A 57269-nucleotide genomic window follows, 5' to 3' on the forward strand; every position below is an offset into this window, starting at 1 on the left:
GCCCAGCACCGGCTGCACGCTGGACTGGCTGCTGCTGGTGCCATCGTGCTGCGCCGTGCCGCGCGCATAGGCGAGACCCAGCTTGCCCTTGAAGCTGAAGTCGCCGCTGTTGAGCGGCAGCACGCCCAGCAGGGCCACGCCCGAGCTGCGCAGGGTGCCGGCCTGGCCCTGGGCCGCGCCGACCTGGAAGGCCATGGCCTCGAAGCCGAACTGGCCGAAGGCATAGCCGCCGTAGACCTTGCCGCTGAGCTTGGCGCTGCGGTCGCAGGCCAGCGCCTGGTCGCAGCTCAGCTCGTAACGGCTGTAGAGGCCCGCATTCGCGCCCGCATAAGGGCCCACCAGCACATCGGCCTCGGCGCGGCTCGTCATGAAGCAGGCCGCGACGATCGCCAGCAGCATGGTCAGGTGGGTTTGCAGTCGTCCGCTCATCTGTGCTCCCTGGCCGCCATGGGCCAACAGGGGCGCAGTGTTGCCGCTGCCGGCCGATCCGGCCAGCGGGCGCTGTGACGAACCGCCTTATGCCCCCGGCGGTACTAGGATTCGATACCAACACACCAGGGGTGAGCAGCGATGAGCGGTCCGGAAATGTTGATGCAGGTGCTGAAGGCCGAGATGCGCGCCGCCGGCGTGACCTACAAGACCCTGGCGCAGCGCCTGGGGATGAGCGAGTCCAGCATCAAGAGGGTGTTCTCGCAGGGCGATATGAGCCTGAGCCGGCTGGCCCAGGTCTGCAAGGCGGTGGGCGTGGCGCTGGAGGATGTGCTGCGCCAGGCCGCTGATGCGGTACCGCAGGCCGATACCCTCACGCTGGCGCAGGAGCGTTCGCTGGTGCAGGACCCGCATCTGCTGCTGGTGGCGATCTGTTGCCTGGGCCATTGGAGCGTGGCGCAGATGCTGGAGACCTACCGGCTCAGCGAGCCGCAGCTGATCGCCTGCCTGGTGAAGCTGGACCGACTCTCGCTGATCGAGCTCAAGCCGCTCAACCGCTACCGGCTGCGCGTGTCGCTGGCGTTCCGCTGGCAGCCCGACGGGCCGGTGCAGCAGTTCTTCCGCAGCCATGTGGTGGACGACTATTTCGCCGGCCGCTTCGACGGCGCCGGCGAGACCCTGCTGTGCGTGCACGGCCGGCTCTCAGCCCCCAGCGCCAAGGGCCTGGTGCAGAAGATCCACCAGCTGGCCGCCGAGCTGGCACGCTTGCACCAGGACGACCAGCGCCTGCAGCCCGAGGCGCGCGATGGCTTCACCCTGCTGGTGGGGCTGCGCTCCTGGGAGTTCGCTGCCTTCACCGCGATGCGGCGCTGAGTGTCGCGGCACGGCCGCCGCGGCTACCAGATCGGGCCGAGGTAGAGGTAGAGCGATGCGCCGCCGCCCTTGGTGCCGCCGGCGGCCAGGTAGAAGGGGCCGAAGCGCGTGTCCACCGCCAGGAAGCCGCTGCCGGCGAGCTTCAGCTCGCCCAGGCGCGGCAGCGTGCGCTCCGGGCTCACGCCGCCCAGCTCCATCGAGAAACCGGCGCGCACCGCGCCGCCCAGGCCGATCGGCATATGGCCGATGCGGCGCGCCATCACCACGCGCGCGAGCGCGCTGCTGCGGCCGCTGAGCGATTGATCGGCCGTGCCCGAGAGGCGCAGGAAGCCGCCCAGCGGGCTGGTGCTGCCCAGGTCGGTGTGGCTCCACTCGCCATACAGATGGCCCGCCCACAGCCCGGCGCGGAAGGCCGCCAGGCCCAGGGCACCGAATTGATGGGCCTGCTGCTCGGCGCGCCGGTAACGCTGCCATTGCGCGTTCAGCAGCACGCCGCGGCTGGGGAAGCCGAGCGAATCCAGTGTGTCCACGCTGATCTGCGCGAACTGCTGCTGGAAGGTGGCGGTGGACTCGGGCAGGGCCGGGTCGGCCGGGATTTCCACATGCACCGAGCTGCGCGTGCGCGCCACGCCCAGCTCGACCTCGCCCCAGTTGCCCAGATTGCGACCCAGCGCCAGGCTGGCGCTGCCCGAGCTGGAGGCCAGGCGCAGGGCGCGGCGGCCGTTGTCGAACAGGTCGCTGCCGCCGGCCTGGTAGGCCAGCGTGCCGCTGAGATGCCAGGGCGAGCCGGGGCCCAGCGGCTGCATCAGCTGCGTGCCCAGGCCGCGCTCGGCGCCGATGCGGCCGGTGCTGCGCAGCTCGGCGCCCCAGGCGTTCAGCCAGGTGGCCACATGCATGGCCACCAGCGAGAAGCGATTCGCGTCGGCGAAATTGCTGTAGAGCTCCAGCCCCAGACGCAGGCGGCTGCGCGCCCAGTCGGCCTCGGCCACATGCAGGGTGACATGGCGCTGGCCGTCGCGGTCCTGCACCTGGCTGTCGACGCGCTCGAAGTCGCCGCTGCCATAGAGCTGGGCGGCGGCCTTGTTGATCTCGGCCTGGCTGATCGGCTGGCCGGCTTTGAGGTCCAGCTCATTGCGCAAGGCCTCGGGGTTGCTGCGCTGCGCGCCCGCGATGCTGAGGCTGGCCAGCGGCAGGGCCTTGGCGAGGTTGCCGGGGGCGCTGCGGCGCAGCCGTTCCAGCGCCGCATAGGCCTCGGGGCCCAGCGCCAGCGCGCGCAGGCGTTCGTGCGCCGCCATGGCGGCGCGCTGGCCGGCGTCCAGCGCCTCGGCCTGGCGCGTGAAGTCCATGAAGCTGAGATTGCCCAGGTCGGGGTCGATCAGCACGTCCTGGGGCTGCAGCTGGCGCAGCGAGCGCTCGACGTTCTGGTTGGTGAGGATCTGCAGCATCTGGTTGGCCACGCCCACCGCGCTGGTGATCTCGCGCGCCTCCAGCAGCGGCGAACCCACGTTCACCGCGATGATCAGCTCGGCCCCCATCTTGCGCGCGATGTCGACGCCCAGATTGCGCACCAGGCCGCCGTCCACCACCGGCCGGCCGTTTACGCGCACCGGCGCGAACACGCCGGGCACCGCCATCGAGGCGCGCATCGCCAGGAACAGCGGTGTGTCCACCATCTCGATCAGCTCGCCATTCAGCAGATCGGTGGCGATGGCGCGAAAGGGCAGGCGCAGCTGGCTGATCGGCTGCTCGGCGATCTCGTCGGGCACCAGGCTTTCGAGCGTGAACTCGAGCGCGCTGTTGCCGGCCGCGGCGGGTGGCAGGCTGGCGCCGCTGGCCCGGCTCAGGCCCAGTTCCAGGCGCGAGGGCAGCAGCTGGTCCTCGATGCGGCGGCGCAGGGTCAGGTCTTGCCGCGGCGGGCGGTCGGCCAGGATGGCGTCCCAGTCGCTGCGCAGCACGAAGTCCTGCAACTCGGCGGTGCTGCGCCCGGAGGCATAGGCGCCGCCCACCACCGCGCCCATGCTGGTGCCCACCACCAGGTCCACCGGCACGCGCAGCTCCTCCAGCACCTTGAGTACGCCGATATGCGCCAGCCCGCGGGCGCCGCCGCCCGAGAGCACCAGGCCGATCCTGGGGCGCTCCGGCCGCTCAAGCGCCTCGGGGGGTCCGGGCGGTTCGGCACGCAGCGGCGCGGCCAGCAGCAGGGTCAGGAGCAGCAGGGGAAGGTGGCGTGGGCGTAAGGTCATGGAGGGCAGGGCGTCGCGGCCGCCACCATAGCGCAGTCTGGCGGCCTTGTTGAGTGCGATAAGCTCAGTGCCTTTGCAAGCAGGCTGAACGCGCCCCATGACATTGCCTCCGACACCAGCTCCATTGCGCATTGGCGAAGGCTGGGATACCCATGCCCTGGTGACCGATCGCCCCCTGATTCTGGGCGGCGTGACGATCCCGCACAGCCACGGCCTGCTGGGCCACTCGGATGCCGATGCGCTGGCCCATGCCATCACCGATGCCCTGCTGGGTGCGGCCGCGCTGGGCGATATCGGCAAGCTCTTTCCCGACACCGCGGCCGAGTTCAAGGGCGCGGACTCGATGGTCTTGCTGGCCGAGGCCTACCGGCGCGTGCGCGCCGAGGGTTGGCTGATCGTCAATCTGGATGCCACCATCGTGGCCCAGGCGCCCAAGATGGCGCCGCATATCCCGGCCATGCGCGCGCGCCTGGCCGAGGTGCTGGGCATCCAGCTGGCGCAAGTCAATGTGAAGGCCAAGACGGCCGAGAAGATGGGGCCGGTGGGCGAGGGCCGGGCGATCGAGGCGCGCGCGGTCTGCCTGCTGAGCGCCGGCTGAGTCCGCTCAGGCGGCGCGACGCAGTCGCAGCACCGTCACCAGGCCGCCGTCGCTGGCATTGGCGATGTGCACGAAGCCGCCCAGGCGCTGCACCGATTTCTCCACGATGGCCAGGCCCAGGCCGGCGCCGGTGGCCGAGGTGCGCGCGCTGTCGCCGCGGTAGAAGGGCGTGGTCAGGCGCGCCAGCTTGTCCTCGGGCACGCCGGGGCCATGGTCGCGCACCTGCAGCAGGATCTCGCCGCCCTGGGGCTGGGCGCTGATCTCCACCAGCGCCGGCTGACCCTCCTCATGGCCATAGCGGCGCGCGTTCTCGAGCAGGTTCAGCAGCACCCGGCCCAGCTCGGTGTCGTCGGCCCAGACCTTGAGTTCGCGCGGCACCTCGAGGCGGATGCGGATCTGGCTCGGATCGCGAAAGCCCTGGGCCTCGCGCTCCACCACGTCGATCAGCGGAAAAGCCTCCAGCGCCAGCTCGGTGGGGCGCGCATAGTCCATGAACTTGCTGATGATGGCGTCGAGCTGGTCGATGTCCTGCGCCATGAACTGGCGCGCCTGCTCGTCGGAGACGCTCATTTCCATTTCCAGGCGCAGCCGCGCCAGCGGCGTGCGCAGATCGTGCGAGATGCCGGCCAGCATCACCGCGCGGTCTTCCTCCAGCTTGGCAAGCTCACGCGCCATGCGGTTGAAGCCCATATTGACCTCGCGGATCTCGCTGGTGCGGGTGGTCTCGTCCAGGCGTGAGTCGTATTCGCCCTCGCGGATGCGGCCGGCCGCCACGCTCAGCTCGCGCAGCGGCTGGTTGATCAGGCGCGCGATCGCCACCGAGCCCAGCAGCGTGGCCATGAAGGCGATCAGCACCCACCACCAGTTGTTGGTGAAGGAGACCGAGAGCGGCTCGGGGCTGGTGCGCAGCCAGAACTGGTCGTCACCGATGCCGAAGCGCACCCACAGGCCGGCGCGCCCGTTCAGGCTGCGTGCCACCACGGTGTTCTGCCCCAGGCGCGCGCGCAGGGCCTGGGCCAGCTGCTTGGCAAAGGGGCTGAGGTCGAAGGCCTGCCATTGGTCGGTGACCTCGGCCACCTCCACCAGCACGTCCTCGCTGGTGAGCGACTTGATCACCGCAACGCGGTTGATGCTGTCGGTATTGGTCAGCGCGATGCGGCTGAGGTTGACCAGGCCGGCCAGCTGGTGCGCCGCCTCGAGCGCGCGCGGCTCGGCCTCCAGCACCTTGAAGGTCTGCTGCCAGGCCAGCACACCGCCGGTGAGCAGAATGGCCAGCAGGGCAAAGGTGCGCCAGAAAAGATTCAGCGCCAGCCGGGGGTGGGGCATCAACTTGCTTCGTCAGGCACGAACACATAGCCCACGCCCCACACCGTCTGGATGTAGCGGGGCTGGGCGGGGTCGGCCTCCAGCAGCTTGCGCAGGCGCGAGATCTGCACGTCCAGGCTGCGGTCGAAGGGCTCGAACTCGCGGCCGCGCGCCAGCTGCGCCAGCTTGTCGCGCGAGAGCGGCTGGCGCGGGTGGCGCACCAGGGCCTTCAGCATCGAGAACTCGCCGGTGGTGAGCGGCAGCGCCTCGCCACCCTTGGAGAGGCGGCGCAGCGCGAGGTCGAACTCGAAGGGCCCGAAGGTCACCGTCATCGGCTCCTTGGAGGGCGCGCCGGGCGCTTCCGGCGGCGGGCGGCGGCGCAGCACCGCGTTGATGCGGGCCAGCAGCTCGCGCGGGTTGAAGGGCTTGGCCAGGTAATCGTCGGCGCCCACCTCCAGGCCGACGATGCGGTCCACCTCCTCAACCTTGGCGGTGAGCATGATGATGGGGGTGTTGTCGTTGCCGCCGCGCAGGCGCCGGCAGATCGACAGGCCGTCCTCGCCGGGCAGCATCAGGTCCAGCACGATCAGGTCCACGGTCTCGCGCGTCAGCTGCTTGTTGAGGGCCTTGCTGTCCTCGGCCAGCAGCACGTCAAAGCCTTCCTGGGTGAGGTAGCGGCGCAGCAGGTCGCGGATGCGGGCGTCGTCGTCCACGACCAGGATGCGATTGGGGCGGGCGTTGCTGCTCATGGCGCGACTCCTGAATTTGTAACAGAGGCATTGTGAGCCGTTTTTTGCCGAGGTCTTGCAGCTCGCAGCAGTCGTTACAGCTTGGTAACACTTGCTTCATCTGGGCCATGGCGGTCAACGGCGGTCAACGGTGGAGAGGGGTCGGGCGCTATGCTGGCTCCGACAGGGCATGCTGCCCGCCAAGGAGGAATATGAACTCGAAGCTTTCCATCGCCGCCACCACCATCACGCTGGCCCTGGCCGCCGGCAGCGCGGCCGCGGCCGAGGCGCCGCGCCGCGACGCCCTCAGCCTGAGTGCCAGCGCCACCGTGGAAGTGCCGCGCGACACGCTCACGGTGCGCTTCGGCATCACCAAGGAGGGCAGCGATGCCGGCCTGGTGCAGAGCCAGCTCAAGCAGGCGCTGGACGCGGCCCTGGCCGAGGCGCGCAAGATCGCCAAGCCCGGCGCGGTGGAGGTGCAGACCGGCAACTTCTCGCTCTATCCGCGCTATGCACCCAAGGGCGGCATCAATGGCTGGCAGGGCTCGGCCGAGCTGCTGGTGGAGGGCAAGGACATGGCCGCGATCGCGCAGCTGACCGGCCGCGTGAGCAGCATGAGCATTGCCAGCGTGGGCTACAGCCTCTCGCGCGAGGCGCGAGAGAAGCAGGAGAGCGACGTGGTGGCGCAGGCGATCGCACGCTACAAGGCCAAGGCGGCCGACTATGCGCGCCAGTTCGGCTACGGCGGCTACCAGATCGGCGAGGTGACGGTGAGCGCCGACAGCAATATGCCGCAGCCCATGGCCGCGCCGATGGCGCGCTTCAAGTCCGCTGCCATGGCCGACGAGGCCCTGCCGGTGGAGGCCGGCAAGGCCAGCGTCAGCGCCACCGTGAGTGGCGTGGTGCTGATGGGGAAGTGAAGCGTTATTGAGCGGTCCAGCCGCCGTCCAGGCTCCAGGCCTGGCCGCGCACATTGGCGGCCGCGTCCGAGCACAGGAAGACGGCCAGTTCGCCGAGCTGCTCGGGCGTGGTGAACTGCAGCGAGGGCTGCTTCTCGGCCAGCAGGCGGCGCTTGGCCTCCGCGTCGTCCACGCCGTCCGCGGCGGCGCGTGCGTCCACCTGCTTCTGCACCAGCGGGGTCAGCACCCAGCCGGGGCAGATGGCGTTGACCGTCACCTGGCTGGTGGCGGTCTCCAGCGCCACCGCCTTGGTGAAGCCCACCAGGCCATGCTTGGCCGCCACATAGGCCGACTTCTGCGCCGAGGCCACCAGGCCATGCACCGAGGCAAGGTTGATGACACGGCCCCAGCCACGCGCCTTCATGCCGGGCAGGGCCAGGCGGGTGGTGTGGAAGGCCGAGCTGAGGTTGATGGCGATGATGGCGTCCCAGCGCTCGACCGGGAAGTCTTCCACCGGGGCCACATGCTGGATGCCGGCGTTGTTGACGAGGATGTCGCAGCCACCGAACTCGGCATTCACATAGGCCATCATGGCCTCGATCTCGGCCGGCTTGCTCATGTCGGCGCCGTGATAGCCCACCTTGACACCGAGGGCCGCCACCTGGGCCTTGGGCGCCTCGACATCGCCGAAGCCGTTCAGCACGATATGGGCGCCCTGGCGAGCGAGCGAGAGGGCGATACCCAAGCCGATACCGCTGGTGGAACCGGTGACGAGGGCGGTCTTGCCATTCAACAACATGAGGATCCTCTGGGCGTTGTTACGATGTCCGTGAAGGATACGAAGTATGGCTGAACCGCTGCTGAAACATGTGCAATGCCTGAGCTCCGCCGGCCTGCACCGCATGGGCTATTGGGAATGGGGCGCGCGCGACAACCCGCGCGTGCTGGTCTGCGTGCACGGGCTGTCGCGCCAGGGGCGCGATTTCGATACCCTGGCCCAGGCGCTGGCGGCGCAGTACCGCGTGATCTGCCCCGATGTGGTGGGGCGCGGCAGCTCCGACTGGCTGGCCAATCCGGCGCTCTACCAGATCCCCACCTATGTGGCCGATATGGTGACCCTGCTGGCGCGCCTGGACGTGGAACAGGTCGACTGGGTGGGCACCTCGATGGGCGGCTTGATCGGCATGGGGCTGGCGGCGCTGCCAGGCAATCCGGTGCGGCGCCTGGTGCTCAACGATGTCGGCCCGGCGATCGAGCCCGATGCGATCAAGCGCATCGGCAGCTACCTGGGCCAGCGCATGGACTTCGCCTCGTTGGAGGAGGGCGCGGCCTATCTGCGCAGCATCTCGGCCGGCTTCGGCCCGCACAGCGAGGCGGCCTGGCTGGCGCTCTCGCGCCCGATGTTCAAACCCGCGGGCAGCGGCGTGCGCCTGCACTACGACCCGCGCATTGCCGAGCCGCTGGCCACCGTGACGCCGGAACTCGCCGCCGCCGGCGAGGCCATGCTGTGGCGCGCCTATGACGCCTTGCGCTGCCCGACCCTGCTGGTGCGCGGCGCCGACTCGGACCTGCTGTCCGCCGCCACCGCGCAGGCCATGCGCGCGCGCGGCCCCAAGGCCCAGCTGCGTGAGCTGGCCGGCGTGGGCCATGCACCGATGCTCAACGACCCCGGGCAGATCGGCCTGCTGAGCGAGTTCCTGTTGGCCGCATGAAGACCGGACTTAGCGCTGTTGCCGAGCATGCGGCACCGATCGTGGCGCTGCTGGATGCCGACGCGCAGGCCGGCCTGCCGCAGGCCCTGCCCAGCAGCCATCCCGACGCCAAGGCCGGCGAATCCAGCCTGCCGGTGCCGCGCGCGCGCGCCTTCGCCGAGCCGCTGCTGAGCGGCCAGCCGCTCGATACCGGCGAAGAGGCGCTGGCCCATGCCGATGGCGTGGCCGCCATCCTGGCGGGTGTGGGCGCCGCGCCGGCGATGCAGGCCGCCGCCTACCTGGTCTATGCGGGCGACTTCCTCAACAAGCCCGAGGAGATCGTCGCCAAGGCCTTCGGCGAGAGCTATGCGAGCCTGGTCACGCACACGCGCAAGCTGGTGCAGATCCAGCGCGCGGCGCGCGAGGCGGTGGTGGGCGAGGAGCAGCTCTCGCAGCAGACCGAGCGCGTGCGCAAGATGCTGCTGGCGTTCTCGCGCGACCTGCGCGTGGTGCTGTTGCGGCTGGCCTCGCGCCTGCAGACGCTGCGTTACTTTGCCGCCAGCAAGCGGGCCTGTCCGCGCGCGCTGGCGGCCGAGTCGCAGCAGGTGTTCGCGCCGCTCGCCAACCGCCTCGGCATCTGGCAGATCAAGTGGGAGATCGAGGATCTCTCCTTCCGCTTCCTCGAGCCCGAGAAATACCGCGAGATCGCCAAGGGCCTGGACGAGAAGCGCCTGGAGCGCGAGCAGCATGTGGAGTCCTGCCGCCAGACCCTGCTGGCTGGCTTGCAGGGGCAGGGCATCGCGGCCGAGGTGCAGGGGCGGCCCAAGCATCTCTACAGCATCTGGAAAAAGATGCAGGGCAAGGACCTGACGCTGGCGCGCGTGTTCGACCTGCGGGCGCTGCGCGTGATCGTGCCTTCGGTGCAGGACTGCTATGCCGCGCTGAGCTATCTGCACGAGCATTACACGCCCATGGCGGGCGAGTTCGACGACTACATCGCCAAGCCCAAGCCGAATGGCTACCAGTCGCTGCACACCGTGGTGGCGGGGGCCGACGGGCGCGTGATGGAGGTGCAGATACGCACGCGCGCCATGCACGAGCATGCCGAGCATGGCGTTGCCGCGCATTGGGCTTACAAGGAGGCCGGCACCAAGGGCTATGCGGGCGTGAGCGCCGCGGGCGAGTTCGAGGAGCGCGTGGCCGAGGCGCGCAAGGCGGTGCTGCACCAGCTGCTGGCCTGGGAACGCGACACCCTGGCGGGCGAGAGCGCGGCGGTGTTCGACGACCGCATCTATGTGTTCACGCCGCAGGCCGCCATCGTCGAGCTGAGCGCCGGGGCTACGCCGATCGACTTCGCCTACGCCCTGCACACCGACCTGGGCCACCGCTGCCGTGGCGCCAAGATCGATGGCGTGATGGTGCCGCTCAACACCGCGCTGAAGAGCGGCCAGACGGTCGAGATCACCGCGCTCAAGGAGGGCGGCCCCTCGCTGGACTGGCTCAACCCCGAGCTGGGCTATCTGCACAGCCAGCGCAGCCGCACCAAGGTGCGCGCCTGGTTCAACGCGCAGGCGCAGGCGCAGACGATTGCCAAGGGCCGCGAGCTGGTGGAGAAGCTGCTGCAGCGCGAGGGCAAGACGGCCATCAAACTGGAGGATCTGGCGGGGCGCCTGGGCTTCAAGCATGCCGACGCCTTGTTCGAGGTGGTGGGCAAGGACGAGTACTCGCTGCGCAATATCGAGCTGCTGCTGCGTCCGCCGGCGCCCGAGCCCGATACCGACGAGATGCTGGCGCAGCGCCGCACCAAGGCCGGCAGCAGCGCGCCCCGGCAGGGAGCTCAGGGAGGTGTGTTGGTGGTGGGCGTGGATTCGCTGCTCACCAATCTGGCGCGTTGCTGCCGGCCCGCGCCGCCCGATGTCATCGCCGGCTATGTGACGCGCGGCAAGGGCGTGGCCATCCATCGCCGCGATTGCAGCAACTTCCGCCAGATGGCGCAGCGGGCGCCCGAGCGCGTGATCGCGGTGGCCTGGGGGGAGGGTGGCGAGAAGAAGGGCCTGCTCTATCCGGTCGATGTGATCGTCGAGGCCTCGGTGCGCGCGGGCCTGCTGCGCGATGTGCTGGAAGTGTTCGCGAAGGAGAAGATGAACGTCACCGCGGTGAACACCCAGTCCGCCAAGGAGCTGCGCGGCGACACCGCCTGGATGAGCTTCACCGTCGAGGTGGCCGACTCGGCCCGCCTGGCCCAGGTGCTGCGTGCGGTGGCCCAGGTGAACGGGGTGCGCGGCGCGCGCCGCAAATGAATGCGATGGATGCACGCATGTTTCTGGACGACTCGAAAAAGCGTGCTATACTGCGAAGCTCTTCAGGCGCGTAGCTCAGTTGGTTAGAGCACCACCTTGACATGGTGGGGGTCGTTGGTTCGAATCCAATCGCGCCTACCAAATTTGGTAGGTACACCCTAGTACACGGAAGCCCGGTAACTCACAAAGTTGCCGGGCTTTTTGCTTTTCAAATCAACGGTTTGCAGTGGCCCCGCGACACGGGCGGTGCCTTGTGCCCAACAGTGCATGCATGTTCGCTCAGCACCATTGCCAAGTCCAAACACGCGCGCCGATTGGAACACCAGTGGAACAAGCCTAGCAAGGCCCTGCCCAGTTGAAAGCTCTGATCTGCAGTGCGTTGAGCCGAGCCTTGGGAATCGCTACTGCTGGCGACTGGCAATCGTTGCTTTGCCACCCCAGTTCAAGGAAGTTGCGAATTTGGCCGCTTGAACAGAAGCATCGTTAGCTTGCCGAAGTCTTTGCTTTTGCAGAATGTTCGCACATCAGTGAAGTTAGGATTCGTTTCGGATCCATAGCCTGTCGGCGTGGTGCCAGCCCTTTGAGCCAATGCGAGTAGTTTTGGGCGAGGGTTGTTCCTGAAGCCGTGGGGGCGATCAGTCACTACGCTTGCCACTGGTGAACCTTCGGGCGATCAGCCGTCTAGGGTTGACCTCTGATTTTCGCGGTACATCTATCAGTCAGGGAATATGACAATAAAAGACGGAAACCGCCAATACTTGGCGGAAGAGGTGTTGGAGGTCCGATACAAGCCAAAAGGTGCATTTATATCGCACGCGGGAGAGTTGGCTGACTATGTCGTGAATTCTGGAGTGCTTCCCCACTGGACTCTAGATACTAACAGGATCGACTTTCGAGATCATCCGGACGAGGCCGTTAACCTCCAGGCATTCTTTTCCTTCAAGAATCTCGGGTTCATTGCACATAATGCACCGACTGAGAATTTCTTTAAAGACAAATGTATCCAGTATTGGAAGGTTGTAAGCTCCAATAAGTTATTTCCTATTGTCGATATAACTCGAATTGGTGTTAGGAAGCGGTGCTTCGTTCCTTTGGGTGTTGACTTTGATATGGTCGAGGAGCAGCTGTTTAAGTATCTTTGCAAAGGAGATATATTCGACTTGCTGGGGGCCAAGAGGAAAGACTTGCAGGTTATATACGACCTAACTGAAAAATTTGGTCAGTCACGCCTGACAATTGGACCATTGCACAGGGGCGAAGCTGAAAAGCACTTTAAGTTCAAATCTGAATTGTTTGAGCAAGCGGGTATTTACCTGGACTCAGATGGATTCGTAGAGAACCCAAAGCCCAAGAGAATGTTGGTAGAGGATTTTGTCAGGGACGTGAGTGATTCGACTTGGGATCGTTTTGAAAGGCTGCTTGCTAAGCTGGAGGTCCGATGAGCGTGGGCAGTCGTCGCGTCACGCGAATCACGGAGCGGTTTGAATACGCGGACGAAGGGTCTACGCCCATCTATGAAGCTAGTAACTCAACCTATTCTCCGTCGTCATCTTCATTTGATGCGAACGGGGGTACAAGTGCGCGCTCAGAGAGAGCTGGCTCAGCGGATAGGGACTTGGTAAGTAATGCTTCCATAAGAATCGATCATGAGGCATTTGCTGGAGGATTGAAGGCCTGGGTAGGCGAGCATTTTTTAAAGATTGCGCTTGGAAGCGTAGCTATGGTTGCATCCGTCATTTCGTTTACCTGGATCGCCAGCGCTAGGATTGCGACAGTTGAAAACAAGCTCGACACGATGGACTCCAGAAGCAAGGACTTGCAGGCCGAATCAAAAGGGCTGGTCGAAAGAGTCAATAAACTAGAGAGTAATGTGACCCCTGTCGCCCCCGAGCGCCTAAAGGCTGATCAAAAAGCCAAAAAGTGAATCGGCGCTATCGTGAAGGCAAAGTCACTGAGAGTTCCTCGGGAATATTGCGCGAGGAAAGGCGACAAAAAAGTCTTCTGGCCTGGCGATGAAGAAATGGCGGTACCCCCGGACAGGGGGCTGCTGAATATTGATTTAGAATATGGTGCGGATCTTGGCTGTCGTCGTAATAACACTAGCCAAGACAAATGCCGGCATTCTCACTGCGCATTTGTTGCCGCCGTAAAGCGCTAATCCTTAGCAAGCACCCGTTGCACGACCGATACCCCGCAAGGCACCGCAGCGGCGATTTTTAGCATGCCCATCCCCTGCGAGCGGAGTTCAAGGATGCGCGTCTCAACGGCCGCAGATGCCCTAGGCCGGCCTATGGCCTCGCCTGACTTTGTGCCGAGCTTCTTTGCCCTTGCTAGGCCAGCTCTAATGCGCTCTTGGATCAGTGCTCGCTCGAACTCTGCGAATACGCCCATCATTCCGAAGATGGCGCGCCCTGCCGGTGTTGTGGTGTTGATGCCCTGCTGATGCAGGTACAGGTCCACGCCTGTTGAGTGCAGTTCTTGCAGCAGGTTCACCAAGTCAATGAGTGAGCGGCCCAGGCGATCCACTGACCACGCAGCCACCACGTCAAACTCTTTGCGGGCTACTCCCTTGAGCAGCGCATCGAGCTGAGGGCGCTCTGCGCGGCCCTTGGCGCCGCTGATCCCTTTGTCCACGAACTCGCCCACCACCAGCCAGCCAAGGCGCTCTGCGGCCGATCTGAGGTCTTGCAGCTGGTTCTCGGTGGTCTGCTTGTCGGTGGATACGCGCGCATACAGCGCGACCCTAAGCTGCCTACTTGCTTTGTTCATGGCTAACCCCTTGAGTTCGAGGCTTGGCATCGTGCCTGCGTTGCATACGGAAAGCAAGTGATTTACGTATATCAAAAGCCAAGCGTCGCTCACTGGGGCATGCGAACGCGAATTTTGGGTGGAGATTTCCGTATGCCCGTGTGGCGGGGGCACGTGCGCGGAGCACCGGTCAGCGCGGCTGTCGTTTGTGGAAATCGGTAAGTGAATTCAGAGGGGGACGGTCTAGCACCCCTACACCCCCCAAGAAGCGTCAAACCTCTGCGGGGCTAAACCTCACCTAACCTGGGCGCAGTTTTAGATGAGTTTGCCAAATCATCAAAGACCACCATCGCTGGCTCCGATGGGCTGAGGCGAAGAACTACCTTCTACGGCGCGAGCAACCGAGGGCGGCAAGGCCCAGCACAACCAAGCCTAAGGTTGCAGGTTCAGGGACATTGTTTGCGTTTATCTCAAGGACCAGCTGCTGGACCTCACGCCTGCCAGAAGTGCTGAAGAAAGCATAGCCGTCGATAGTGGCGACGCGTCCGCCAATGGCCCACAAATTGCCGGCACTAGCGTTCAAGCTCGCAAGCGCACTTGCATTGAGAGTGACATCACTTATGGTCGAGTCGATGCCTACTGGCGTCGCTCCAAACAAGACACCACTTCCCAGGTCAGCCCACACTGAGTCAGCAATTGCGCCACCAGAAGTGTCGCTCCGCAAAGTGGCGATGGATGTTGTGACGTCGAAGGTTTCGAAATCTACCGTTCCAGAGGAGATGCTGCCATTCTCAAGTCGCAAGGTTGCACTTGAAATCGAGCCGGCAACGCCCGCCAGATCGAAAACAAAGAAGTTCCTGAACAGATCGTTCGGCCCCGCGGCGTAGTTTCTATTGTCAGAATCGTGCCCACTGGCAAGGTTCCACCACCCTGAATCGATGGCGTCAAGCGTAACGACGGCAGCCTGAGCTGTTGTCAAAGCTAACGCTTGCAGTGCGAGCATGATTGCGAGGCGAAGCGGTTTGAGCACTTTGTGGTCCTTTATCTGTATGAAGTGGACGAGCAAGATCGGTGCCACTAGTTCAAGTAGTTGATTGCTAACGAATTTGTTGCATTGCCGCAAGAGTTTGTTTTTGGATGTAAAAAGTTCTGACACCCGTTTGGGCGACGTTCGCCCTTCAGTGTGTTGGCGCACGGTGATTTGGCACCAGTGCTATGCCCGTGGAAGTCGAGGCGAGGCTGCAATCGCCCCCTTCGGGGAGCGTTGTGTTGAGGAGCTAGCATCCGAGCGCAGCATGTCTGCTAGCCAGTGTTTTGCTGTAGCTAGGGGCTTCCAAAGTACTTCGTATATGCCTCACGCCAGTCGTTCACCAGCATTGCGCGCCCTTCATCAAGCGTAATTGCCCCGCTGCAGATCTCCCGATGCAGCCTGTTTTCAAGGCGATCCTTAAGCACTGCATTCCAGGGGCTGGTGCCATAGGCCTGCGGCCACAGGTTCACGATCTCATCAGCGCCACCTAGCTCTCGGCTGATGAGGTGATCAATCTCGCATTTCCGCTGACCTGCCGGCACGCACCTCGGGTCACTATTGCCGGTGTAGCCATAGCGCCTGAAGACTTCGCGCTTCATGGCTTCAGTCACGTGGCGTTCATCTCTGCCCCATTTGATTGTGCAGATCTGGTCCTTGGAAAGCCCCACTCGGACTGAGCCCGGCGTGAGCTGCAAGTCAGGCAGGTCGTCAGCCCAACAGGGTGGGGCTAGAGCCAATCCTGCAATGAGCAACGCGATGTGGCGCAATGAGCCCTCCATGATGACCCAATAGGGAAGCCATTGCTGGCCACTTCGCCCGGGCTGCTGAATGGCCGCAGTGGCGTCGCAGGGGCGTTGGGCAGAGAACATAAGGACTCAAGGGCTGTGCAAGGGCACTCCAGCTTGGAGCAAGTCAGTGCAGGGCGATCACGCCAGGCACTCCGAAGAGCCCCCGTGTGTCCAGCGCGCCAGGATAGGCTGCCCCAGGCCCTGCGCAGCCAAAGATAGTTGACTTGGCGGCAGGGCACATCACTCCCTTGGGGGAAGGTACATTTTCCCCATGTGCAATCTGTATCACGTCTCCCCCAAGGCTCAGATAGCGACGCACTTCAGGTCAATCGTGCCGGACCAGTACGACGAGGTTGCCGTGGGGCCGTTTGGCACAGGTCCGTTTGTCCGCTCTGCAGGTGATGGCCTTGAGTGTGTTCTGGGTCAATGGGGAATGATCAGGCCTGGGGCACCTGCGCGTATCGAGCTGAAGAAGGTGAAGCCAGTGCCCGGCAGAAAGCCGCTTGCGCCTAGGCCTCGCTCCACTAACAACGCGCGCATCGAGACCATTGCGAGCAAGCAGACTTTTCGTGATGCTTGGCGGTCAGGAAAGCGATGCTTGATCCCTGCAGCCTGGTATCAGGAGCCGAACTGGGAGACCGGCAAGAACATATGGTGGCGGCTGCAACGTGCTGATGGCATGCCGTGGGCCTTGGCGGGCCTATGGTCTGAGTGGGTGGACCATGTGACCGGTGAAGTAGTGCCGAACTACACCATGATCACGACCAATTGTGATGGGCACCCGCTGCTTGGCCGCCTGCACAAGCCTGATCTGACGTTGCCGGCAGACGCCCAAGACAAACGCTCCGTCATTCATGTGGATCCCGCGTACTGGCAGCGGTGGCTAAGTGGGGGCGAAGACGAAGCTTTAGCGCTGATTCGCCCGCAGCCTAGCGAGGTGTTCGACCTGGCCGATGCTCGGCGGACTGATGAAGCGCTGGCCCACGCTCAGAAGACAGTACCTCAGACACTTCTGTGACGATGCGACACCACCAGGCCTGCGGATAGAGGCGCACGCGCTTTGGACCTTCTCCAAGGTCTTCAATGCCCACGATGACCATTTGACCGTCATTGATGGATCGGACTACGGCTTGGTCCAGTACTGGCCAGAGGCTGTGCTCGCCATCAAGCAAGGCTGCCATCAGGGGTGTGGTGGTGTTGTCTTTCGCCGGCCTGAAGTTGGTCAGCCAAAGCCTGCCGCGCGTTGGCGGCGTCGCCAACACAACATCTTTGGGCAGCTTCCTGCCCTCGCGCCTCATTCGTACTGCATCGACCAACATGGCGTAATGATGTACCCAAGGTGGCTCACTGCGCGAGCTACGTAAATTGCGGATCGGGAAAATGACCTGTGGGGCACTCGGGCCATTGGCGCAAATATGCGCGGTCAGAATGTGCTCGAACCTAGCTAACTACGTGTACATCTAGATAGGCATCTCTGCACAGCTCTTCCAATTCCCATGCATCCTCTGGAATTGGCCAGGGATAGCCCACCGCCTGCCACCCAGCAATGTATGCGTTGGCGATGGCATCTAGCCAGCGTTTTACGGAGGGGGGATTGGGAGTCCCGTATGGTTGGATGCCGCCCGCGGCCTCGTAAGCCAAGAGCGCCTGCGCTACTTCGCCAGGGGACCCGAACTCGGTGTCCAGCAGCTCGCGCGCAACAGTCTCCGCAATGGGTCTCTGTTCGTCCGTCAACGGCATGATCATGAATTGCAGTGCGTAGTTCATTCAGGTCTCCTCAGGCGAAATGCGAGGACGCCCCGTCGCTCGGTTAGACGAAGAGCGGGGGGCAATGGCAATGAATACATTTAGCGCGTGGTGTGGTGGAGCATTGCTCCACCACTTGCAGTGGGGCAGGCCTTCTCCTGAAGGTCAAGAAACTCTGAATATTCTCAGGGCTCGTTAGGAATGGTGGGCTAATAGCCCACCACGCAGCGCATTACGCCGCAACGCGATACACGCGCTGTCCCCGCAGCATCCGGTCGGAGATGTGCGCGCTGACAATGCCTGTAGGCAGTGCCAGTGAAGTCCGCGTGTTGATTAGGCTCCGCAGTATGCGACCAACGGAGTTCTGATTGCTGGGGTCCTTCGACTGCAGACTGTGCAAGGCCGATCTCGTCGCGTTCGAAATTTCCTTGCCTGACAGGTGAAGGAAGCCCTGTGGCTCTGCATCTGGCGTGCCACTCGTGGCTGCTTCTGCTTGAGGGCTATCGGCATCCCACCTTTCATCAAAGACGTAGAAGTCAACCAGCTTTGCAACATCTGCGGCGGTGAACTCTGCACCCCTGAACCGTGCATGCAAACAGCCCACAAGCGCAGCGTGCGCCTGCCGTTCCTCCGACCCCTCCGCGTTCGCCGAGAAGCACTGCGCGATGTCCTCACCACCTGCCCACATCAGCGGTTGCCTGACGACGCTGTCCCACACGGGGAAGCGGCTTGCTGGCGCGATGCCGCCGCCGTAGCGTCTATAGCCAGCGATGATCCCGATTGCATCGCGCAGCACTGCTTGCCGAATCTCAAGAGCATGTGCCACCACGTCGCTGTGTCTGAAGCTGCGTGCTTCGGGCCGGATTGCTCCAGGCTGGAGGCGACACACCAGCCACCTTGTCAGCTCGTCCGGTCCCAACGACAAGTTGTTGCCCGTAATGCAAAACAGCACATTGGTAGGGCACGATGTGTCCTTAGACGCGCCAAGTATTCGCTGTGTCAGCACCGGCGACGTCATGGCGGCCGCCAACGGGGCAGACCTAAAGGTCATTCCATCTACGATGTTGTCAAAGCAGACAAGGGCCGGCGCGCGGATTAGCATCGTTAGCAAGCGCTTCTGCAGTTCAGCCTCGTCGCGATCTGGAAAGCTAGTGATGGGCATGTCATGCCCCGTTAGCACCAAATGCGTTCGGCGCGCCAATGTGGTCTTGCCGCTGGCCTGCACACTAGCCAGGATAGCCAAACCAGGAGCCGTGTCGCAGACTTTGCGTTCTATGCCAGTCAGCAGGCCTGCAACAGCAATGTCTTCGTCCAAGGGGCTGGCAAACTCAAACCCCTCAAGAAAGACCTTTTTGAGGCGGACCAGGGCAGCCTTCGCCTCGTCGTGTCCGAAGGCATGGACTTGGTCAAGTGCAGCCCCATGGAGGTAAAGGCCGGTATCCGCATGCAGACCATCAGCCGCCACGATGTCACCGTTGCTCGGGATCACGATGGGATGCGATGCAAGCCCCGACACGACTGGGGCGGTATGCATGTGCTTCTTAAGCAGTACATCGATTACATCTGATGGCACGGCAATGGGGTTGCAGCTGTCACTAGCTTGTTTAACAAACATGGCGACACGTTCGATCTCCTGCAGTGCGCCCACATCGTCAAGAAGCTCGATGTGCGGGATGTCCGGCGGGGCATCGGTGCCGACACGTCGCGTGCCAACAAACGGCCGTACCGTGACACGGGCAAGCTGCCCTCCAAACTGAAGGTACCTGCCCGGCCCGGCCTTCGCCAAAATGGCCTTCTCAACCTCATAGGCGTGCTCCGTTCGATCCTCAGGGCGATACGGAATGATGTGGCGACCCGCAGCTCTGGATTCGAGGGCCGCCTTTTGAATGGCCTTTGCCATCTCGTTCTTTGCAAGCTTTAGCGACGCCTTGAGCGCGCTGATCGGAGTGCGAGTCAGATGGCTAACTTCTTCGAGCAGGCTATGAACCAGGGATGGTTCCAGGCCCAAGGCAATGTCCGCCCAGCAATTCCTCAGCTCGTCCGGATGTAGCGCCCTGCACCGTGTAACGGCGTCGGGCAATGACAGCGTGCACTTCGATGCCAAGGGGTTCGCCCATCCATGTTCCTGCGCGACTTTGAACACTGCTGCAAACCCAGTGCGGTCAGTGGTGAATGTGCTCCAGGCTGCCGGGTCGCGCTGCGCATCGAACTTATTTGAGGTCGCACTCCAGCCAATCCATAGACGCTCAGCCTGCGCTTCAAATTCAGTACCTTTAAAGAATGACAGTGCGTGCCCAATCCGGACCCACACCTGGCGGTCGTCAGCCGGAATTGCTTTCAGGGCGCTCGCCAAGTGTTCGAATGTCAATTGGTCAACGTCGCTGAGCTGTACCTGACGCTCGAAGTCCCTGGCATCCCCGTCAACGGGCGGCGGCGCTTCGCAGCGGGGAGATCCAGCATCACGAATTACTGGCGTGCCCAGCTCGACCTGGTCAATAGGCAAGCCGGAGCAGTGCCGGTGCTCGTATTTGACGCCATCGACGCGACCGAAGTAATAGCACTGGCTTGCAGTGTTGCTTTCCGAAGCTAGGCAACCGCCCAGTGCCGCATTTAGGCGGTCCATTTGTGCACGCCGCCCTTGCTTGTCGCACGGTCTGCTCAACGGCGCCAGGACACGCCAGCGCGGATGTTGTTCTGTATGGCTCGCTGACGTGTAGATCACGGCTTCAACGCGCGCGCGCCTAAGGCGTTCGGCTGCTTCGTCAATCGGCACGATTCCAGCGTCGTAGTCGCCTTCCAGCCCGTAGATCAATTGCAAGTTCTTGTCGTGGCGCAAGCTTCCCTTCTCAGTCCGCAACTCGCCGAACTTGGCGAGCTTGATCAGGGGGCACGCCGCTTTGCTTGGATACGAGCGGGGGCTGGCAACCCGTTCGACCAGCTCACGCCAGGTCAGCTGCTCAAACTTCAGTGACTTGGCTTGCAGGTCTGAAAAATTGCTAATGCCGACGATCTGGGTTTCGTCGTCATCTCCACGCAGGGTCGTTGCCTCATGGTGTTCGGGTGTATCGATCAATTCATTCCTTCCATAAATGGGATGTGTGGGGCACGTCAAATGAGCACTAGTGCCTCTGCAGGATGAGCGGGCCTCCTCGGCAGCGCACTCGTTCAGTGCATAGCTCTGCGCGCGGCAGCCTGGTCTATCTGCGTACCTCGCAGGCGTCCCAGGCCATCGAAGTGAGCGGGCCAAAGATCGCGAGGCCGGCTCCCAGCTCTACGGATCAGAGAAAGTGCGGTTGCCCAAACCTCGGGCCAGAATGTTCGGCGCAGATGCCTGGCGTGCATGTATCTCGGCTGCAAGCCATAGCGATGCGCCAGCGCGGCATGATCTAGAAAGTCATCGCACTTCAGTTGCGATAGGGCGGCGTCGACGTCGCAGGCTCGGAGCGTGACTCGTCGCTGCAGCACTCTTTCCGTGAGCATGCTGTCGAGTTCGCGCTGCAATTGAGCGTGCTGCCTTGCGGCATCGGCCAACTTTCCTGAGAGGCCTTCTAGGCGAACACCGTCGCAGGGGCTGCTGGCTGATTTGATGAGTTCATAGATCCCTCCGAGCTCACTGACCGTGAGGGTCGAAATATTCGGGGTCGAGGCGGTTGATAGCTGTTGCTGCAAACGCGTAGTGAGAGTGCTTTGGGTATCAGGCACTGTGGGCATGTTGTTCCTTTCCTTGTGTGCTGCTTGTTGCAGCGTTTGAGATGGGCAAGCCGGACTCCAGGCATTTGTGGGCCATGAAGCTGGGCTGACGAAAGCAGTACGCTGGCCGGCAAGCACCAGCGACACTGGGGAGCTAACTAGTCCGCATCGCGGGCAAGTCGGGTTTTGGGATGCTTCCAGTCCTTCGCGCGTTCACGCGGGCGCTGATGTCTGGGTAGGCATTCGGGTCGCTCTCGACCGAACCTGCTGGCGCATGGGCTCCCACTTTGTCTGCCGAAGATTGCAATGCTGTCGACTTCCCAGTCAATCAGCGCATCGGCATGAATGGCGTGCCAATGATTGGCGACGCTATGAGTGCTGAGCTGAAGGCTATCCATGTGAGTGCACTGCGGTGCAGTGTCAGGGTGTTGCAATCCTTGAAATTTGAGTGAGGGAAACAGGGTAGGCAATAGGCATTAGGACTTTATGTGCCGGCCTGTAAGCCATTGTCGTCATTGGCTTTTTTGACCGAGTCGATCCGGACCCTGCTATTTCCCTGTTCTCCCCGCGCTAGGACGGCAGTTCCCCTCGGTCAATGGCTACCCCAAGAGCTTGAACTTCGTGATGACGTCGCGAGTGATGGTCCTGTGTGAGAGCGCGCCGCCCCCCTTTTTGCTGCGAATGCGCTGGCCGTCCGCCATGGCTAGGCGTGCTTGCTCGATGTCACCGACAACGCGTTTGGCGAGGGTTGCTCGCTCCAAGTTCGGCACGCAATTGGCTTCGCCGCGGTCATGAGCGGCGATCAGGCGCAGGATATGCATACCGATGGCGTGATCTCGCTCAGAACAGCCCTCCAGCGCCTTGGCACGACGAGCAAGATGACTGGGCAAGTCGGCCAACTGAGCAGGGGCCTGCATCACTGCATCAGCATAGGCACGTATAGCTCTTAGGGTGGCTCCCAGGCTGCTGTCCTCGTCGTCGTAGGCTGACCGGATAAGTGGGCTACCCCTCACAAGTTCAGAGAGCACGAAACCATTGCAATTCGAAATTGAATCAGCGCCTTCCAATTCTGAATCGAGGTTGCCCAGCTCGTAATCGTCAGCATGCATGTACCAGGCTGCAAACTTGGCCAGCCAGGTGCGGACCGCATTGACCTGGTCAGTAGTTGACTGCTTAAAGCGCCCGAAGGCGTCAAAGTGCCGCATCGGGACTGTGTCGATGAGGTCAGCAAGCTCTGCGAAGCTGAGTTCGGAGAACAGGCTGGTCAGTGCGATGTATTCGTCTCGGAGGTTAGAAGTGGTCACGATTACCTTGCAAAACTTGGTGTTGATGGGCGTGGTGAATGGCGAAGCAATGCTGAAGGTCACTAGAACTCTCCAGCAGTCAATTGCTTACTAGACGGGCTGACTTCCCGACTACCTGTAGCTCGTAGTCCTGGAATGCAGCGGCCCAGCCCGTCTGTTGAACGAGCTACGCAGCGCAGGCCAGCAACGTCAAAGCGTTACTAGTAGGTGCGTCGTAGGGCTGAATAGGGAAGGGAGGGGCGAGACTCCGCAGGCAAAGCTGCCAGCAGATGCCAACGCAGGTACTTCAACGCACATTGCGTAGGAGTTAGGCAGGGCCCAGCACCGTCCCACTCGGATCGAGGCGGACGGCTCATGAAAAGCGCAGCGGGAGTCGCGTGGCTGGACCATGGAGGTAAGAATACCCCAAGTCTTCACCAGATCATGTCGGTGTCAGCCTCAGTCGGCGGCGGAAACACTGGCGAGTTTTGCTGCGACCTGCTCGGAGGCCAGGTGCGAATAGCGCTTCAGGCTGACCAGGCCTTTATGGCCTGATACCGCGGCAAGTTCGAGCATCGTCAGCTTCCCGGTTCTAGCCCACCGGGTAACCGCGCTGTGCCTGAGATCGTGCAGGCGAAGGTTGCTCAGAAACGCGGCGTCGACTGGCACGCCTGCTCGATGGCAGTCCTTGCCGTAGAGCAGGCGAGCTCGGGCGACCAGGCGTCTGAATGCCAAGCTGATGGCGCCAGGATCGGCAACCGGGATGAGGTACGAGGATCGACCAACCTGGGATCGTAGCCTTGCAGCGTCGCAAAGCCGCTGCAAAGCTGAAGCCGAGGTAGGACACAGTGGCACATCCCGCGCATGTCCGTTCTTGGAGTCTCGAAGCCGAGCCACGGATTGGTGGAAATTGACGTCGGCGGGCTTGAGCCCCCACAGCTCGCCGCGTCGCATGGCACTGTGTTCAAGTACATCCAGTGCGTCGGCCATCCATTTGGCGCGGCCGGTTCGTGCGGCCGTGACCAAGTATTGATATTCGGCTGCGTCGACGATGCGGTCTCGCGCGTCATTGAACTTCAACCGGCTGATGTTGCGCATGGCATTGGAGGTCAGCCAACCACGATCCTTCTGACACCAACTGAGGATGCCTGAGAGCAGGCCAAGCTTTCTAGTGACGGTGCCAGGTTTCAACCCCTTTGCCAGTAGCTGGTCGCGCCAGGCTGACAGGTCACGCGGCGCTATCTGCTCAACCGTCAGGCGTCCGAGAGTTCCTGCCGCGAGCTCGTCGAGCCAATAGGCATAGGTCGTCTCACCTTTGAGCCGTGACGCGACTTCAAGCCTATAGAGCTTGATCGCGGCAGCGAGGGTGGGGATGCTCTGGGCGGGATCTCGCCACCTACCTGATTCCATTGCCGCTTCGACCATGCGGCCCCACGTGCAGGCGTCTTGCTTGCGAGTAAAGCTCTTCGCTGTCGCTTTGAAGCCTTCCCGCCGAACTCGAACCAGGTACTTTCCGTTCCTGAGGCTGATGCTTGCCATATCTGTGTGCTCCGATTGTTGGAACACTGGTGGTCACAGAGCTGCCGCGTTGCCAAAAAAAGCAATGGAGGCAATGGCTTAGCGGGTCACTACACCACCTTGACATGGTGGGGGTCGTTGGTTCGAATCCAATCGCGCCTACCAAATTTGGTAGGTACACCCTAGTACACGGAAGCCCGGTAACTCACAAAGTTGCCGGGCTTTTTGCTTTGCGCTGAGGTGGCCGACTTCTGCGGGCTTGCGCCGATATTGGGCGCGCCAGGCCTCGTACACAATGCGGGCGTGACTCAGCCGCACCATCCGCCACCGCACATCCCCTACGGCCACGGACTTCTGCCCTGGGTGCTGAGCCTCTTGTTCGCGGTGCTGCCCTGCCTGGCCGCGCCCGCCGGGGCGGCGCCGGCGCGCTGGTCGGCGCTGGTGCAGACCAGCTTCCAGCATCTGCGCCAGGAGCAGGGCCTGCCCAACGAGATCGCGACCTCGGTGGCCCAGGACGGCGATGGTTTTCTGTGGGTGGGCACCCTGGCCGGGCTGGCGCGCTGGGACGGCTACCGCTTCCGCGTCTACAAGGCCGATCCCAAGCAGCCCACGGCGCTGCCCGACAATTTCATCCAGACCTTGCATGCCGATGCGGCCGGCCGGCTCTGGATCGGCACCAGCGGTGCGGGCCTGGTGCGCTACGAGCGTGCCAGCAACAGTTTCACCACCCTCCCGGTGGGCCAGGCCGGGCTCAGCCATGTGAGCGTCAACAGCATCATCGACGATGGCGACGGCGGGCTCTGGGTGGGCACCAATGCGGGCCTGGACCATGTGGACGCCGCCAGCTCGGCGGTGCAGCGCCAGTCCGGCGAAGCGGCCGGCCTGTCCGGCTTGCAGGTGCTGAGTCTGCTGCGCAGCCGCGATGGCAGTCTGTGGGTCGGTACCGAAGAGGGGCTGTTCAGGCGCGAGGTGCGTGCGCCGCGCTTTGCCGCCGTGCCCCTGCCCAGCGGCGGGCCGCAGCCGCGCACCCTCAGTCTGTACGAAGACAGCCTGGGCCAGGTCTGGATAGGCACGGCCCAGCATGGCGCCTTCAAGATGGCGCGCGCCGACGCCGCGGCAGTGCCGGTGCGCAGCAGTGCTGCGCAGCCCCAGGCGGCCGCGCTCGGCAGCGAGCCGGTGACGGGCATCATCGAAGCCCGGCCGGGCGAGATCTGGCTGGGCACGCTGACGCGGGGCATTCAGGTGGTGGACCTGGCCACCGCGCAGACGCGTCATATCCGCCACCTGCCCAGCCTGCCGGTGAGCCTGGCCGACAACGCGGTGCGCGGTTTTCACCGCGACCGCTCGGGGCTGGTCTGGGTGGCCAGCAACCGCGGCCTGAGCCGCCACGATCCCGGCCAGGCGGCCGTGCTCACCATGTACGGTGCGCCGCCCTGCGCGCCGCAGCTGCGCTGCGATGCCGGTGAGCAGGCCGCCAGCAACGAGGTCAGCTGGATATTGCCGGTCGGCCCGGACCGCTTCTGGCTGGGCACGCACAAGCGCGGCGTCGAGATCATCGACAGCAGCGGCGCCTTGGTCGCGGCCTTGCGGCCGGATGCGCGGCGGCCGGAACGGGCGCTGCCGGCGGACATCGTGCTGGCCCTGGAGCTGGGCGGCGATGGACAGGTCTATATCGCCACCAAGCGCGGGCTTTACCGCGCTGCCGCCGACGGCAGCCGCATCAGCCGGGTGCAATGGCCCGGCCGCGATCCGGCCGCGTCCACCTGGACCCTGTTGGCCGAGGGCGGCAAGCTCTGGATCGGCGGGCAGAGCGACGGTCTGTGGTCGCTCGACCTGCGCAGCGGCCAGGCCCGCCTGGAACTGCGCGGGCGCGGCCAGCGCCTCAGCGACGAGCGCATCGTCGTGCTGGCGCGGGCGGCCGCCGGCGGCATCTGGATCGGCACGCGCAATGGCCTGAACCACCTCGAGCCCGGGACCGGCGTGGTCCGCCCCGTGCCGCTGGACGTTGGCAACACGGGGGCGCAGCCCAGTGCCGGCTTCATCACCGCGCTCTATACCGACCGCCAGCAACGGCTCTGGGTCGGCACCTATGGCGGTGGCATCAAGTTGCTGGAGCCGGATGGGCAACAGCGTCGCATCGGGCTGGCCGAGGGCTTGCCGGACGAGACCGTCAACGCCCTGCTGGAGGATGGCCAGGGCCAGTTGTGGGTCAGCACCGACAACGGCCTGGCGCGCATCCATCCCAAGACCCTGGAGGTGCGGGCCCTGCGGCGCGCCGAGGGCGTGGAATTCCAGACCTACTGGACCGGCTCGGCGGCGCGCAGCGGCGAGGGCGAGTTGCTGTTCGGCGGCGCCGGCGGCATGACCATCGTGCGGCCCGCGCATGTGCAGCCCTGGAGCTACCGGCCGCCGCTGGTGATCAGCGAGCTGCATGCGGGCGGGCGGCAGCTGGTGGCGGGCAGCCTGCTGCGCGGCATCGGGCCGGCGCAGCAGGCCGAGTTGTCCAGCTTGGAGATACAGCCGGACGCGAACAGCTTTGCGGTGGAGTATGCGGCGCTCGATTACTCGGCGCCGGATCGCAACCGCTATGCCCATCGCCTGCTGGGCTTCGACCGCGACTGGATCGCCAGCGACGCCACCCGCCGCCTGGCCAGCTACACCAACCTGCCACCCGGCCAGTACCAGCTGCAGCTGCGCGGCTCCAACCGCGACGGCGCCTGGAGCGAGGCGGTGCTGAGCCTGCCGATCCGCGTGCTGCCGGCCTGGCATCAGACGCTCTGGTTCAAGCTGCTGGTGCTGCTGCTCCTGCTGCTGACCGTGGTGGCGGTGGTGCAGCTGCGTACGCGCTGGCTGCGCAGGCGCCAGCGCGAGCTCGAGCTCAAGGTGAGCGAGCGCACGGCCGCGCTGGAGCAGGTCTCGCGCGCGCTGGAGGAGAAATCGCGCGTGCTGGAGCTGGCCAGCATCAGCGACCCGCTCACCGGCCTGCACAACCGGCGCTTCCTGGCCGAGCATATCGAGGCCGAAATCGCCGCCAGCCAGCGGCGCGCGCGCGAGGCGGCGCTGACCGCGGTGCCGCAGCCGGTGGATACCGACAGCCTGTTCTTCCTGATCGACATCGATCACTTCAAGCAGGTCAACGACGAGTACGGCCACGCCGCCGGCGATGCGGTGCTGGTGCAGTTCGGACGGCGCCTGCGCACGGTGCTGCGCGAGTCGGATCATCTGGTGCGCTGGGGTGGCGAGGAATTCCTGGCGGTGGCGCGCGACACCAACCGCCTGCGCGTGCAGGAGCTGGCCGAGCGCCTGCGCAGCGTGGTGGTGGAAAGCCCCTTTGTGCTGGACGATGGCCGCCGGCTGGCCATCACCTGCTCGATCGGCTTTGCCTGCCTGCCCTTTGTGGACGCCGACCCGCGCGCGCTGGGCTGGCAGGACGTGGTGCGGCTGGCCGATCTGGCCCTGCTGACCGCCAAGCGTTCCGGGCGCAATGCCTGGGTCGGCCTGGTCGCGGGCAGGGGCCTGCAGGAGCGCGGCAGCGCCGATGCCTTGATGGTGCGTGCGCAGACCGATCTGCAGGCCTGCGTGCGCCAGGGTGAGCTGCAGGTCTACAGCTGCCGCGATGAAGCCCTGGTGCTGGCGGCGCTGCGGCGCCCGCCGGCGGAATGGCGCGAGGCGGCGCTGCCCGCCTGATGCGGAGGCTTCGGTACTTACCCTAGGGTGTGGCCGACCGGCGCCGGGCAGCACAGCCAATCCCTTCTTCTTTCTCCTATGAGCAAGCCCAGCGGTGCTGCCGTGCCCAGGCTTGTGCCGCCTTGGCACGCCCCCCGTGAACGCGGGGCTCCCGGCCCTAGCGCGTGAAGGAAGTCATGCTCATAGTCAGGCGTCACGGAGGTGTGGTGCTTGATCGGTTGTAGCGACTGCCCAGAGTTCTCGTCCGTTATCGTCGTTGCTGCTGCGTCATCGCATCGCGCCATTCAAACCAAGTTCCCTCGTTGGGAGCGCCACTGGAGTTTGCGCGATGATGACCAAGTATCCAAAACGCCTGGCCGCGCTGGCCGCTCTCTGTGCTGCCCTTGCTTGTCCCGCCCCCGCGATGGCGGGCTATATCTGGAACGAGACGGGATTGACCGGCGCGGGCGATGGCTTGGCCACCGCGCAAGTCACCTTCGACAGCAGCCACAACAGCCTTTCGCAAATCCACGGCATGCTGAGCTCCAGCACCGCGGTGAATGGCGACACGATCTACCAGGTCGATCTCTACCAGATACGCATTGACAGCCCGGGCACGTTCAGTGCCTGGACCACGCTGAGCTCGGCCTTCGATACCCAGCTGTTCCTGTTCGATGCCGCGGGCATGGGCGTCTACTCCAACGACGACGATGGCGTGGGACTGACCTCCTTGCTGCCCGCCGGCGACCCCAACAATCTGCTGGCGGCGGGGGTGTACTACCTGGCCATCGCCTTTGGCGGCTTCAGCGCGGCGGACGGCGCCAACCAGTCGGTCTTCCTGCCCGGGGCCTTCACCGACCTGCTGACCGCCGACCCCGGCAGTGGTGCCCTGAACGGCTGGATGCCCGGCTTTGCCGCCGGCACCGAATCGGCCTATAGCTATGACATCTTCCTGACCGGCGCGACCAATGCCGCCATCCCCGAACCTGCCAGCCTGGCCCTGGTGTTGCTGGCAGGCCTGGGCGTGTACGCGACGAGACGGCGCCAGCCGCGCCAGCTGAAGGAGTTGCAGTCATGAACGCGCGTCATCATCATTCCGTCCGCCTGCTGCTCTCGCTGGCGGCCCTGCTGACTGTGCAGTTGAGCGCACAGGCGCAGCAGCCCCTGTCCGTCGATGCCTTGGCGCTGCCCAGCCCGGTGCTGGCGGCCGATCAGGGCCCCAAGCTGGCGCAGCAGAGCGGGGCGGTGCAAGTGGCGCTGCGTCTCAGCGATCCGCCGCTGGCCTTGGCTGTGGGCACGAACGCCAAGCGCCTGGGTTCCAGCATGACGCTGGCGCAGCGGCAGGCCTATATGGCTGCGATCAAGAGCAAGCAGGACAGCCTGGCGGCCCAGGTGCAAGGCATGGGCGGGCGCGAGCTGGCGCGCGTCAGCAAGGCCTACAACGCCCTGGTGATCTCGGTGGATGCATCCAAGCTGCCGCAGGTGGCCAAGCTGGCCGGCGTGACGGCGGTGCGGCCGGTGGTGGATCACCAGATTTCGCTCGCGACCACGGTGCCCTATGTGGGTGCCACGGCGCTGCACAACCTCGGCCTCACCGGCAGCGGCGTGAAGATCGCGGTGCTGGATTCCGGCATCGACTACACGCATCGGAATCTGGGCGGTTCCGGGCAGTTGGCTGACTTCTCGGCGGCGGCAACGGCCGCGGCCGGAGTGGCGCCGGCCGCGCTGTTCCCCTCGGCCAAGGTGATCGGTGGCTATGACTTCGTGGGCGAGGCCTGGCCTAGTGGCGCGTTGGCGCCCGACCCCAATCCGATCGATGCCGGCTCGGGTTCGGGCCATGGTACCCACGTGGCCGATATCGCCGCTGGCGCTAGCCAAGACGGCCTGCACAAGGGCGTGGCGCCGGGCGCCAAGCTCTATGCCGTCAAGGTGTGCAGCAGCGTCGCCACCAGCTGCAGCGGTATTGCCATCCTGCAGGGCCTGGACTGGGCTATGGACCCGCGCGGCGACCTCAGCTTCACCGATGCCGCCGATGTGGTGAATCTCTCGCTCGGTGCCAATTACGGCCAGCGCGAAAATCCCTCCACGGAGGCGGTTTCCAATGTGGTGCGCTTCGGCATCGTGGCCGCGGTGGCGGCGGGCAATGCCGGCGACCGCCCCTACATCGTCAGTTCGCCGTCCAATGCGCCCGAGGCCATCAGCGTGGCCCAGACATCCATGCCCACGGCCAAGGCCATTCCGCTGGTGGTGAACTCGCCGCCTGCCATTGCCGGTACCTACGGCAATACCGCGACAGTGGACTGGGCGCCGATCGTGAGCGGCTTCTCGGGTGCGGTGCGTCGCGCCGGTGCTTCCGGAACGGCTGCGTCGCTGGCTTGCGCGGCGGCGGACACCATCGACTTCACCGGCATGGTGGCCTTGATCGACCGCGGCACCTGCGCGGTGAGCATCAAGGTTGCGAACGCGGCCGCCAAGGGTGCGATCGGCGTGCTGATTGCCAACAATGCGGCGGGCGATGCACCCAGCTTCAGCTTCGGCGGCGGCTCGCCCCTGGTGGAGACGCTGGTGGTGACGCAGAGCATCGGCAATACGCTGAAGACAGCTCTGCTTAGCTCGGCGGTGCTGGTCAGCGTCAGCCCGGCGGTATCGATACCCCTGGTGGGCAGCATGGCCAGTACCTCGGCGCGCGGCCCCACCTACAACTTCTCGCTCGTCAAGCCCGAGATCGGCGCGCCGGGCGCCTCGGTGTCTGCGCTCAATGGCACGGGTGCCGACGAGGGTGGTTTTGGCGGCACCTCGGGTGCCACGCCGATGATCGCCGGCTCGGCCGCCCTGCTGCTGCAGAAGTTCCCCAGTGCCAGCCCGGCGGAGATCAAGGCGCGCCTGATGAATGCGGCGAACCAGGCGGTCTATACCAATCCGGCCACCGTGCCGGGTGAGTTGGCGCCGGTGTCGCGTATCGGTGCGGGCGAGCTGCGCGTGGATGCGGCGGCCGCGCTGAACACCGGGATCTGGGATGCCAGCAACCCCTACAGCGTCGGCCTCTCGTTCGGCGCGGTGAATGCCACCGGCATCAGCACGCTGAGCAAGAAGGTGGCGGTGCGCAACTACAGTCCGTCGCCCCGCACCTATCAGATCACACGCTCCTTCCGCTATGCCAACGATGCGGCCAGCGGCGCGGTAACCCTGAGCGCGCCGGCCAGCATCACGGTGCCCGCGAACGGCACGGCGGCCTTTGGCCTGAGTCTCAGCATCGACGCGTCCAAGCTGCCGGCCTGGCCCCTGGGTGCGGCCTCCAGTCAGGGTACGGGTGCCTTGCTGCAGCTCGCCGAGTTCGACGGTTACATCACCGTGTCCGATGGCTCGGAGACCGCCGCCGTGCCCTGGCATGTACTGCCGCGCAAGAGCGCGGGGGTGAGCGCCACCACCAGCGTGAATCTGGGCGGCACCGGCAGCGGCGTCATGACGCTGACCAACGCGGCCGGTGCCATCGCTGGGCAGACTGACGTGTTCGCGCTCACCGGCACCAGCGCCCAGAGCAGCACCGTGCTGCCGCCCTATGGTGGCGGGCAGGTGCTGGTGGACCTCAAGGCCGTGGGGGTGAGGCCGGCCAGCTCCGGCGGCAGCTTGGCGGTGCAATTTGCCATGGCAGGCTTTGGCTCGCGCGCCCATCCGGCCTATCCGGCCGAGTTCGACATCTATGTGGATGCCAACAACGACGGCGTGGATGACTATGTGATCTACAACAGCGAGAACGGGGGGTTTGGTGTGACGGGGCAGACCGTCATCACGGTGGTCAACCTGAGAACCAATGCGGCGGTCACGCGCTTCTTTGCGAGCGCGGACCTGAACTCGCCGAACCTGGTGGCGACCGTGCTGGCTTCCGACATCGGCATCACCAGCGCGTCGCAAAAGTTCAGGTTCTCGGTGCTCGCCTTCGACAACTACTTCACCGGCGATCTGACCGACGCGGTCACCAATATGGTCCACACCCTGGATACGCCACGCTATGCCGCGGCGTCTTCCGGCGTGGTGACACCGATTGGCGGCAGCGGCAATATCGGCATCAGCAGCCCGGCCGGTGGCGGCGTGGCTTCGCCCTCGCAGACCGGCTTCCTGCTGCTGCACACGAGTGCCAAGACCGGGCGGGAGTCCGACATCGTGCTGGTCACGCCCTGATCCGCAGCCGTCCCTGACAAGCCACCGCGGCGCCGCCGCGGTGGCTTTTTCTTGCTCGGCACTGAGCGAACTCCGCGCAATGCTGTGGCCGCGCAGGGGTAAACCCGTCAGCCCCGCGTGGCGCCGACTCCTAGAATCTGCGCGCATACAGCAAGATTTTCCCTGGGAGTTTTCATGGTTACTGCCCGTCGCGGCAAGTCTGCCTCTGCAGAAGGCACACCGGCGGCTGCCGGCCCGCGCGTACTCAAGAAGTACCCGAACCGCCGCCTCTACGACACCCACACCAGCAGCTACATCACCCTCAGCGATGTCAAGAAGATGGTGCTGGAGGGCATTGCCTTCGAGGTGCGCGACGCCAAGACGGCCGAGGACCTGACGCGTTCCATCCTGCTGCAGATCATCCTGGAGGAGGAGACCGGTGGCATGCCGATGTTCACCACCCAGCTGCTGGAGCAGATCATCCGCTTCTATGGCAATGCGATGCAGGGCGTGATGGGCGCCTATCTGGAAAAGAACATGCAGACCTTCGGCGAGCTGCAGAGCAAGTTCACCGAGCAGAGCAAGGGGCTGCCCTTCAGCCCCGAGCTGTGGTCGCAGTTTCTCAGCGGCCAGTCGCCGGTGATGCAGGGCCTGATGGGCAACTATGTCGAGCAGTCCAAGAACCTGATCGAACAGATGACCGAGCAGATGCAGAAGGCCTTCCCCGGCATGCCTGGCATGCCGGGATTTCCGCCCAAGAAATAGCAGCGCCGGTCGGGGCTGAGATAATCGCGGGATGAATGAAGCACCCGTCCAGAACTCCGCCCCCAAGATCGGCTTCGTCAGCCTAGGCTGCCCCAAGGCGCTGACCGACTCCGAGCTCATCCTCACGCAGCTGCGTGCGGAGGGGTATGAAACCTCCAAGACCTTTGCCGGCGCCGATCTGGTGATTGTCAACACCTGCGGCTTCATCGATGACGCGGTGAAGGAGAGCCTGGACACCATCGGCGAGGCCCTGGCCGAGAACGGCAAGGTCATCGTCACCGGCTGCCTGGGCGCCAAGGCCGGCCATGCCAGCTCGGACGCCGGCAGCCTGGTGCGCGAGATGCATCCCAGCGTGCTGGCCGTGACCGGCCCGCATGCCACGCAGGAGGTGATGGACGCGGTGCACACCCATGTGCCCAAGCCCCACGATCCCTTCATCGATCTGGTGCCCGAGGCGCGCGGCGTGGCCGGCATCAAGCTCACGCCCAAGCATTACGCCTATCTGAAGATCAGCGAGGGCTGCAACCACCGCTGCAGCTTCTGCATCATCCCCAGCATGCGCGGTGACCTGGTCTCGCGCCCGATCGGCGACGTGCTGAACGAGGCGCGCGCGCTGTTCGAGTCGGGCGTGAAGGAGCTGCTGGTGGTGAGCCAGGACACCAGCGCCTATGGCGTGGACGTCAAGTACCGCATGGGCTTCTGGGATGGCAAGCCGGTCAAAACCCGCATGCTGGACCTGGTGGCGCAGATGGGCGAGCTGGCCAAGCAATACGGTGCCTGGGTGCGCCTGCACTACGTCTACCCCTATCCCCATGTGGACGAGGTGCTGCCGCTGATGGCCGAAGGACTGGTGCTGCCCTATCTGGACGTGCCCTTCCAGCACGCCCACCCGGACGTGCTCAAGCGCATGAAGCGCCCCGCCAATGGCGAGAAGAATATGGAGCGCATCCTGCGCTGGCGCGAGAGCTGCCCGGACATCGTGATCCGCTCCACCTTCATCGCCGGCTTCCCCGGCGAAACCGAGGCCGAATTCCGGTACCTGCTGGACTTCATGCAGGAGGCGCAGATCGACCGCGCCGGCTGCTTCGCCTACTCGCCGGTGGAGGGCGCCAGCGCCAACGAGCTGGACGGTGCCTTGCCCGAGGCCGTGCGCGAGGAGCGCCGTGCCCGCTTCATGGAAGTGGCCGAGCGGGTTTCCGCCGCCAAGCTGGCGCGCCGTGTCGGCGCCACCATGCAGGTGCTGGTGGATTCCGCCCCGGCCCTGGGTCGCAAGGGTGGCGTGGGGCGCTCCTACGCCGACGCGCCGGAGATCGACGGCACCGTGCGCCTGCTGCCCCCCGAGAAGGCCAGCAAGCAACTCAAGGTGGGCGAGTTCACGCGTGCGCGCATCGTCGCCACCGAAGGCCATGACCTGATCGCCATGCCCATATGAGCGAGCAGCAGCGCGACAAGCAGCCGCAGGCCGTCAGCACCCAGCAGATCCACCACCCCTATCGGGCGCCGGCGGGTTGGGAGGCGGTGCCGGTGGGCGTCTACAAGGCCTCGACGGTGCTGTTCAAGAACACCGCCGACCTGCGCACCCCGCGCCCACGCGATGGCCACAGCTACCGCTACGGCCTGCATGGCACGCCCACCAGCTACACCCTGGCGGCGCGCCTGGCCACGCTGGAGCATGCCGAGCATTGCCTGCTGGTGCCCAGCGGCCTGGCGGCCGTGACCCTGGTGAGCCTGGGTCTGCTGCGCCCCGGCGACGAGGTGCTGGTCCCGGACAATGTCTACGGCCAGAACCGCTATCTGAGCGAGTCCTTCCTGCCGCAGTTCGGCATCACGCACCGCTTCTACGATCCGCTCGACGCGGCGGGCTTCAAGGCCCTGCTGGTGCCGCAGACCAAGCTGGTCTGGCTGGAGGCGGCGGGCTCGATCACGCTGGAATTCCCCGATCTGATCGGCCTCCTGCAGGCCTGCAAGTCGCACGGCGTGCTGACCGCGATGGACAACACCTGGGGGGCAGGTCTTGCCTTCAATGCCTTCGAGATCGCACCGCAAAGCCATGCTGGCCTGGGTTGCGACATCGTCATGCAGGCGCTCACCAAATACCCCTCGGGCGGCGCCGATGTGCTGATGGGCTCGGTCTGCACCCGCGATCTGGCCCTGCACGAGCGCCTCAACCATGCGCACGAGCACCTGGGCTACGGCCTGGGCCAGAACGATGTGGAGCTGGTGCTGCGCGGCCTGCCCACGCTGGAGCTGCGCTACAGGGCCCAGGATGCCTGCACGCGTGCGCTGGCGGCGTGGATGCAGGCGCGGCCCGAGGTGGCGCGGGTGTTACACCCCGCCTTGCCCGGCTCGCCGGGGCACGAGCATTGGCTGCAGACCAGTTCGGCCGGCGCGGCCTGCCTGTTTTCTGTGGTGTTCAAGCCGCGCTACGGCCAGCGCGAGGTCGATGCCTTCGTGGATGCGCTGCAACTCTTCGGCATCGGCTATTCATGGGCCGGCCCGATGAGCCTGGCCGTGCCCTACGACATGAGCCGCAGCCGCGCGCTGGGCCTGCCCTATGCCGAGGGGCAGATCGTGCGCTTCGCGATCGGCCTGGAGGCCGAGGCCGATCTGCGCGCCGACCTGGAGCGGGCGCTCTCAGTCCTTGCCTGAGCGCTTGTTGGACGGCACGGCGTGCCGCATCAAGCGGCCCTTTTCGCGCTCCCAATCGCGCTTCTTCTCGGTCTCGCGCTTGTCGTGCAGGTCCTTGCCCTTGGCCAGGGCGATGTCGCACTTCACGCGCCCGCCCTTGTAGTGCAGGTTCAGCGGCACCAGGGTGAAGCCTTTTTGTTCCACCTTGCCGATCAGGCGCCGGATCTCCTCCTTCTTCATCAACAGCTTCTTGGTGCGGTCGGCCAAGGGGTTGACGTGGGTGGAGGCGGTGCGCAGCGGGTTGATGCGGCAGCCGATCAGGAACAGCTCGCCGTCGCGGATCATCACGTAGCCGTCGGTCAGCTGGACCTGGCCGGCACGCACCGCCTTGACCTCCCAGCCCTCCAGCACCATGCCGGCCTCGAACTGTTCTTCAATGTGATATTCGAATCGGGCGCGGCGGTTTTCAGCAATCGACATGGGGCTCAATCTGGGGGCAGGAATGGGGCGGTCGGCCCCAATACAATCTAGCCATTGTATGAAGCACGTCAAGAAATCCGTTCTGCTCTGGTACTCGCCGCGCGAGATGTACGAGTTGGTGACGGCCGTCACCCGCTATCCGGAGTTCCTGCCCTGGTGCGAACGCGCCGAGGTCAGCGACGAACATGAGGCAGGCATGACAGCCAGGCTGGGCCTGGCCTATGCCGGGGTGCGCCATGCCTTCACCACCCGCAACACCCACGAGGCGCCGCATCGCGTGCAGATGAGCCTGGTGGATGGGCCGTTCTCCTCGCTGGACGGCGTGTGGAGCTTTCTGCCCCTGGGCAAGCCGGGCGGCGAGGGCGAGCAACTCGCCTGCAAGATCGAGTTCGAGCTCAGCTATGCCTTCTCCAGCATGGCGCTGGAGGCGGTGGTGAGCCCGGTGTTCGACCGCATCGCCAACACCTTTGTAGACAGCTTTGTGCAGCGTGCCGAGGCGGTCTATGGGCCACGCTGAGGGCGAGCGCTTCGCGGTCGAACTGGTGTGGAGCCCGGCCCGCGGTGATGTGCGGCATTGCCTGCTGCAGCTGAGCGCCGGCACCACGCTGGAGCAGGCCCTGCGCGGCTGTGGCGAGCTCGACGCCGCGCTGCTCGAGCAGCTGCCCACGCTGAAGATCGGCATCTGGGGCAGGCTGCAGGCGCTCGACACGCCGCTGCGCCCGCGCGACCGCATCGAGATCTATCGCCCGCTCACCGTCGACCCCAAGGAGGCGCGGCGCGAACGCTATCGCGCCAAGGGCGAGCGCATCGTCTCGCGGCACCGGCCGCTGGCCGGCAAGACCTCGCGTTGAACTCGCGCTGACCCTGCGCTGAACGTCAGCGCGCGCAATCCACCGCGATGATGGCGCGTGCGCGCTTGGTTTCTTCGGCGCGCTGCTGATCGTCCAGGAACACGCGTTCGCCGCGCTCGTCCTTGCGGCTGATGCGCACACCGTCTTCCAGCAGGCGCAATTGGCCCTGCGCGGTCTTGCAGTTCTCGGCCTTCTGGGCCTTTAGCTTGCGATCCTCTTCGGCGCGCTGCGCGGCCTGCTCCTGTTCCTGCTTCTTGCGTGCGGCCGCATCGGGGTCGGGTCTTGCGGGGGCGCTCGCCGCGGCCGCCGGGGCGCTGGCGGCATTGGCAGCGCCGATGCCCACCGGTGTCACGACGATGCGCTGGCGCTGGTTGACCGGGCGCTGCAGGATGTCCTTCTCCGCCACGCCGGGCGGCGGGGGCAGGTCGCTGTACTGCACATTGCCACGGGCATCGCGCCACTTCCACTGCGCCTGCGCCGTGCCCGCCAGGGCCAGCAGAGCCAGGCAGACGATGAGGCGGTAGAACCCGGCCGGCGGGTTGGAAATACGCGGTGCGGACATGGGCGCCATCGGGGTGCGAGAGGAGGGGCTCAGTGTAGCGCCGCCGACCCCTTGCAGGGCCGGCCGGAGGTGTTGCCAATTGTCCGCAGCCATGCCCGCCGGACGCCTTGCGCCGAACTCCGTATAATGCCGCTTTGCGTCTGGAGCTTCCCTCATGCGCCTTCTAGGAAAAGCGCTCACCTTCGATGATGTGTTGTTGGTGCCAGCGTTCTCCCAGGTGTTGCCTCGCGACACCAGCCTTGCGACCCGTCTGTCGCGCAATATCCAACTGAACCTGCCGCTCGTGTCCGCCGCCATGGACACGGTCACCGAGGCGCGTCTGGCCATCGCCATCGCGCAAGAGGGCGGCATCGGTATCGTCCACAAAAACCTCTCGGCCGAGCAGCAGGCCCGTGAAGTGGCGCGCGTGAAGCGCTACGAATCGGGTGTGGTGCGCGAGCCCTTCACCATCACCCCCAGCGCCACCGTGCGCGAGGTGGTGGAGCTCTCGCGCCTGCATGGCGTGTCGGGCTTCCCGGTGCTGGATGGGAAGAAGGTGGTGGGCATCGTCACCGGCCGCGACCTGCGTTTCGAGACCCGCATGGATGTCGCGGTGCGCGAGATCATGACGCCGGCCGAACGCCTCATCACCGTCAAGGAGGGCGCCTCGCTGGAGCAGGCCAAGGCCTTGATGCACAAGCACAAGCTGGAGCGCGTGGTGGTCGTCAACGACGCCTTCGAGCTGCGCGGCCTGATGACGGTGAAGGACATCACCAAGCAGACCAGCTTCCCCAACGCCGCACGCGATGCCCAGGGCAAGCTGCGCGTGGGTGCCGCGGTGGGCTTCGGTGACGATACCGAAGAACGCGTCAGCCTGCTGGTGAAGGCCGGCGTGGACGCGCTGATCGTCGACACCGCGCACGGCCACAGCGCCGGCGTGCTGGAGCGCGTGCGCTGGGTGAAGCAGAACTTCCCCGGCGTGGACGTGATCGGCGGCAATATCGCCACCGGCGCGGCCGCCCTGGCCCTGGTGGAAGCCGGCGCCGATGGCGTCAAGGTCGGCATCGGCCCGGGCTCGATCTGCACCACCCGCATCGTCGCCGGTGTGGGCGTGCCCCAGATCACCGCCATCGACAACGTCGCCACCGCGCTGCGCGGCACCGGCGTGCCGGTGATCGCCGACGGCGGCGTGCGCTTCTCGGGCGACCTGGCCAAGGCCATCGCCGCGGGCGCCGACTGCGTGATGATGGGCGGCGCCTTTGCCGGCACCGAGGAAGCCCCCGGCGACCTGATCCTCTACCAGGGCCGTTCCTACAAGAGCTACCGCGGCATGGGCTCGATGGGTGCGATGGCCAAGGGCTCGGCAGACCGCTACTTCCAGGACACCTCGGCCAACAACCCCAACACCTCCAAGCTGGTGCCCGAGGGGATCGAGGGCCAGGTGCCCTACAAAGGCTCGGTGGTGCAGGTCATCTTCCAGATGGCCGGTGGCCTGAAGGCCTCGATGCATTACTGCGGTTGCGCCACCATCGCCGACATGCAGAACAAGGCGGAGTTCGTGGAGATCACCTCGGCGGGCATGCGCGAAAGCCATGTGCACGATGTGCAGATCACCAAGGAAGCGCCGAACTACCGCTCTGAATAAGCGCTAGCCGCTTGACGAACGGGGCCTAGTGCCCCGTTCCTCACTTAAGGAAATCATCGCAGTGAGTGACTCCGCAGCAGCTGGCCTACCCGCGAAGCGCGCCGCCGGCATGGGCTTCATCATGGTCACGGTGCTGATCGACATGATCGCCATCGGCCTCATCATCCCGGTGCTGCCGCCGCTGGTGGGGACCTTCACCGGCTCGCAGGCCGACCATGCCTTCTGGTACGGCGTGGTGGCCTTTGCCTTCGGCTTTGCCAACTTCCTGGGCTCGCCCATCCTGGGCGCGCTGTCCGACCGCTACGGCCGCCGGCCGGTGCTGCTGATCGGCTTCTGCGGCCTGGCGCTGAGCTTCTTCGTCACCGCCATGGCCACCGCGCTGTGGATGCTGATTGCGGTGCGCCTCGTGAGCGGCGCGATGCAGAGCAATGCCGCGGTGGCGAATGCCTATGTGGCCGACATCTCCGCCCCCGAGGAGCGCGCCAAGCGCTTCGGCATGCTGGGCGCGGCCTTCGGCCTGGGCTTCATCCTGGGCCCGGTGATGGGCGGCCTGCTGGGCGCCATCAACCTGCACCTGCCTTTTGTGGTGGCGGGCTGCCTGGCGCTGACGAATTGGTTGTACGGCTTTTTCGTGCTGCCCGAGTCGCTCAAGCCCGAGAGCCGCCGGCCCTTCAGCTGGCGCCAGGCCAATCCGGTGGCCTCGCTCAAGAAGCTGGCCTCGCTCAAGGGCGTGGGCCCGCTGGTCTATGTGATCGGCCTGTCGGCGCTGGCGCAGTTCATCCTGCACAGCAGCTGGGTGCTCTACACCAGCTTCAAGTTCGGCTGGGGCCCCAAGGAGAACGGCTGGTCGATGTTCGCGGTGGGCGTGATGTCGGTGCTGGTGCAGGGCTTTCTGCTCACCAAGCTGCTGAAAGTGTTCTCCTCCGAGCGCCTCGCCATGCTGGGCCTGATCTCCTCGGTGCTGGCCTTTGCCGGCTGGGGCGCGGCCAGCGAGGGCTGGATGATGTATGCGGTGATCGCCTGCAATCTGCTCGGCTTTGCCGCCAGCGCCGCTATCCAGGGCATGATTTCCAATGCCGCCGATGCCAAGACCCAGGGCCAGACCATGGGCGCCGTGGCCTCGCTGAACAGCCTGATGGCGGTGTTCGCCCCCGTCATCGGCGCGGGCCTGCTGGGCCTGGTGTCCGAGCTGCCCAAGGGCGACTGGCGCATCGGCGCGCCGTTCTACTTCTGCGCGCTGCTGCAAGCCTGCGCGCTCTTCTTTGCATGGCGGCATTTCCACCGCGTGCATGTGTCGGGCCCCGCGGCGGCTGCCAATGCGGCCGCGGCCCCCTCCGCCTCAGTTACCAAGCCTTGAGAGTTGCCACGCCATGCATGACAAGATCCTGATCCTCGATTTCGGTTCCCAGGTCACCCAGCTGATCGCGCGCCGCGTGCGCGAAGCCCATGTGTTCTGCGAGATCCACCCCAACGATGTGTCGGATGAGTTCATCCGCGGCTTCGCACCCAAGGCCATCATCCTCTCCGGCAGCCATGCCTCCACCTACGAAGACCACGAACTGCGCGCGCCGCAGGCGGTGTGGGATCTGGGCGTGCCGGTGCTGGGCATTTGCTACGGCATGCAGACCATGGCGGTGCAGCTGGGCGGTTCGGTGGCCTGGAGCGACCACCGCGAGTTCGGCTATGCCGAGGTGCGCGCCCATGGCCACACCAAGCTGCTGAACGGCATCGAGGACTTCGCCACGCCCGAGGGCCACGGCATGCTCAAGGTCTGGATGAGCCATGGCGACAAGGTCGCCACGCTGCCGCCCGGCTTCAAGCTGATGGCCTCCACGCCCAGCTGCCCGATCGCCGCCATGGCGAACGAGGAGAAGGGCTATTACGCCGTGCAGTTCCACCCCGAGGTCACGCACACGCTGCAGGGCCAGGCGCTGCTGACGCGCTTTGTGCGCGACATCGCCGGCTGCAAGGGCGACTGGATCATGGGCAGCTATATCGACGAGGCCGTGGCCAGGATCCGCGAGCAGGTCGGCGATGAGGAGGTCATCCTGGGCCTCTCCGGCGGCGTGGACTCCTCGGTGGCCGCGGCCCTGATCCACCGCGCCATCGGCGACCAGCTCACCTGCGTGTTCGTCGACCATGGCCTCTTGCGCCTGAACGAGGGCGACATGGTGATGGACATGTTTGCCGGCAAGCTGCATGCCCATGTCATCCGCGTCGATGCCAGCGAGCTCTTCCTGGGCCAACTGGCCGGTGTCACCGACCCGGAACAGAAGCGCAAGATCATTGGCGGCCTGTTCGTCGACGTGTTCAAGGCCGAGGCCGCCAAGCTCAAGGCCGGCGACAAGGGCCACAAGGGCGCGACCTTCCTGGCCCAGGGCACCATCTACCCCGATGTGGTGGAAAGCGGCGGCACCAAGACCAAGAAGGCCACCACCATCAAGAGCCACCACAACGTCGGCGGCCTGCCCGAGCAGCTCGGCCTGAAGCTCTTGGAGCCGCTGCGCGAGCTCTTCAAGGACGAGGTGCGCGAGCTGGGCGTGGCCCTGGGTTTGCCGCCCGAGATGGTCTACCGCCATCCCTTCCCGGGCCCGGGCCTGGGCGTGCGCATCCTCGGCGAGGTGAAGAAGGAGTACGCGGATCTGCTGCGCCGCGCCGACGCGATCTTCATCGAAGAGCTGCGCAACACCAAGGACGAAGCCAGCGGCAAGACCTGGTACGAGCTCACCAGCCAGGCCTTCACGGTGTTCCTGCCGGTGAAGAGCGTGGGCGTGATGGGCGACGGCCGTACCTACGATTACGTGGTGGCGCTGCGCGCGGTGCAGACCAGCGACTTCATGACCGCCGACTGGGCCGAGCTGCCCTACAGCCTGCTCAAGCGCACCTCGGGCCGCATCATCAACGAGGTGCGCGGCATCAACCGCGTGACCTACGACGTCTCGAGCAAGCCGCCCGCCACGATCGAGTGGGAGTGAGGGCTTAGCCGGAATCGGAGTCGGTGATGGACGAGGGCACACCGCGTCCCACCGACCGCCTGTTCTTCGCGCTGCGCCCGGATGCCGCGGCCGTCGCGCGCATCGCCGCGCTGCAGCAGCGCCTGCGCGCCGAGCATGGCCTGCGCGGCCGCGCCAACCGGCCCGAGCATTTCCATCTCACGCTGCGCATGGTGGGCGATTTCTGGGGCCTGCCGCCGGCGCTGGTCGAGGCCCTGTGTGCGCAGGCTACCCGGCTGCGCATGCCGCCGCTGCAGCTGGTGCTGGACCAGGCCCTGAGCTTCCAAAGCAATCGGCGGCGGCGCAACTTCCCCTTCGTGCTGCTGGCCGGCGAGCCGCTGGCGCCGCTGCGGCAGTTCCAGGGCGAGCTGGAGCGGGCCCTGGTCGCGATGGGCCTGGCGCCCGCGCCTGGCAGCTTCACGCCCCACCTCACGCTGGGCTATGACGACCGCGCGGTGGCGCCGCAGCCGATCACGCCGCTGCCTTGGCGGGCCGACGAGTTCCTGCTCATCCACAGCCTGATCGGCCGCCGCACCCACCGGGTGCTGGGGCGCTGGCCCGCAAATGAATAGTTAGGTGGTCAGCTTGAACACGGCCGCCGCGCCGACGAGCTCCTGGGCCTGAGCCTGCAGGCTCTCCGCCGCCGCCGCGCTTTCCTCCACCAGGGCGGCATTCTGCTGCGTGGTCCGGTCCATCTGGCTGACCGCCTCGCCCACCTGCGAGACGCCGGTGCTCTGCTCGGCGCTGGCGGTGCTGATCGCCGCGACGATCTCGGAGACGCGCTTGATCGAGGCCACCACCTCGGTCATGGTGCTGCCGGCCTGGTCCACCAGCACCGTGCCTTGCTCCACCCGCTCGACGCTGGCCGAGATCAGGCCCTTGATCTCCTTGGCCGCCTGCGCGCTGCGCTGCGCCAGGCTGCGCACCTCGCTGGCCACCACCGCGAAGCCGCGCCCCTGCTCGCCGGCGCGCGCGGCTTCCACCGCGGCATTCAGGGCGAGGATGTTGGTCTGGAAGGCGATGCTGTCGATGGTGCCGATGATGTCGGCGATCTGCTTGCTGCTGTTGTTGATGTCGCGCATGGTGTCCACCACCTGGCTCACCACGCTGCCGCCCGCTACCGCCACGGTCGAGGCGTCGTGGGCCAGTTGGTTGGCCTCCTTGGCGTTGTCGGCGTTCTGCTTGACGGTGGCGCCCAGCTGCTCCATCGCGGCGGCGGTCTGCTCCAGCGCGCTGGCCTCCTGCTCGGTGCGGCTGGAGAGGTCGTTGTTGCCCTGGGCGATCTGGTGCGAGGCCGTGGCCACGCTGTCGGCGCTCTGGCGCACCTTGCCGACGATGTGGCTCAGCTGCGCGTTCATGTCGGCCAGCGCCTGCATCAGCTGGCCGATCTCGTTGCTGCCGCGCACCGTCACCACCACGCTGAGGTCGCCCACCGCCGCGGCACGTGCCACCTGCACCGCCTCCTTGATCGGCAGGGTGATGCTGCGCACGATCGCCACCGACAGCGCCACCGAGGCCGCCATCAGCAGGCTCAGCGCCAGCAGGATGAGCAGGCGGGTACGCTGCAGGCCGCTGGCGCGCTGCTCCAGCTGCTGGGTGAGCAGGTCGGAGGCCTGGGCATTGAAGGCGTAGACCGCGTCGATGGTGTCGGTGACGTTCTGGAAGTACTCGGGGGCGGCGAGCTTCAGCTCGGCGGCGTCGATCACCTCCTGCTTGGCCAGGCTCAGGGTCTTGCTGACCTGGGCCTTCAGGGCCTCGGCCTTGCTGCCAAGGGCGGCCTTCAGCTCGGGGCTGCCCTTGGTGGCCTTGCCCAGCTCGATGAACTGGGTGTTGAGGTATTCCTGGGCGCGCAACTGCAGCGCATGCAGGGCCAGCTTGCCCTCGGGCGGCACGCTGCCGGCGGTCAGGTACATGCTGCCCTGGGCGCGCAGCAGGCCCAGCCGCTCGGTCAGGCCGGGCGCCTGCACAAAGCTGGCCATCACCAGCGCGTAGAGCTCGGGCTTGGCCTCCAGGCTCAGCGCAAATTCATCCAGCATGCCGTCGCCCAGCGCCATCAGCTGTTCGATCAGCTGGGTGTGCTGGACCGAGCTCTCCATCGGCTTGAGCGTGCGCCCGGCCACCGCCTGCTCCAGTCCGGCGAAGCTGCGCTTGCGCTCGGCCGCGGCCGTTTGCAGCGAGCTCGAGGCGCCGGCGGTCTGCAGGCTGGCTTCCAGCTGCGCATAGGCCTTGGCCAGGGCTTCGGCGGTCTGCGGCCGCTTGGCCGCCAGCGTCTCGTTGCCGGCCAGCATGCTGGCCGAGAGGCCGCGGTGCTGCTGCGTCATGCGTATCACCTGCTGCAGCGCCATCACCGGCGCGGCCCCGCGGGCTTCCAGCTGGGCGGTGGCAATCTCGCCCGAGCTCTGCTTCAGGTACAGCAGGGTCGGCAGATTGATCATCACCAGGGCGACGACGCCGAGCAGCAGGAATTTTCGAGCCAGGCTCAGCTGGTGCATGAACGAAGACATGGGTGGCCTCATCAGGTGATCGCGGACATGCCGGCAGGGCGGCAGATTCTTCAGTCAGCGATTGTTCGGGGCGCCGGCGCGAGCGCGCTTGATATAAGCCAAGAACGGCCCGGGTAAACCCGTGAACTTATGCCGCCCCCGGCGGGCTATTGGCGCGCCATTGCGCCGGTGTGCAGTCGAACCAGGCGCGAAAGGCATGGTTGAAGCTGCTCTGCTGGCGAAAGCCCAGCAGAAACGCCACCTCGGTGAGCGAGAGCCCGGGCTCGCGCAGATAGCGCTGCACCAGCTCGCGCCGGGTCTGGTCCACCAGCTCGCTGAAGGGCGGGCTGCCGGCCTCGGCCAGCTTGCGCTGCAGCGAGCGGGTGGAGAGCTGCAGGGCCGCCGCCACCTCGGCCACCGAGGCGCGCTCATGCATCAGCTGGGCCTGGATGCGCTCGCGCACCTGGCCGATGATGGCCGGGCTCTGCGTGTCGCGTGTGCGCGAGCGCAGGCGCTCGTGCGCCAGCCGCTCCAGCGCCGGGAACAGGCTGGTATCGGCATTGGGGATCTGGGCGTCCAGCAGCTGGGCCGGAAAACGCAGCTCGTTGGCCTCGGCCTGGAAGCGCACCGGCACGCTGAGCAGTGATTCATAGTCGGCCTGGCTCAGGGCGGCAGGCCGGGCGTGGGTGAATGCAATATCCACCCCGGGCAGATCGCGGCCCGCCAGCCAGACCGCAAAGCTGCGTATGCCCACCAGCACGCTTTCCGCCAGGTGGCGGCCGCCCGGCAGGTCCAGCCAGGGCGAATGCCAGCGATAGCTGGCCAGCGGCCCTTGCTCCACGATCTCCGAGCGACCCAGGTCGTGCGCCAGGCCCTCGAAGCGGCAGGTCTGCGCCGCCGCGGTGCGGAAGTCGGCGCAGGTGCACAGCACCAGGCCATAGCCGGCAAAGGTGGCCAGGCGCATGCGCGCGCCCACCTGCAGGCCGAAGGCCGGCTCGCCCAGTTGCGTGGCGGCGCTGTCCAGCAGGGTCAGGTATTGCCTGACGCTGAGCGTGGCCTGTGCTGCCTGGGGCAGGTCACAACAGGCCTGCAGGGCCGCCATGTCGGCGCCGAGTTCGCGCGCGGTCTCCAGCGCCGTGGCGGCATAGGCGCCGGCGACGCGGGCGTGTTCAAGAGAGGGCAGGCCATGCGCAGACATGGCCCGCAGTATGGCTCAGGGTCTGAGCACTTTCTGCAGCTGCGCATAGAGCGGCTCCAGCCGCTTGTACATGCGCAGATAGGTGCCGCGGTAGAGCTCGTCGTAGAGCCGGCGATGCGCCGGGTTGGGCTCGAACTGGCGGCCGATGCGCGTCATCGCCGCCACCGCGCTGGCGTAGTCGCTGTGCAGGCCCAGGCCCACGGCGCTGGCGATGGCGGCGCCCAGGCCCGAGGTCTCGAAGGTGTGCGGGCGCGCCGCTGGCAGGCCGAAGATGTCGGCGGTGAGCTGCATCGCGGCGTCCGACTGCGCGCCGCCGCCCGAGACACGCAGCTGGGTGATGGGCACGCCGCTGCGCTTCTCGATACGCTCCTTGCCCTCGCGCAGCGCATAGGCCAGGCCCTCAAGGATGGCGCGGTAGAGATGGGCGCGGGTGTGCACGTCGGAGAAGCCGATGATGGCGCCGCGTGCGTCCGGCCCGGGGTGGCGGATGCCGGGGGTCCAGTAGGGCTGCAGCATCAGGCCCTGCGAGCCCGGCGGCACCGCTGCCACGAGCCGGTCGAACAGCGTCTCCACCGCCACGCCGGCGGCCTCGGCCTGGGCCAGCTCGGGGTGGCCGAACTGCTCCTTGAACCAGCGCACCAGCCAGAAGCCGCGGAAGATCTGCACCTCGCAGTTGTACTGGCCCGGCAGCAGTGCCGGGTAGGGCGGGATGAAGGGCAGGGCCTCGACATAACGCGGCGTGGTGATGTCCACCGTGGCGGTGGTGCCGTAGGAGATGGCGGCGATGTCGGGCGTGATGGCGCCAGCGCCGACGATCTCGCAGGCCTTGTCGGCCGCGCCCGCCAGCACCGGCAGGCCCTGCGGCAGACCGGTGGCCTCCGCGGCCGCGCGCGACAGCCCGGCGATGGTTTCGCCCACCGGCAGCAGCTCGGGCAATTGCTCGCGCCGCACCGCCAGGGCCTGCCATTTCCAGTCCCAGTCCGGCGCCCAGCGCTGGCCCTTGAAGTCGAAGGGCAGATAGCCCACCTGCGAGGCGATCGAGTCGGCATAGCGGCCGGTGAGCTTGTAGTTGAGCCAGCCCGACACCAGCAGCACCTTGTGGGTGCGCGCCAGCAGCTCGGGCTCGTGCTCGGCCATCCAGTTGAGCTCGGCCTCGTGGTTGAAGTAATCGATGGTGTCGCTCACGCCGGCGAGGCGGAAGGCGCTGCGCCACAGCGCATTGATCGGCCGGCTGCGCGTGGCGCGGCGCTGGTCCAGCCAGGTGATGGCGGGGCGCAGCGGCACGCCACCCGCATCCACCGGCACCAGGGTGCCGCGCTGGGTGGTGACGGCCATGCCCTTGAGGCGGGGCAGGGCCTCGGGGTGCGCGGCCAGCAGCTGCCTGCAGACCAGGGCGCTGGCCTGCCAGAAGCCCTCGGCCTCATGCTCATGCCAGCCCTCGTGATGGCTGATGTAGTCGCTGAAGGCATGCTGGGCCTTGCCCAGGATGTTGCCGCGCAGATCGATCAGCAGGGCGCGCACGCTTTGCGTGCCCAGGTCCAGGGACAGCAGCAGGGGCTCGGTGGTTGTGCTCATGGGGTGCTTATGTCTTGGGCAGGCTGTAGCAGCGTTGGATCAGGGTCTGGTAGCGGGCGCATTCCTCCTGCCAGCGCGCATCATCCCAGTGCAGCTCCGCCTGCACCAGGGCGCGCCATTGCGGCAGCAGCGCCTGGCCGCCCTGCGGCAGCAGCAGGCCCAGGCGGGTGCGGCGCAGCAGCAGATCGTCCAGATGCGCCACGCCCTCGGCGCGGCAGGCCCAGCGCAGCTCGGCCAGGGCGATGCCGGTGTGGGCGATGGTCTGCAGCTCGCCGGCCTGCGCGCAGGCCAGCACCGCGGGCGCGCGCGCACCAAAGCGCGCCAGCCAGCGCTCGCGCAGCGCCGGGCTCAGGCCCTGCAGGGCCTGGGCCGCGCCGGGCGGCGTGGGGTCGAAGATGGCGGCGGGTGTGACCAGCCCTTGCAGTGCCGGCACATGGTTCGCGGCCTGGCGCAAGGCCAGCAGGGCGGTGGAGCGAAACGTGGTGAGCTTGCCGCCGGTGACGGTGATCAGCCCCTGCTCGTCGACGATCAGGTGTTCGCGCGGCTCCTTGGACGGCGCCACCTTCTTGCCCGAGGCCACCACCGGCCGCACGCCGGCCCAGGTGGCGCACACATCGGCGGGCTTGAGCGCCAGCGCCGGGAAGGCCAGCTGCATGGCGCCCAGCAGGTAGTCGAACTCGGGCTGCGTGATGCCGGGCTCCTGGGCCAGGTCCTCGCGGTGATCCACATCGGTGGTGCCCACCAGGGTGGCGCCCTCCCAGGGCAGGGCATAGACGGGCCGGCCATCCTCGGGGTGGTAGAAGGTGATGGCCTGGGCGACGGGCAGGCGCCAGTCAGGGATCAGCAGGTGGCTGCCGCGCAAGGGCCGCAGCACCGGCTTGGCACCGAGGCTGCCACGCAAATCATCGGCCCATGCGCCGGTGGCGTTGATGACGCAGCCGGCCTCGACCGTGAAGCGGTTTCCGTCCAGTGCATCGACCAGGCTGGCGCCGCAGACCTTGGCGCCCTTGCGCTGCAGGCTCTCCACGGCCAGATGGTTGAGCAGCAGCGCGCCATGCGCCTCGGCCTCGGCCAGCACCCGCATCACCAGGCGGGCATCGTCCACCTGGGCGTCCAGATAGCTCCAGCCGCCCAGCAGGCCGGCGCCCTGCAGGCCCGGCGCCGCCGCCAGCAGGGCTTGCGGCTCATGCCATTGCCGGCTGCGCTGGCCGGCCAGGCGGTCGTAAAGCGCCAGGCCCAGGCCCAGCTTGCGCCGGCCATTGGCATCGCCGCGCCGCACCGGCAGCACGAAGCGCAGCGGCGTCACCAGGCCGGGGGCGTCGCGCAGCAGCGCCTGGCGCTCGTGCAGGGCCTCGCGGGTGAGGCCGATGCGGCCCTGGGCCAGGTAGCGCAGGCCACCGTGCACCAGCTTGGAGGAGCGCGAGGAGGTGCCGCTGGCAAAGTCTCGGGCCTCCACCAGGGCCACGCGCACGCCGGCGCGCGCCGCCTCCAGCGCGATGCCGGCGCCGGCAATGCCGCCGCCCACCACCAGCAGGTCCAACGGCGCGCCGCCGCCCAGCAGGGTCAGGTCTTGTGCGCGCTTCATCGGGGCTGAGGCGGCAGCAGGTTGCCGCTGGCCATCACGCCCTGCGGGTCGAAATGCGCCACCAGCGCCTGCAGGCCCTGCATGCCGCGCGCGCCCTTCTCATGGGCCAGGTAGGGCGCGTGGTCCTTGCCCACGCCATGCTGGTGGCTGATGGTGCCGCCGCTGGCGACGATGGCCTGGCTGACCGCGCCCTTGAGCGCCTGCCAGCGCGCCCAGGCGCGCTCGAAATCGGGGCCGATGCGGAACACAAAGGTCGAGTAGACGCTGGAACCCTGGGCATAGACATGCGAGAGATGGGTGTAGGCATGGCAACGCTCGCCCAGGGCCGCCAGGGCTTCGCGCCCGGCCGCCTCGATGGCCGCCATGGTGGCCGGCACGCGCGGCCAGTCCACCGCGGTTTCCATGGTGTCCACCGCATAGCCCTGGGCCCACAGCGCATTGCGCAGATAGACGCCGCGGAAGCGGTTCGCCTGCCATTTGGCACCCAGCAGCGTGCCGGTGGAAATGCCGCCATGGCGCTTGAGGATGGCGCGGGCCTGGGCCTGCATCGCCGCCACCTGGGCCTTGCTGCCGGTGAGGCCCATCATCAGCAGCACCTTGTCGCCGGCCGCGCAGCCGCGCAGCGCCAGGTAGCGCTCCAGCCAGGCAATGGCCTTGGCGTGGCCGGCCAGGCGCAGGGTGGTGAGGGTTTCGATCGGGTTCGAGAGGCGCAGCATCGACAGCCCCAGGCGTGCCTGCGCCAGCTCGCGCGCCGCCGCCTCGCCCTCGGCCCAACCGGGCAGGAACACGCCGACGAAGCGCTCGCAGGCGGGCAGGCGCTGCACGCGCACGCTGGCCTCGGTCAGCACGCCCAGCCGCCCCTCTGAGCCCAGCACCCACTCGCGCAGGTCGGGGCCGGCGGCGCTGGCCGGGAAGGTGGGGATTTCCAGCGTGCCGGTGGGCGTCTCGAGCCGGCCGCCGGCAAACATGGCCTCGATGCGACCATAACGCGCCGATTGCTGGCCCGAGCTGCGCGTGACGATCCAGCCGCCCAGGGTGGCGTATTCAAAGCTCTGCGGGTAATGACCCAGCATCCAGCCCTGGGCGCGCAATTGCGCCTCCAGGTCCGGCCCGGCCACGCCGGCCTGAAAAGTGGCCAGCTGCGAGACGGTGTCCAGCTGCAGCAGCTTGCGCAGGTGCGACAGCATCAGGGTGAGCACCGGCCTGCCACCATCCTCGGGTGGGCTCAGATGGCCCACCACGCTGGTGGCGCCGCCGCAGGGAATCACGATGGCGCCCACCGCGGCGGCCCAGTCCAGCAGCTCGCGTACCTGGGCCGAGCTCTCGGGCCAGGCCACGCCGTCGCTGACGCGGCCGATGCGGCCGAAGCGCAGGCGCAGCCAATCGCCCATGCTCTGGCCGAAGCTGGCCTGCAGGCGGTGCTCGGGCGCGCTGCTCACCAGCGGGTGCGGCGGCAGGCGCGAAGGCTGCTGTGCCACCTGGGCCAGCGCGGCTTCCAGTGAGGCGTCCTGCGGCGCCTCGGTGGCGCCGATCTGCTGGCGCAAAAAGGCCAGGGCATCGGAGTTCAGTTCGGCGTTGATGGTGTCATCGCCCCAGCCATTCCAGCGTCGCATGCTTGTCCCTTCTCACTCTTGGATCTGCGCAGCCGCCAGCATAGGGACTTGCGCCGCGCCTGGCTTGCTTCTTGATGCCACGGCGCTTGCGCGATGGCGCCACGATGCGAAACTCCCCACACACCGGAGCCTTGCCATGCCACAGGAAGCCCTTTCGACGCCGCCCAGGCCCAGCGATTTCCCCGCCGAGGGCGGCTGCGATTGCCGCGCCGTGCGCTACCGGCTCACGAGCGCGCCGATGTTCGTGCATTGCTGTCATTGCCGCTGGTGCCAGCGCGAGACCGGCTCGGCCTTTGCGCTCAACGCCATCATCGAGGCCGACCGGGTGCAGACCCTGGGCCTGGACCCCGAGCTGGTGAACACGCCCTCGGCCAGCGGCGCGGGCCAGCTGATCGCGCGCTGCCCGCATTGCAGGATCGCGCTGTGGAGCAATTACGGCGGCGCCGGGCCAGCGCTGCGCTTCGTGCGCGTGGGCACGCTCGACCAGCCCGATCTGCTGGCCCCCGATGTGCACATCTTCACCGCCAGCAAGCAGCCCTGGGTGCAGCTTTCGGGCGCGGTGCCGGCCTGCGAGGAATACTACGAGCGCGAGCGGCTGTGGCCGGCCGCGAGCCTGGCCAGGCGTGCCGCCCTGCAGCCGCTGATCGAGGCCTACCAGGCGGCGCTGCGCCGCGGCCGCTAGCTGGCGGCGGCCTCGGCATCACCCGATCTTCAATTTCCGGAGTCTCCAACCATGCGCGCTGCCCTCAGCATCCTCGGCCTCGTGATCGCCTTTGCCGTCGTCATGTTCGTGATGAAGAAGCAGGTGCAGCAACTGCCCAAGCCCGCATCGGCGGCCAGCGCAGCGGCGGCGCAGCCGCAGGCCCTGCCCAATCCGCAGGCGGTGGGCCAACAAGTGCAAAGCGCGCTGGAGCTGGGGGCTCAGCGCGCTTCGGATGCCAACCCCTGAGGGGGTTCGGCAGGTGTGGCTTAGATTGCCTCGGTACGCAGCAGCAGCCAGTCCAGCGCCGCGCCGCTCACCAGCGGCTGCAGGCGGCGGCGCACCTCGGCGTGGTACTGGTTCAGCCAGGCGATCTCTTCCGCGTTGAGCAGCTCGCGCGCGATGCAGCGCGTGTCGATCGGGCACAGGGTGAGCGTTTCGAAGGCCAGCATCTCGCCGAACGCGCCCTGTTCGGGGGTATCCAGCGCCACGTTCAGCACCAGGTTCTCGATGCGCACGCCCCATTGCCCCGGCCGGTAGAGGCCGGGTTCGATCGAGGTGATCATGCCGGGCTCCATCGCCATATTGGCGTCGGGCACCGCCTTGGAGATGCTTTGCGGGCCCTCGTGCACATTCATGAAGTAGCCCACGCCATGGCCGGTGCCATGGCCGTAGTCCAGGCCATGGGCCCACATCGGCGCGCGCGCGATCGCATCCAGCATGGGGCTCAGCGTGCCGCGCGGGAAGCAGGTGCGCGAGAGCGCGATCGTGCCCTTGAGCACCAGGGTGTAATCGCGCTGATGGGCGGGCGTGATGCTGCCGATCTTCCAGACGCGCGTGATGTCGGTGGTGCCGCCCAGGTACTGGCCGCCCGAGTCGATCAGCAGCAGGCCGTCGCCTTCGATCACCGCATGCGAGGCCTCGGTGGCGCGGTAATGCGGCAGGGCGCCATTGGCATTGAAGCCGGCGATGGTGGAGAAGCTCAGGCCCTTGAAGCCGGGGCGCTTTGCGCGCGCGGCGCTGAGCTGTTCGTCGATGGTGAGTTCGGTGATGCGTTCCTTGCCCAGCGCGGCCTCGAACCAGGCATAGAACTCGCACATGGCCGCGCCGTCCTGCTCCATGGCCTCGCGCACGAACCGGGCCTCGGCCTCGGTCTTGCGGCTCTTGGCCAGGGTGCTGGGGTTGATCGCCTCGATCACGCGCGCGCCGGCCGCAACCGCCTCGCGCAGGCCCAGGGTGACGCGGCGCGGGTCCATCAGCACGGTGGCGCCGGCGGGCAGGGCGGCCAGGGCGGCGGGCGCCTGGGCATAGTCGGCCAGGCTCACGCCGTCCTTGGCCAGCGTGGCCCGCAGGGCGGCATCGATCTTGCCGGGGGCGACGAACAGGGTCAGCCCGGCGGCGTCCAGCAGCGCGTGGGCGATGAACACCGGGTTGTAGGAGACATCGGCACCACGGAGGTTCAGCAGCCAGGCCACGTCGTCGACGCTGGAGATGAAATGGTGGCTGGCGCCATGGCGGGCCATGGCGGCGCGCAGCTGGGCCAGCTTGTCTGCACGCGTGGCGGTGGCTTGCGGCGGCAGGTGCTCGTAGACCGGCGCGCCGGGCAGGCCGGGCCGGCCCTCCCAGATCCGCTCGATCAGGTCGAGCTCGGTGCGCAGCGTGATGCCGGCCTTGAGCATGGCGGCACGCAGCTGCTGCGCCAGCGCCAGGCCCAGCACCTGGCCGTCCACGGCCAGGCTCTCGCCGCGCTTGAGCTGCTCGGCGATCCAGTCGATGAAATGGGTGGCGGCGGCGCTGTTGACCTTGAAGAGCTCGATGCCGGTGCCGGCCAGCTCGGCCTCGGCCTGGGTCCAGTAGCGGCTGTCGGCGAACAGCACGGCGCGGTCCAGGCCGATCACCAGGGTGGCCACCGAGCCGGTGAAGCCCGACAACCATTGGCGCGCCTGCCAGCGCTCGGGCAGGTATTCGGAGAGATGCGGGTCGGCGCTGGGCACCAAGCAGGCATGCACGCCCGCGTTCTTCATGGCATCGCGCAGGGCGGCGACGCGCAGGGTGATGGTGTGGGTGCGGGTGTCCATGGCTTGCTTGTCTGCTCCGTGGGCCATGCGTCAGGCCTGATGGGCATGCGCCGGCCCTGTCATTGAAGGGTGGCGCGAATTGTAGGCGGCGAGCCCCATGCCGCGCCGTCCCGAGGGTCATGGCCGCCGCGGCCGCCTTTTTGGAGGAGGCCGCGAAGGCTCAGGGCGCAAAGCGCAGCCAGCCATCGACGCCGCTGTCGAAATCGAACTGCCACCATTCGTCGCCGCCGCTGAACACCGGGCCGGCCGTGACGCCGCCCCAGGCGCCCTTGCCCTGACTGCCGATGACATTGCCACCGACGCTGGCGTAGACGGTGGTCTTGCCGCTGAGCTTGACGCGCTGCCCCAGGCTGAAGCGCCAGGTGGTGGCCGTGGCCGTGCTGCTGAGGGCGGAGGCGTTGCCCGCAGCGTCAAGGGCCTGCACCTGGTAGTTGTAGGTGGTACGCGCGCTCAGCCCGGTATCCCGGAAGCTGATGGCGCTGCTGCTGCCCACCACACCGCCATTGCGCAGCACACGATAGCCGCTGACGCCGACGTTGTCGGTGGCAGCGATCCAGACCAGCTGCACGCCGCTGGCCGAATCCGCGCTCGCGCTCAGCGAGCTAGGGGTGCTGGGCGGATTGGTGTCGCTCGTGCCAACGGCCTGCTCATAGGCGCCGAGATCCGGGGCCGAGCCCTGGTAGCTCAGACCCACATTGACACCCGCGTCCACCAGGTCACTGCCGGCCGCCAGGCGCAGGAAGCCCGAGGTCGGGAGACTGCCATCGGCGGCACGCGCAGCCGTGGCGCTGCTGGCAACAAGGCTCTGGAAGTCGGCCGCGTTCACGCTCACCGGCAGGGTCCAGCTGTTGTGATCCACCACCGAGCCGGCCGCGCCACAGCACACCGAAACGCCAAGCGCACCCGCGTACGCCAAGTTGTTGCGCAGCACATGGGCGGTGGTCCAGAACGCATAGTCGTAGCGGCCATTGGCATAGGCCGTGTTGCTGTGCAGGGTCAGCGGCTGGGTCGCGTCGTTCTCGTCAAACCCCTTGTTGCGATTGCCCCAGGAGACATTGAAACGCAGCGTGTGCCCGCCCGAACTGCCGCTGGTATTGGCGCGGCGCCCGCCCAGCTTGAAGCCGTTGCCGTCCCCGATGCTGGCCGTTCCGTTCTCCAGGTAGCCGTTCTCGAAGGCCCAGTTGCCTTCCAGCGTCAAGGGCGCGGCCAGACTGTTGTCGAAGATGTTGAAGAAGTCGAAGCCGTCGTCCGAATTGCGCCAGGCGCGGTTGCCCCGCAACACATTGCCGGCGCCGGTGGTGCTGACCTGGAAGCCGTCGGCATTGCTGTCCTGCAGGTCGCGGTTGTGGTGCGAATCGTTGTTGAGCAGCAGGTTGTCCGCCGAGCTGCCGTACAGGCTGATGCCCTTGCCCTCCCACTGCGCCAGCCGACCGTTGTGGTGCACGTCCAGGCCTTCGATCAGGTTGTGATGCGAGGCTCCGAGGATCACGAGGCCGCCCATCGGCCCGTTCGTGATCTCCAGTCCCTTCAGGTGCACCCAGGAGGCGTTGTTCAGCACCAGAGGCCAGCCGCTGTAGTAGCCGGTGCTGCTCATCGCAGCGGCGTCCAGCACCGGACGCTCGCGGGGATAGGCGTGGATTTTCAGCAGATTGCCGCTGGCCCCGCTCTTGCTGACGTTGATGCTGCTGCTCAGGCCGTAATTGCCGCCACGCAGGTAGACCGTGTCGCCCGCTCCGGCCAGGGTGAGGGCCTTGCCGAGCGTGGCGAGCGGCGCGCTCAAGGTACCCGGATTGCTGTCGCTGCCGTTCGGCGCCACGATGTACTCGGCCGCATGCGCGGCGGGGCTGAGGACGAGCAGCAGGGCCGTGAGGCCGCTGAAGACGGCTTGGTGCTTGGTCATGGGGCGGAGCCTGGTGGCTTGGTTGATCGAGTCGCGATTATTGGGGTTTGTTCGCGCCGGCCCTCGCCTGCCGGCGTGGCGGTTCCGTACTCACAGCTCCGTGCGCACCGCCCACAGTTCCGGGAACAGCACCACGTCCAGCATCTTGCGCAGATAGCCCACGCCCGAGGTGCCGCCGGTGCCGCGCTTGAAGCCGATCACGCGCTCCACCGTGGTGACATGGCGGAAGCGCCAGAGCCGGAAGGCGTCTTCCAGGTCCACCAGCTCTTCGGCCATCTGGTAGAGATCCCAATGCGCTTGCGGGTCGCGGTAGACCTGCAGCCAGGCCTGCTTGACGCCCTCGCTGGCGGCATAGGGCTCGGTCCAGTCGCGCTGCAGATGGCTGGCGGGCACGGCGATGCCGCGCTTGGCCAGCAGCTGCAGCACCACGTCGTAGAGCGAGGGCGCCTGGTAGGCGGCCTGCACCTGGTTCAGCAGATCCGGCCGGTGCGCATGCGGCTTGAGCATGGCTGAATTCTTGTTGCCGAGCATGAACTCGATCTCGCGGTACTGCCAGCTCTGGAAGCCGCTGCTGTTGGAGAGGTAGGGCCGGATGGCGGTGTACTCGGGCGGCGTCATGGTGGCCAGCACGTCCCAGGCGTGCACCAGCTGCTCCATGATGCGCGAGACGCGCGCCAGCATCTTGAAGGCCTCGGGCAGGCGCTCCTCGGCCACGCAGGCCACGGCGGCGTGCAGCTCGTGCAGCATCAGCTTCATCCACAGCTCCGAGGTCTGGTGCTGCACGATGAAGAGCATCTCGTTGTGTTCGGGCGAGAGCGGATGCTGGGCGGTCAGCACCTGGTCGAGCTTGAGGTAGTCGCCGTAGCTCATGTCCTTGGAGAAGTCGAGCTGGGCGCCCTCGTCCTTGACGATGGCTTCGGTGGAGTGGTGCGGGCAGCTCATGTGACGGCGGCTTTCTGGTTGAATTGTTCCTGCTTCCACTCCTGGGTGGACAGCACTTGCACGAGGTGCTCCACCGCGTCGTAGACCTCGGTGTAGCCGATGTAGAGCGGGGTGAAGCCGAAGCGCAGGATGTGCGGCATGGCTTGCAGATCGGCCGGGTCGCCGGCGCGGAAGTCACCGATCACGCCGCGCGCGATCAGGGCCTGCACCACCGCATAGCTGGCCTGCTCCAGCGGTGCGGCCAGGCTCAGGCAGACCTGGCTGCCGCGCTGGGCGGCCTGGCGCGGCGAGGCCACGCGCACGCCCAGCTTGGCGCAGCGCTCGTCCACCAGCTCGATGAAGAGCTCGGTGAGGGCCAAGGACTTCTGGCGCAGCGCCTGCATGCCACCCATGGCTTCGGCGGCCAGCAGGGTATCGACGCCGCACTCCAGCGCCGCCATCGAGAGCACCGCCGGCGTGCCGCAGAGATAGCGCTGGATGCCCGGTGCGGGTTGGTAGTTGGGCGTGAACTGGAAGGGCGCGGCGTGGCCCATCCAGCCCGACAGCGGCTGCCAGAAACGCTCGGCATGGCGCGGATGCGCCCACACGAAGGCGGGCGCGCCGGGGCCGCCGTTCAGGTACTTGTAGCCGCAGCCGATGGCGAAGTCGGCGTCCGCGCCCTTGAGGTCCACCGGCACGGCACCGGCCGAGTGGGCCAGGTCCCAGATCACCAGCGCGCCGGCGGCATGGGCCGCGGCGGTGATGGCCTGCATGTCGTGCAGATAGCCGGTGCGGTAGTTCACGCCGGTGAGCATCAGCACCGCCAGCTCGCCGTTCAGCGTGGCGGGGATCTCGTCCACACTGTCCACCAGCTTCAGCGTCAGGCCATGTTGCTGGGCCAGGCTCTCGGCGATGTAGAGATCGGTGGGGAAGTTGCTGCGCTCGGAGACGATCAGCTTGCGCGCCGGAGCGTCGGCGCGGCTGATGCGCAGCGCCGCCGAGAGCACCTTGTAGAGGTTCAGCGAGGTGGAGTCGGCCACCACCAGCTCGCCGGCATCGGCGCCCACCAGGCGCGCGATCTTGTTGCCGATGCGGGCCGGCAGGTCGATCCAGCCGGCGCTGTTCCAGCTCTTGATGAGGTCGTGGCCCCATTCCTGGGTGATGACCTGCTGCACGCGGCCGAGCGCGGTCTTCGGCAGCACGCCGAGCGAATTGCCGTCCAGATAGATCACGCCGGCGGGCAGATCGAACTGGTGGCGCAGCTCGCGCAAGGGGTCTTCGGCGTCGCGGACGTCGCAGTCTTGTCGGGTGGTCACGTGGGGTTCTCCTTCAGAGTTCGCGCAAAACCGCGCGCACGGGTGATGCACAGGCCCCGGCCAGCTTGAGCGGCAGGGCGATGAGTTCGTAGTCGCCCTCGGGCACCTCGTCGAGCACGAGGTTCTCGAGCACGCGCAGGTTCAGGCGCAAGAGCTGCTGATGGCTGGCCAGGCTTTTGCTGCTGGCCGGGTCCACCGAGGGCGTGTCCAGGCCGATCAGCTTGACACCGTGCGCGGCCAGCCACTCAACCGTCTCGGGCGCGTAGGCCGTGAAGTCGGGGTTCCAAACGGTGTCGGCGCGCGC

Annotated in this window: 46 protein-coding genes and 1 tRNA gene (2 of these 47 running past the window's edge); 23 read left to right on the forward strand and 24 right to left on the reverse strand. The window is 66.4% G+C overall.

All coding sequences use genetic code 11. The features are described 5' to 3' along the window. Positions 1 to 429: the 5' portion of an outer membrane beta-barrel protein gene (locus PFX98_RS16215; protein ID WP_285231519.1), read on the reverse strand. 135 nt of this gene lie to the left of the window's left edge; the window shows 429 of its 564 coding nt (coding positions 1-429); it begins with the start codon at positions 427 to 429; its stop codon lies off the left edge, out of view. A 141-nt stretch (positions 430 to 570) separates the two neighbouring features. Between PFX98_RS16215 and PFX98_RS16220 the strand changes: the two genes are divergently transcribed. Further along, on the forward strand, positions 571 to 1302 hold the full coding sequence (locus tag PFX98_RS16220) for a helix-turn-helix domain-containing protein (protein WP_285231520.1): 732 nt from the start codon (positions 571 to 573) through the stop codon (positions 1300 to 1302). 23 nt (positions 1303 to 1325) lie between these two features. Here the strand turns inward: PFX98_RS16220 and PFX98_RS16225 are convergent, their stop codons facing one another. Further along, entirely contained in the window at positions 1326 to 3545 is a 2220-nt protein-coding gene (locus PFX98_RS16225) for a patatin-like phospholipase family protein (RefSeq protein ID WP_285231521.1), read from the reverse strand. Between the two features lie 97 nt (positions 3546 to 3642). Between PFX98_RS16225 and ispF the strand changes: the two genes are divergently transcribed. Then, positions 3643 to 4143, forward strand: a complete 501-nt coding sequence (gene ispF, locus PFX98_RS16230) for a 2-C-methyl-D-erythritol 2,4-cyclodiphosphate synthase (RefSeq protein WP_285231522.1) — start codon at positions 3643 to 3645, stop codon at positions 4141 to 4143. 6 nt (positions 4144 to 4149) lie between these two features. Here ispF and PFX98_RS16235 read toward each other — a convergent pair whose 3' ends face one another. Together PFX98_RS16235 and ompR are read right to left on the reverse strand one after the other, a co-directional pair. Next, entirely contained in the window at positions 4150 to 5469 is a 1320-nt protein-coding gene (locus PFX98_RS16235) for an ATP-binding protein (protein ID WP_285231523.1), read from the reverse strand. Next, positions 5469 to 6197, reverse strand: a complete 729-nt coding sequence (gene ompR / locus PFX98_RS16240; RefSeq protein ID WP_285231524.1) for an osmolarity response regulator transcription factor OmpR — start codon at positions 6195 to 6197, stop codon at positions 5469 to 5471. Before ompR ends, PFX98_RS16235 begins: the two co-directional genes overlap by 1 nt. A gap of 191 nt (positions 6198 to 6388) precedes the next feature. Between ompR and PFX98_RS16245 the strand changes: the two genes are divergently transcribed. Beyond that, on the forward strand, positions 6389 to 7096 hold the full coding sequence (locus tag PFX98_RS16245) for an SIMPL domain-containing protein (RefSeq protein WP_285231525.1): 708 nt from the start codon (positions 6389 to 6391) through the stop codon (positions 7094 to 7096). A 4-nt stretch (positions 7097 to 7100) separates the two neighbouring features. On the opposite strand, the gene PFX98_RS16250 is transcribed toward PFX98_RS16245, so the two are convergent. Beyond that, on the reverse strand, positions 7101 to 7871 hold the full coding sequence (locus tag PFX98_RS16250) for a 3-hydroxybutyrate dehydrogenase (protein WP_285235615.1): 771 nt from the start codon (positions 7869 to 7871) through the stop codon (positions 7101 to 7103). 49 nt (positions 7872 to 7920) lie between these two features. On the opposite strand from PFX98_RS16250, the gene PFX98_RS16255 reads away from it, so the two are divergent. The 5 genes from PFX98_RS16255 to PFX98_RS16275 all read left to right on the forward strand — a co-directional run bounded on the left by PFX98_RS16255 (position 7921) and on the right by PFX98_RS16275 (position 12990). Next, complete coding sequence (locus PFX98_RS16255) at positions 7921 to 8787, forward strand: alpha/beta fold hydrolase (protein WP_285231526.1); 867 nt, start codon at positions 7921 to 7923, stop codon at positions 8785 to 8787. Beyond that, positions 8784 to 11066, forward strand: coding sequence for a RelA/SpoT family protein (locus tag PFX98_RS16260; protein ID WP_285231527.1), 2283 nt, complete (start codon positions 8784 to 8786; stop codon positions 11064 to 11066). Before PFX98_RS16255 ends, PFX98_RS16260 begins: the two co-directional genes overlap by 4 nt. A gap of 64 nt (positions 11067 to 11130) precedes the next feature. Continuing rightward, positions 11131 to 11207 (forward strand) — tRNA-Val (locus tag PFX98_RS16265). Positions 11208 to 11794: 587 nt separating this feature from the next. Continuing rightward, positions 11795 to 12508, forward strand: a complete 714-nt coding sequence (locus PFX98_RS16270) for a hypothetical protein (protein ID WP_285231528.1) — start codon at positions 11795 to 11797, stop codon at positions 12506 to 12508. Further along, positions 12505 to 12990, forward strand: coding sequence for a hypothetical protein (locus PFX98_RS16275; protein WP_285231529.1), 486 nt, complete (start codon positions 12505 to 12507; stop codon positions 12988 to 12990). The genes PFX98_RS16270 and PFX98_RS16275 overlap by 4 nt, the downstream gene beginning before the upstream one ends. A 230-nt stretch (positions 12991 to 13220) precedes the next feature. Here the strand turns inward: PFX98_RS16275 and PFX98_RS16280 are convergent, their stop codons facing one another. From PFX98_RS16280 to PFX98_RS16290, 3 genes are all read right to left on the reverse strand, one after another. Beyond that, positions 13221 to 13835 (reverse strand): recombinase family protein, encoded by a 615-nt coding sequence (locus PFX98_RS16280; protein ID WP_285231530.1) that lies wholly within the window; start codon positions 13833 to 13835, stop codon positions 13221 to 13223. A gap of 358 nt (positions 13836 to 14193) precedes the next feature. After that, positions 14194 to 14817: a PEP-CTERM sorting domain-containing protein gene (locus PFX98_RS16285; RefSeq protein ID WP_285231531.1), complete on the reverse strand. Its 624-nt coding sequence runs from the start codon at positions 14815 to 14817 to the stop codon at positions 14194 to 14196. A gap of 320 nt (positions 14818 to 15137) precedes the next feature. Beyond that, entirely contained in the window at positions 15138 to 15443 is a 306-nt protein-coding gene (locus PFX98_RS16290) for a hypothetical protein (RefSeq protein WP_285231532.1), read from the reverse strand. Positions 15444 to 15903: 460 nt separating this feature from the next. Between PFX98_RS16290 and PFX98_RS16295 the strand changes: the two genes are divergently transcribed. Next, positions 15904 to 16650 (forward strand): SOS response-associated peptidase, encoded by a 747-nt coding sequence (locus tag PFX98_RS16295; protein WP_285231533.1) that lies wholly within the window; start codon positions 15904 to 15906, stop codon positions 16648 to 16650. Positions 16651 to 17072: 422 nt separating this feature from the next. On the opposite strand, the gene PFX98_RS16300 is transcribed toward PFX98_RS16295, so the two are convergent. The 4 genes from PFX98_RS16300 to PFX98_RS16315 all read right to left on the reverse strand — a co-directional run bounded on the left by PFX98_RS16300 (position 17073) and on the right by PFX98_RS16315 (position 23890). After that, positions 17073 to 17399, reverse strand: a complete 327-nt coding sequence (locus PFX98_RS16300; RefSeq protein WP_285231534.1) for a hypothetical protein — start codon at positions 17397 to 17399, stop codon at positions 17073 to 17075. A gap of 211 nt (positions 17400 to 17610) precedes the next feature. Next, complete coding sequence (locus PFX98_RS16305) at positions 17611 to 20451, reverse strand: PriCT-2 domain-containing protein (RefSeq protein ID WP_285231535.1); 2841 nt, start codon at positions 20449 to 20451, stop codon at positions 17611 to 17613. Between the two features lie 1216 nt (positions 20452 to 21667). After that, a complete protein-coding gene (locus tag PFX98_RS16310; protein ID WP_285231537.1) occupies positions 21668 to 22435 on the reverse strand; it encodes a hypothetical protein in 768 nt (255 codons plus the stop codon). A gap of 375 nt (positions 22436 to 22810) precedes the next feature. Then, the gene (locus PFX98_RS16315) at positions 22811 to 23890 is read right to left on the reverse strand and encodes a tyrosine-type recombinase/integrase (protein WP_285231538.1); all 1080 of its coding nucleotides are present in this window, start codon (positions 23888 to 23890) and stop codon (positions 22811 to 22813) included. Positions 23891 to 24172: 282 nt separating this feature from the next. Between PFX98_RS16315 and PFX98_RS16320 the strand changes: the two genes are divergently transcribed. The 6 genes from PFX98_RS16320 to PFX98_RS16345 all read left to right on the forward strand — a co-directional run bounded on the left by PFX98_RS16320 (position 24173) and on the right by PFX98_RS16345 (position 35107). After that, positions 24173 to 27556 carry a ligand-binding sensor domain-containing diguanylate cyclase gene (locus tag PFX98_RS16320; protein WP_285231539.1) on the forward strand — a complete coding sequence of 1128 codons (3384 nt, stop codon included), beginning with the start codon at positions 24173 to 24175 and terminating at the stop codon, positions 27554 to 27556. Between the two features lie 328 nt (positions 27557 to 27884). Further along, positions 27885 to 28613 carry a PEP-CTERM sorting domain-containing protein gene (locus tag PFX98_RS16325; protein ID WP_285231541.1) on the forward strand — a complete coding sequence of 243 codons (729 nt, stop codon included), beginning with the start codon at positions 27885 to 27887 and terminating at the stop codon, positions 28611 to 28613. Next, a complete protein-coding gene (locus tag PFX98_RS16330) occupies positions 28610 to 31714 on the forward strand; it encodes a S8 family serine peptidase (RefSeq protein WP_285231542.1) in 3105 nt (1034 codons plus the stop codon). Before PFX98_RS16325 ends, PFX98_RS16330 begins: the two co-directional genes overlap by 4 nt. Before the next feature lie 174 nt (positions 31715 to 31888). Then, positions 31889 to 32458 (forward strand): polyhydroxyalkanoate synthesis repressor PhaR, encoded by a 570-nt coding sequence (phaR, locus tag PFX98_RS16335; RefSeq protein WP_285231543.1) that lies wholly within the window; start codon positions 31889 to 31891, stop codon positions 32456 to 32458. 31 nt (positions 32459 to 32489) lie between these two features. Beyond that, positions 32490 to 33890 carry a 30S ribosomal protein S12 methylthiotransferase RimO gene (gene rimO / locus PFX98_RS16340; protein WP_285231544.1) on the forward strand — a complete coding sequence of 467 codons (1401 nt, stop codon included), beginning with the start codon at positions 32490 to 32492 and terminating at the stop codon, positions 33888 to 33890. Beyond that, positions 33887 to 35107 carry a PLP-dependent transferase gene (locus tag PFX98_RS16345; RefSeq protein WP_285231547.1) on the forward strand — a complete coding sequence of 407 codons (1221 nt, stop codon included), beginning with the start codon at positions 33887 to 33889 and terminating at the stop codon, positions 35105 to 35107. Before rimO ends, PFX98_RS16345 begins: the two co-directional genes overlap by 4 nt. Here PFX98_RS16345 and smpB read toward each other — a convergent pair. Further along, positions 35093 to 35566, reverse strand: coding sequence for an SsrA-binding protein SmpB (smpB, locus tag PFX98_RS16350; RefSeq protein WP_285231548.1), 474 nt, complete (start codon positions 35564 to 35566; stop codon positions 35093 to 35095). The two genes, PFX98_RS16345 and smpB, sit on opposite strands and share 15 nt — an antisense overlap. 58 nt (positions 35567 to 35624) lie before the next feature. Here smpB and PFX98_RS16355 point away from each other — a divergent pair, with 58 nt between their 5' ends. After that, entirely contained in the window at positions 35625 to 36083 is a 459-nt protein-coding gene (locus PFX98_RS16355) for a type II toxin-antitoxin system RatA family toxin (RefSeq protein WP_285231550.1), read from the forward strand. After that, the gene (locus PFX98_RS16360) at positions 36070 to 36417 is read left to right on the forward strand and encodes an RnfH family protein (protein ID WP_285231551.1); all 348 of its coding nucleotides are present in this window, start codon (positions 36070 to 36072) and stop codon (positions 36415 to 36417) included. The genes PFX98_RS16355 and PFX98_RS16360 overlap by 14 nt, the downstream gene beginning before the upstream one ends. Positions 36418 to 36442: 25 nt before the next feature. Here the strand turns inward: PFX98_RS16360 and PFX98_RS16365 are convergent, their stop codons facing one another. Next, on the reverse strand, positions 36443 to 36979 hold the full coding sequence (locus PFX98_RS16365; protein WP_285231552.1) for a DUF4124 domain-containing protein: 537 nt from the start codon (positions 36977 to 36979) through the stop codon (positions 36443 to 36445). Between the two features lie 154 nt (positions 36980 to 37133). On the opposite strand from PFX98_RS16365, the gene guaB reads away from it, so the two are divergent. From guaB to thpR, 4 genes are all read left to right on the forward strand, one after another. Next, the gene (gene guaB, locus PFX98_RS16370) at positions 37134 to 38603 is read left to right on the forward strand and encodes an IMP dehydrogenase (RefSeq protein WP_285231553.1); all 1470 of its coding nucleotides are present in this window, start codon (positions 37134 to 37136) and stop codon (positions 38601 to 38603) included. A 61-nt stretch (positions 38604 to 38664) separates the two neighbouring features. Next, positions 38665 to 39960: an MFS transporter gene (locus PFX98_RS16375; RefSeq protein ID WP_285231554.1), complete on the forward strand. Its 1296-nt coding sequence runs from the start codon at positions 38665 to 38667 to the stop codon at positions 39958 to 39960. A 13-nt stretch (positions 39961 to 39973) separates the two neighbouring features. Continuing rightward, entirely contained in the window at positions 39974 to 41578 is a 1605-nt protein-coding gene (gene guaA / locus PFX98_RS16380; protein ID WP_285231555.1) for a glutamine-hydrolyzing GMP synthase, read from the forward strand. Between the two features lie 26 nt (positions 41579 to 41604). Continuing rightward, complete coding sequence (gene thpR / locus PFX98_RS16385) at positions 41605 to 42168, forward strand: RNA 2',3'-cyclic phosphodiesterase (RefSeq protein WP_285231556.1); 564 nt, start codon at positions 41605 to 41607, stop codon at positions 42166 to 42168. Here thpR and PFX98_RS16390 read toward each other — a convergent pair whose 3' ends face one another. The 5 genes from PFX98_RS16390 to PFX98_RS16410 form a co-directional block, all read right to left on the reverse strand. Next, on the reverse strand, positions 42169 to 44100 hold the full coding sequence (locus PFX98_RS16390) for a methyl-accepting chemotaxis protein (RefSeq protein WP_285231557.1): 1932 nt from the start codon (positions 44098 to 44100) through the stop codon (positions 42169 to 42171). A gap of 127 nt (positions 44101 to 44227) precedes the next feature. Then, positions 44228 to 45277, reverse strand: coding sequence for an AraC family transcriptional regulator (locus PFX98_RS16395; RefSeq protein ID WP_285231558.1), 1050 nt, complete (start codon positions 45275 to 45277; stop codon positions 44228 to 44230). A gap of 15 nt (positions 45278 to 45292) precedes the next feature. Continuing rightward, a complete protein-coding gene (locus PFX98_RS16400; RefSeq protein ID WP_285231559.1) occupies positions 45293 to 46852 on the reverse strand; it encodes an FGGY-family carbohydrate kinase in 1560 nt (519 codons plus the stop codon). A 7-nt stretch (positions 46853 to 46859) separates the two neighbouring features. Then, complete coding sequence (locus tag PFX98_RS16405) at positions 46860 to 48437, reverse strand: glycerol-3-phosphate dehydrogenase/oxidase (RefSeq protein ID WP_285231560.1); 1578 nt, start codon at positions 48435 to 48437, stop codon at positions 46860 to 46862. Then, complete coding sequence (locus PFX98_RS16410) at positions 48434 to 50050, reverse strand: FAD-binding oxidoreductase (protein WP_285231561.1); 1617 nt, start codon at positions 50048 to 50050, stop codon at positions 48434 to 48436. Before PFX98_RS16410 ends, PFX98_RS16405 begins: the two co-directional genes overlap by 4 nt. A 136-nt stretch (positions 50051 to 50186) precedes the next feature. On the opposite strand from PFX98_RS16410, the gene PFX98_RS16415 reads away from it, so the two are divergent. Together PFX98_RS16415 and PFX98_RS16420 are read left to right on the forward strand one after the other, a co-directional pair. Further along, positions 50187 to 50732, forward strand: a complete 546-nt coding sequence (locus PFX98_RS16415; protein ID WP_285231562.1) for a GFA family protein — start codon at positions 50187 to 50189, stop codon at positions 50730 to 50732. Between the two features lie 51 nt (positions 50733 to 50783). Continuing rightward, positions 50784 to 50999 (forward strand): hypothetical protein, encoded by a 216-nt coding sequence (locus tag PFX98_RS16420; RefSeq protein WP_285231563.1) that lies wholly within the window; start codon positions 50784 to 50786, stop codon positions 50997 to 50999. Between the two features lie 20 nt (positions 51000 to 51019). Here PFX98_RS16420 and PFX98_RS16425 read toward each other — a convergent pair whose 3' ends face one another. The 5 genes from PFX98_RS16425 to kynB all read right to left on the reverse strand — a co-directional run. Then, positions 51020 to 52828, reverse strand: coding sequence for an aminopeptidase P family protein (locus tag PFX98_RS16425; RefSeq protein ID WP_285231564.1), 1809 nt, complete (start codon positions 52826 to 52828; stop codon positions 51020 to 51022). A gap of 160 nt (positions 52829 to 52988) precedes the next feature. After that, on the reverse strand, positions 52989 to 54728 hold the full coding sequence (locus PFX98_RS16430) for a right-handed parallel beta-helix repeat-containing protein (protein WP_285231565.1): 1740 nt from the start codon (positions 54726 to 54728) through the stop codon (positions 52989 to 52991). A gap of 90 nt (positions 54729 to 54818) precedes the next feature. Continuing rightward, positions 54819 to 55670, reverse strand: a complete 852-nt coding sequence (gene kynA, locus PFX98_RS16435) for a tryptophan 2,3-dioxygenase (RefSeq protein ID WP_285231566.1) — start codon at positions 55668 to 55670, stop codon at positions 54819 to 54821. After that, the gene (gene kynU, locus PFX98_RS16440; protein WP_285231567.1) at positions 55667 to 56965 is read right to left on the reverse strand and encodes a kynureninase; all 1299 of its coding nucleotides are present in this window, start codon (positions 56963 to 56965) and stop codon (positions 55667 to 55669) included. Before kynU ends, kynA begins: the two co-directional genes overlap by 4 nt. A 13-nt stretch (positions 56966 to 56978) precedes the next feature. After that, positions 56979 to 57269, reverse strand: partial view of an arylformamidase gene (kynB, locus tag PFX98_RS16445; RefSeq protein ID WP_285231568.1) — the 3' end only. The gene runs 339 nt beyond the window's last position; only the last 291 of its 630 coding nucleotides appear in the window; its start codon lies beyond the right edge, outside the window — the gene reads right to left on this strand; it ends in the stop codon at positions 56979 to 56981.

Source organism: Paucibacter sediminis, assembly GCF_030254645.1.
GTDB classification, from domain to species: domain Bacteria; phylum Pseudomonadota; class Gammaproteobacteria; order Burkholderiales; family Burkholderiaceae_C; genus Paucibacter_B; species Paucibacter_B sediminis.

Bases quoted from the DNA above. Each gene is read 5' to 3' on its own strand.
- PFX98_RS16315 (WP_285231538.1), bottom strand. From the start codon at position 23,890: ATGGCAAGCATCAGCCTCAGGAACGGAAAGTACCTGGTTCGAGTTCGG.
- PFX98_RS16270 (WP_285231528.1), top strand. From the start codon at position 11,795: ATGACAATAAAAGACGGAAACCGCCAATACTTGGCGGAAGAGGTGTTG.
- kynA (WP_285231566.1), bottom strand. From the start codon at position 55,670: ATGAGCTGCCCGCACCACTCCACCGAAGCCATCGTCAAGGACGAGGGC.
- guaB (WP_285231553.1), top strand. From the start codon at position 37,134: ATGCGCCTTCTAGGAAAAGCGCTCACCTTCGATGATGTGTTGTTGGTG.
- PFX98_RS16275 (WP_285231529.1), top strand. From the start codon at position 12,505: ATGAGCGTGGGCAGTCGTCGCGTCACGCGAATCACGGAGCGGTTTGAA.
- PFX98_RS16360 (WP_285231551.1), top strand. From the start codon at position 36,070: ATGGGCCACGCTGAGGGCGAGCGCTTCGCGGTCGAACTGGTGTGGAGC.
- smpB (WP_285231548.1), bottom strand. From the start codon at position 35,566: ATGTCGATTGCTGAAAACCGCCGCGCCCGATTCGAATATCACATTGAA.
- PFX98_RS16415 (WP_285231562.1), top strand. From the start codon at position 50,187: ATGCCACAGGAAGCCCTTTCGACGCCGCCCAGGCCCAGCGATTTCCCC.
- PFX98_RS16325 (WP_285231541.1), top strand. From the start codon at position 27,885: ATGATGACCAAGTATCCAAAACGCCTGGCCGCGCTGGCCGCTCTCTGT.
- PFX98_RS16290 (WP_285231532.1), bottom strand. From the start codon at position 15,443: ATGAAGCGCGAAGTCTTCAGGCGCTATGGCTACACCGGCAATAGTGAC.
- PFX98_RS16355 (WP_285231550.1), top strand. From the start codon at position 35,625: ATGAAGCACGTCAAGAAATCCGTTCTGCTCTGGTACTCGCCGCGCGAG.
- phaR (WP_285231543.1), top strand. From the start codon at position 31,889: ATGGTTACTGCCCGTCGCGGCAAGTCTGCCTCTGCAGAAGGCACACCG.
- ompR (WP_285231524.1), bottom strand. From the start codon at position 6,197: ATGAGCAGCAACGCCCGCCCCAATCGCATCCTGGTCGTGGACGACGAC.
- PFX98_RS16395 (WP_285231558.1), bottom strand. From the start codon at position 45,277: ATGTCTGCGCATGGCCTGCCCTCTCTTGAACACGCCCGCGTCGCCGGC.
- PFX98_RS16235 (WP_285231523.1), bottom strand. From the start codon at position 5,469: ATGCCCCACCCCCGGCTGGCGCTGAATCTTTTCTGGCGCACCTTTGCC.
- PFX98_RS16220 (WP_285231520.1), top strand. From the start codon at position 571: ATGAGCGGTCCGGAAATGTTGATGCAGGTGCTGAAGGCCGAGATGCGC.
- PFX98_RS16280 (WP_285231530.1), bottom strand. From the start codon at position 13,835: ATGAACAAAGCAAGTAGGCAGCTTAGGGTCGCGCTGTATGCGCGCGTA.
- ispF (WP_285231522.1), top strand. From the start codon at position 3,643: ATGACATTGCCTCCGACACCAGCTCCATTGCGCATTGGCGAAGGCTGG.
- guaA (WP_285231555.1), top strand. From the start codon at position 39,974: ATGCATGACAAGATCCTGATCCTCGATTTCGGTTCCCAGGTCACCCAG.
- PFX98_RS16365 (WP_285231552.1), bottom strand. From the start codon at position 36,979: ATGTCCGCACCGCGTATTTCCAACCCGCCGGCCGGGTTCTACCGCCTC.
- PFX98_RS16330 (WP_285231542.1), top strand. From the start codon at position 28,610: ATGAACGCGCGTCATCATCATTCCGTCCGCCTGCTGCTCTCGCTGGCG.
- PFX98_RS16345 (WP_285231547.1), top strand. From the start codon at position 33,887: ATGAGCGAGCAGCAGCGCGACAAGCAGCCGCAGGCCGTCAGCACCCAG.
- PFX98_RS16295 (WP_285231533.1), top strand. From the start codon at position 15,904: ATGTGCAATCTGTATCACGTCTCCCCCAAGGCTCAGATAGCGACGCAC.
- PFX98_RS16420 (WP_285231563.1), top strand. From the start codon at position 50,784: ATGCGCGCTGCCCTCAGCATCCTCGGCCTCGTGATCGCCTTTGCCGTC.
- PFX98_RS16430 (WP_285231565.1), bottom strand. From the start codon at position 54,728: ATGACCAAGCACCAAGCCGTCTTCAGCGGCCTCACGGCCCTGCTGCTC.
- rimO (WP_285231544.1), top strand. From the start codon at position 32,490: ATGAATGAAGCACCCGTCCAGAACTCCGCCCCCAAGATCGGCTTCGTC.
- PFX98_RS16300 (WP_285231534.1), bottom strand. From the start codon at position 17,399: ATGAACTACGCACTGCAATTCATGATCATGCCGTTGACGGACGAACAG.
- PFX98_RS16405 (WP_285231560.1), bottom strand. From the start codon at position 48,437: ATGAAGCGCGCACAAGACCTGACCCTGCTGGGCGGCGGCGCGCCGTTG.
- PFX98_RS16390 (WP_285231557.1), bottom strand. From the start codon at position 44,100: ATGTCTTCGTTCATGCACCAGCTGAGCCTGGCTCGAAAATTCCTGCTG.
- PFX98_RS16285 (WP_285231531.1), bottom strand. From the start codon at position 14,817: ATGCTCGCACTGCAAGCGTTAGCTTTGACAACAGCTCAGGCTGCCGTC.
- PFX98_RS16400 (WP_285231559.1), bottom strand. From the start codon at position 46,852: ATGAGCACAACCACCGAGCCCCTGCTGCTGTCCCTGGACCTGGGCACG.
- PFX98_RS16255 (WP_285231526.1), top strand. From the start codon at position 7,921: ATGGCTGAACCGCTGCTGAAACATGTGCAATGCCTGAGCTCCGCCGGC.
- PFX98_RS16410 (WP_285231561.1), bottom strand. From the start codon at position 50,050: ATGCGACGCTGGAATGGCTGGGGCGATGACACCATCAACGCCGAACTG.
- PFX98_RS16260 (WP_285231527.1), top strand. From the start codon at position 8,784: ATGAAGACCGGACTTAGCGCTGTTGCCGAGCATGCGGCACCGATCGTG.
- PFX98_RS16225 (WP_285231521.1), bottom strand. From the start codon at position 3,545: ATGACCTTACGCCCACGCCACCTTCCCCTGCTGCTCCTGACCCTGCTG.
- thpR (WP_285231556.1), top strand. From the start codon at position 41,605: ATGGACGAGGGCACACCGCGTCCCACCGACCGCCTGTTCTTCGCGCTG.
- PFX98_RS16425 (WP_285231564.1), bottom strand. From the start codon at position 52,828: ATGGACACCCGCACCCACACCATCACCCTGCGCGTCGCCGCCCTGCGC.
- PFX98_RS16245 (WP_285231525.1), top strand. From the start codon at position 6,389: ATGAACTCGAAGCTTTCCATCGCCGCCACCACCATCACGCTGGCCCTG.